Below are 57671 nucleotides of genomic sequence, written 5' to 3'. Positions count from 1 at the left end.
AACTCTGGTTCTGGAGTCTCCTCTTCTTCTGGCAAACCGTAAATTGACCGATACAATTTCACATACTGCTTGGCAGATTGATACCAACTAAAATCTTGACTCATGCCGCGTTTTTGTAGTTCTCCCCATTGCGGTTTAAAACGGAAGCCTTCCCAAGCCCGAATCATTGAGGTGAAAAGGTCTAGCGGTTCATAGCGATCGAAGCAATAACCCGTACCTGCGGCATTTTCCGGGTCGTGATGGGTTACGGTGTCAACTAATCCACCTGTGCGGCGGACAATGGGTACGGAACCGTAGCGCAAAGCCATCATTTGGCTAATACCGCATGGTTCAAAACGACTGGGCATTAAGAAGGCATCAGTACCAGCGTAGATCCGGCGGGACAGGGCATCGTTATACAGTAAGTAAGTTGCCATACGTCCGGGAAAACGGGATGCTAATTGCCACATCTGGGTTTCATAGTAGCGATCGCCTGTCCCCAACAGCACAAATTGGGCATCTGTGTAAGATAAGAAGCGATCGAGGATTTGCAATATCAAATCAATACCTTTTTGTTCCACTAATCGGGTAACGATCCCAATTAAAAAGGCTTTGGAGTTGACTTCTAATCCTAGTTCTTGTTGCAGAGCAATTTTGTTGGCTTTGCGTTTATCTAAAGTATCAGCAGTAAAGGTTTGGACAATGTATTTGTCATTTTCTGGATTATAAACTTCGGTATCAATACCGTTGATAATCCCAGATAGTTTTCCGCTAATAAAGGACAGCAAACCTTCTAATGTTTCACCGTAAGTAGGTGTCTTAATTTGCTCGGCATAAGTGGGCGAAACTGTATTTACCTTATTGGCAAATTGCACCGCCGCCGCCATTGTGTTGTGTCCTTGCATATACCAGGGACACCAAGTAATTTTCTCTAAATACCAACGCCACGGCCCTTGATAAGCCAAATTATGAATGGTAAAAACTGTGGTGATATCAGGATCTTGGTGCATCCACACAGGAATCATACCCGTATGCCAATCATGACAATGGATAATTTCTGGTTTCCAGTAATTCCAGGCAAACTCGGCTGCACCGTTGGCAAACAAGGTGAACCGCCAGTCTTCACCATCTCCAGAATAAATATGGCGCGGTAGGAAGGCAGGATGTCCAAATAAGTACAAGGGAACATCAGTACCAGGCAGAATGCTTTCATAAACAGCAAATTCCTGGAACATGGCAGATCCCCGCCAGATGGGTTCGTTGGGAATTTCCATTTTGTCTGGCAGAAAGCCATAGTAAGGCAAGAATATCCGTACATCGTGCCCCATTTCTCTCAGAAATTTGGGTAATGCCCCGACAACATCACCCATTCCTCCTACTTTGGCAATGGGTGCTGCCTCTGCTGCAACAAATAGAATCCGCATGGTAATTTTTGCTTCCCTGAGTCTATATTGTCAAATTAACTCTATGATCAATTTTGACCAAAGAGATTTGTCGCATCTGCACACCTTTAGTGCAACGGCGATCAATTCTTATCTAATCACATCGGCTTCCCCAATTGCTTAGGAACCGCGCTGAATCACCGCAAAAATTTCTGATAAAATTTCTTGCGCTCCCTGTTGCCGCAACTGTTCTGCTAGTTCTATACCTAGTGCTTCAGCATTGTTAGCTTGACCAGTGACGGTATCTTTGACGAACTTTTGACCGTCTATGCTGGCGACTATTCCTGTTAAGGTCAGATTCTCACCAGATATTTCTGTATTTACACCGATAGGTACTTGACAACCGCCCTCTAAAGAGCGTAGAAAAGAGCGTTCGGCGAGACAGCGATCGCGTGTTTGGGGATGTTCGATCGCTTTGAGTAGAGATAGCAATTCACTATCATCAGCACGGCACTCTATCCCTAAAGCACCTTGTCCAACGGCGTGGAGAGAGATTTCTTTGGGAAGGATTTGATGTACGCGTAGGTGCAACCCGGCGCAGCCATCGCTCATTCCCAATCTTTCTAACCCTGCTGCTGCCAAAATCAGCGCATCGTATTCGCCTGCATCCAGTTTTGCCAACCGTGTAATTAAATTTCCCCGGACATCCTTAAATGTAAAGTGCGGGAAATGATGGCGTAACTGTGCTAACCGCCGTAGAGAAGATGTACCAATTACCGCACCTTCTGGCAATGTATCGATTTGTTTATCTTTGTGCTTTTCATGCACTACTAATGCATCTGCGGGATTTTCCCGTTCAGTAATTGCTGCCAGTGTCAACCCTTCTGGTAAATTAGTCGGCAAATCCTTGAGGGAATGAACTGCAAAGTCAATCTCCTGATTGAGCATTCCAACTTCAAGTTCTTTAGTAAAAAGTCCTTTATCGCCAATCTTAGCTAATGCTACATCCAAGATTTTATCGCCTTGGGTAGACATGGTGTGGACTTCAAAAGTGATATCAGGATAGCTTTTCTGGAGTTGCTCTTGTACCCAGTAGGTCTGAACCAGAGCAAGTTGGCTTTTGCGTGAACCAATCCGAATAGTGCGTGGGGGACTAGAAACAACTGAGGTCATAAAACAATATATCAAACGAGGCGATAAATTCACTCTCATCTAGACTACCGTAGTCAGGGACTCATACAAGTTTTGGGTTTTGGATTTGCGATTTTGGATTACAATTCTTTACTAAAAGCTGGTTTGAGTAATTTCAAACAAGCAAATTAAATTTGGCAAAATCTTGCAATGCGAGTCACAATGGCAATGCATCGGGTGACAATGCCAATGCGTCTCTTTGCATTAAAAACGCTATGCTTTTACCCAAGACTTTACTTAAGACTCACCTTCTAATGGCAGTGTTACCGCACAAGTCGTACCAATTCCTACTTTTGTGGTGATGTTAATATGACCTTGGTGTAAGTCTACACACTTTTTCACTACTACCAAGCCTAATCCTGTACCGGGAATGCTTCTGACATTTTTGCCACGATGAAACGGCTGAAACAGGTGGTTTTGATCTGCTAGGGGAATCCCAATACCTTGATCTTGAACTTGGAGAATCACCGTATCTGATTTAAACTTCAGCCTCAGATTAACATTACCTCCTTCAGGAGAATATTTAATCGCATTCAGCAGCAAATTAGACAGAATGGAACGCAATAACCTTTCATCCACCCAAGCATTAACAGCTTTTCCTTGGCAAGCAAAACTCAATGTGTGCCTCTCATCTGTACTAAGGCGCATTTCTTCGACAAAATAAGCGCAGAATTCTTCTAAATTTATAAGTTTGGGATTAAATTCTAATTTTCCGGTTTCGGCTCGATTGATAGTCAAAATATCGTCTAACATCTGAACCATATTTTTGACGGAAAGTTGAATTCTCTGCAAGTTCCTCAGTCGCTTAGAAGAGTTATCCCATTCATCTTGACAATTCTCTAGCAATTGGGCTGCTGCTAAGGCAGTACTTAGAGGAGTACGAAACTCATGAGATGCCATTGAGAAAAAGCGTGTTTTCAGGACGCTAAGTTCCCTCTCTCGCTCTAGTGCCATCCGAATTTCATCTAGCCTTTTGCGTCCGGTAATGTCACGTTGTACTGCTATCCAGTGGGTATAATTGCCAGTTTGATCGGCTACGGGAACGATGCTGAATTCATTCCAAAATTCCGAGCCATCTTTACGGTAGTTAATTACCTGAACTGTGACTGATTCCCAATGAGATAGAGCATTCCAGACTTTATCCAGTTCAACCCGACTTGTTTTTGCTCCTTGAAGAATACGCGGCGTTTTACCTAAAACTTCTTCTGGGCTGTAACCTGTGATTCTAGTGAACGCTTCATTAACATAAATAATATGCGGCCCAGGTTTGCCAATTGGTTGCGCTTCAGTAATAACTACACCATCGTTAGTATTTACAACTACAGATTGCAATAGCCGCACCTGTTCTTCTTGCTTCTTTTGGTGTGTAATATCAGCAATCACCGCTACCATACCGTTGATACTATCGTCACTATCATGCAATGGAGCGGCGGAAAAAACTATATCGATCGCAGTGCCATCTTTTTTAGAAAGATGCAATTCCACTCTGGTATAAGTTGTTCCTTGTAATATACTTTCTTGAAGAGTGTTGTATTCCTCTAATTGGTCATCTAAAAAAATGGGGTTAGGATGATCGATTACCTCTGCCTCTGTCCAACCAAACATCTTTTCAGCAGCAGGATTCCAGATTTTGACGTTACCGGTTAAATCAAGTGTGAAGATGGCGCGAGGAGAGGCAGTAATCAAAGCTTGCAGCGCGGCTTGGGTGCGTTGACGTTCAGCAATTTCGGCTCGGAGAGAGACATTAGCTGTAGCTAACTCTTGAGTCCGCAGCTGAACGCGGTGTTCTAGTTCGGCGTTGAGTGTTTGTAGTTGTTTGTAAAGTTCCGATTGTTGAATAGCGATCGCAACTTGGGTAGCAAGTTGCTTCATTAACTCAATTTCCCAAGATTCCCATACACGGGTGCGATCGCACTGATGAGCAATCAATAAACCCCAAAGATAAGGCGTAGAAGCTCGTGTTTTGCTATCTTGTTGTTTATCTCCTTGCCGATTCTCTTGTAAAATTGGCACTACCAACTTAGCTTTGACACCAAACTGTTTTACAAACTCTGCTAGACATGGTTCGACATCAGCTTGATCGACATTTGCGATCGCGCGGGTTTTTCCCAATGAATACGCTTGATGATACTCCTTAGGAAACACTTCGGGTGGAAAGGTTTCTCCCAAAATTTTTGTGTATTGAGGTAGAACTGTTTCAGTAATGGCGCTACCCGTACCATTTTCCCAGAGGCGATAAATTAACACCCTATCCGCTTGGAGAAACTCACGTACTTCTGCAACGGTGGTAGTCAGAACCTCCTCTAACTCCAAAGATTTACGGATATGATGAGCAATCTGGCTTACTAGTCGCTCCCGCTCAGTTTGTTGTCGCAGGATCGCTTCTACCCGTTGTCGTCTAGTTACTTCTAGATTGAGAAAATAGTAAATTACTCCTAAGGTAATAATGCTAAAGCCAATACCGATAGGGTTGAAATTGATAATACTAAAATCTGGCATGAGCATAGAGAGGAGAGATTAGAGAAATAGAGTCTGGAAAGTTGATTGTTTGTCACTCCTGACTCTTAAAATTTTTTCTAAAAGGATTATGCAACTGGTGCTATTGTTTGAGTTAGGTTTGTGGGCTACAGCCTAACAAGGTAAATTATGACATTGCAAGATAAATAAAAATGACATTCTGCGTCACAATATTGAGTAGTTATTCTCCTTAAGTGAGTTTTATCCATGACTCCTAACTCTGATTCTGGTTGGGATTTGTCAGTTGACAATCGCAATGGTCAATTGACTCTTGTTGTCGAGGTTAAAAGTAAACTCAATGCCTCCCCAGAATGGGCAGCGAGACTTCGACGCAATATGCTTGCACATGGAACTTTTTCAAAGGCTCCTTATTTTTTAATGGTGTTTCCCGATCGATTTTATTTATGGACTGATGCTGATGTCCGACTGGATCAGAGTGAGCCAACTTATATCATTGATGCACAACCTATTCTTCATCGTTACTTTGAACAAGCTGAAGTTAAGGCTGATCAAATCAGTGGACAAAGCCTTGAGTTAATTGTTGCATCCTGGCTTGGAGAAATTATTCATTCTGAAAAATCCCCCGAAGATATTAATGAATCTCAGCAATGGTTAATTGATTCAGGATTATACGCTGCCTTAGCTGGAGGCAAGTTTTATCATAAGGCGGTTGCGTGAATATTTACGTTGAAACTAACTTCGTCTTAGAACTAGTCTTTGAACAAGAACAATGCGTAAGCTGTGAGCAGATTTTGCAATCTTGTGAAATAGGACAGGCAAAACTTATTATTCCAGCTTATAGTCTTGCTGAACCTCATGAGAAATTAAGTCGTCAGGCAAAGAGTCGTCGGGATTTACAGCAATTGCTTGATGCTGAGTTGCGGCAGCTTTCACGTACAGTATCTTATATAAATCGTATCAAAAGTATCCAAGATATTGCTAGCTTAATGGTGCAGAGCAATGAAGAGGAACGGCAACGTTTTGTTAATTATCGAGAGCGACTTTTTAACATCGCAGAAGTTATTGCACTCACTGCCGATATCTTAATTGAGGCAGCATCCTGCGAAGCTACTTATGACTTGAGACCACAAGATGCTTTTGTCTATGCATCGGTGATCAACCATTTGCGTGAGTATCAACCACAGCTAGCATGTTTTCTCAACCGAAACTCAAAAGACTTTGATAGTCCTGATATTGTTGATGAACTAAATCGATTTAATTGCAGAATGATCCCACGTTTCGATCACGGCTATAGTTTTCTTCAATCCCAACTTTGACCGTAGTACTTAACAGTATAATTGTTAGTTGACTCCATCTTTCCAAAAGCATAGAAGTCGCTAAACATCAAAAACAATTAACAATTTTTATCAAATCTAGTGTAAAAACTGCCATATTTAAACCAGTATTGCCTTAACTGATGACAAGGCGTAAATAAACTGGCTTTAACACGATAAAGAAAAACCTGCCGATGTTCACCCATCCAAATTTTATCAATCGGCTCAACAGAAATTAATGTACCTCCTAGAGCGGCTATACACTCGTTAAATCTCTCAACACAAGAATAGTCTATAGTTTCAAATATAAAAAAATGGCCCGAACAGATTAAATGGCGGCTTCTTATCCAACATTGGAGCTTCTTATGCGCTTGTGGCGGCAACATTATTTTGCTTCAAGTAACTTGATATAAATACAACGTTGATATAGATTCTTCAATCAATGAACTTCTTGGATAAATAAATTTTTATCTAATAGAGAGGCGTTCCAGGTTAACAGAAAAACGCTTAATTGTTGATTCTGCCTTTTACAAAATTTGAGTGAGTCTCTTAAAATAGGCTGATACCTAAAGGTGAACTTAGTTCAAAGTCTATTTTTTGAAACATCTTAAGGAGGTTATTAGAAACCCATATAAAATATAAAATTACATCTCAAAAGTAAGGAAATTACTCAGGAAATAGTAAAGAAATCGGAAAGAAGCAACCAAATCGATAAATTGTTACTTTTTGCAATATTTTCTCAATGATAATTTGCCGATTGTTTGAAATATAACCAAGTATCTTTAAAAAATTATGCGAATTCTTTTAGTTGAAGATGATTTACGCCTTGCCGAAACTTTAGCAGAAGCCTTGACAGATCAGCGTTATACAGTTGATGTGGTGACAGATGGTGAGGCAGGATGGAATCAAGCCAAAATGCTGGATTATGATTTGCTGCTGCTGGATGTGATGTTGCCAGAACTCGATGGAATTAGTTTATGTCATCGGTTGCGATCGCACAGCTATAGTATGCCTGTTCTTATGCTCACTGCTCGTGATACCGTTAGCGATAAAATCACCGGACTTGATGCCGGAGCCGATGATTATGTCGTTAAACCAGTGGATTTACAAGAACTATTTGCCCGAATTCGCGCCTTGCTTCGTCGAGGTAATGCTTCATCGCCGCCGATTTTGGAATGGGGCAATTTGCACCTCAACCCCAGCACTTATGAAGTGAGCTACGGAAAAAATATGCTACATTTAACCCCAAAAGAGTACGGAATTTTAGAGTTATTACTGCGAAATGGTCGTCGTGTCCTCAGTCGCAGCGTGATTATTGAACATATTTGGTCATTAGATTCTCCTCCAGAAGAACATGCTGTGAAAGTTCATCTGAGAAGCCTACGTCAAAAACTCAAAGCAGCCGGAGCTTTTGAAGATTTTATTGAAACAGTTCACGGTATAGGCTACCGTCTCAAGCAACTCGACCAATTATAGTCATGCCCGTAACGCAAAGCAGTTATATAGGAATTCAATATTGTGGCGTGGACGACACAATATTGAATTGAATATTTTTTTATTGTGTCAGTCCCTAGTGATGCATAGCTATGCATCCTTACTTCACGCTTAAGCGTCGGGTTTGAGATATTCTCGTAATTGTTGGGTACGCTGTTTTGTGATATTTTCTAGACAACTAAAATAAATTGTGGGGGAAATACTTCCGCCCTCATATTTACTTGTCTCAAACTCACAATTGTTATCTCGAAACTTAATCCATGCTTGCTGTGCAGCAATCAATTTTTGTTTTCTAGACCTTTCTAATGTAGATACCAATTGTTGATAAACTTGATTCAATTTTTTATCTGCATTCTGATAAGATAACTTCGCGCATTCATTAATTACTGCTTGAGTTTGAGCATTATTGCAGTTTAGCTTTTGAGCTAACTGCATTTTTGGTAAATTCGATGTTGTGCTTGCTGTTGTAACACTAGGAGTATGTAAGCTACTAAAAGCTAGTATATTTACTAGCAAGAGGGAGAAATGACGCATAGGTTCTTTTGTACTTAAATGTTTATAAGAAGAATTCAGAACTCAGGAGTCAGAATTCAGTATGAATTCTGTATGAGTAGGTAATGAATATTGGTCAAAACCACGTAAGAGGTGGGCGAAAAAAATTAAAATATTCTTGCCTGAATACTCTACCCATAAAGGGATAGAGTTTTCAGAATTCTGAATTCTGAATTCTGACTCCTGTTTTATTTGTATACCGCGTAAGTCTTCACCTTGACTTTATCCCAGCAAATTACATGAATTAGGTAATAAGTCAAGAATCTTAATTTGGGAGCATCCAAATTTTGCAAATATCCATCTCGAATGACTAGAAGTCGTAGCTAGAGGCAAAAAGATCCCTAGGAGTATAAAGCCTGTGGAGTTTTAGGGAATCTCAAGGCGGGGAAAGCGATCGCTAGTATATATACTTATAATTTTCTAAAAAAAAAGAAAGAAATGTTTCTTTAAGCAAATAAAATATACATTTTGTTAGAAGTATGATATCTATATTTAAAATACTTTCATATACCTCAGATTAGGACAAAACTCTTGCATTTATTATTCAAATAACTGTATTCTTTATATTGTTGAAAATTGTTTTTCACAAAAGCAATAATACAGCATAATTTCAGCACATCGGAAAAGCATTGCTTTGGCAAATCGAAAAATGTCGAGTTCAAAGCAAAATATGTATACCGTTGTTACTAGCATCACAAGTAAGTAAAAAGGAATTTCAAATTTTCTCTATCTGCTATTTCCTACAAGCCATATCTAATCTAGATATAGAAGTGTATTGGCTAAATTTTCAATCTTTTTATCTCTCTAATCGGGGCAAGAAATATATTCTGTGCTGGCTGAATTTGGGATTTAAAGCCCATTTTATCAACGAATCACGACCAGGAAAATTATGACCTCTTTAGATCCTAATTTTTTTGACATCCCGGACAAAAGCCTAATCATCATCGACCCAGCCGTTGATGACTATAAAAAGCTAAATGGCAATAACTCGGAAGTCATTTTTAAAGACGTAGTAGATACAGAAATCAGAACGGTAACTTCAGAAGCGCATAAGCTGCTGAAAGCTCCACCAAAGGAATTGTTAGCGCCTCCTGGTGATTTTAATCCGACCCTACTACTGTTTTTGGCATCTGTGACAGTGTTGGTGTTATCTAATTGTGGTTACTGGCTTTGGCAATGGCCAGACTGGTTGTGCTTTAGTTTTAATACGATTGCCTTGCATTGTTCTGGGACAGTAATTCATGATGCTTGTCACCAATCTGCTCACCGCAATCGAGTAATTAATGCCATTCTAGGGCATGGTAGCGCCCTGATGCTTGGGTTTGTTTTCCCCGTGTTTACGCGAGTGCATTTACAGCATCACGCTCATGTCAATCATCCCAAAGATGACCCAGATCATTTTGTTTCTACAGGCGGCCCACTATGGCTAATTGCATTTCGATTTTTGTCCCATGAGGTGTTTTTCTTTCAACGGCGACTGTGGCGCAAATATGAGCTATGGGAATGGTTTATTAGCCGCTTAATTGTTGTTGCAATTGTTTATATCTCAGTTCAATATCATTTTTTAATGTACGTTCTCAATTTTTGGGTTGTACCTTCTGGGATAGTGGGATTAATACTAGGTTTATTTTTTGATTATTTGCCCCATCGTCCTTTTGTTGAACGCGATCGCTGGAAAAATGCCCGCGTCTACCCTAGCCCAATTCTTAATATCTTGATTTTAGGACAAAACTATCATTTGATCCATCATTTATGGACTTGTATTCCCTGGTACAAATATCAGTCTACATACTATTTGATGAAACCCCTGTTAGATGAAAAAGGCTGTTATCAAACTTCAGGTTTACTACAAAAAAAAGACTTTTTAGAGTTTATTTACGATATTTTTGTAGGGATTCGGTTGACTCATCAAAAAACTAAAAATCAAGATGAATAGCGATTAAAAGTTGCAGCTACAAATCAGATCAGCCAAAAACACTTGTAGAGACGGCGATTTATCGCGTCTCAAAACTTCGATTTATTAAGAAATTAAAAGTCCATTGTGTGGGTTTCATTTTCATAATTAGGATCTTCAGTACCTAGTAGTTTGTCCCAGAAGGTAAAATACAAACCGTAATGCACTCTATATTTACGATGATGTATTGAATGATGCCTAGAACCAATTAGCCATTTTCCAATCCAGTAACTCTTAGATGAAGCGGGAAATACCTCAAATCCAAGATGGGTAAATACTGCCCATCCTGTCATAGCTATCAGTGCAGCAACTAAGGTGATAAAATGCAGTGGAACTATGAAACTTACACCTACAAAGAAAAGTCCTTGCACAATTGCTTCTGGGAAGTCGAATGCAGAAGAACTCCAAGGTGTTGGTTCTCCCGAACGGTGGTGTCCATAATGCATCCATTTGAAAATTAGAGGCTGGTGAAATACCCGATGGATGAAATAAAAGTAAGTATCCTGAAGAATGAGTACTGCAATCAAGCTAACTACTAAATACCACAATCCGTACTTGTATAAATCACTGTATAACAGCGTTGCTCCCAAACTATACTCTGAGATCATAAACGCTCCACAAATAGCAAAAACTACTGCGGAGAGTATTGATAATTCGATATCTTTTTTAATAGAACAACTCCTCAACGGCTTCAAATGCAAACTCCTGCTGGCAAGTGACTTTCCTAGAACTAAATAAAAGAGCAAGTATGCTCCGCCAGCAATCAAAAAGTATCGGGCAAGAGTGATACCGAAGAAGAAAAAGCAATAATACCAAAATGAGTGGTTTGTCAATTAGACCCATCCGTAATATTAATTTAGGGCAATGAAAATGCTGATCGTGTCCAATTGTTTTGGTCTTCGCTACTAAAAATGGACAAATTTTAATTGAATTTGTTAATCGACAAAATTCACTGCTTATTTTACAATATCGAGTAGTTAAACTAATATATGTTAAAGTTTGTTAATTAAATTGAACCTAATTTGGTTGCAAAGATTCTCATTTTTCTTGGTGCATGATGCGATCGCACATCGCCTTGAAAGCCAATATATCCAGAAAACTCCGCCTCAAAAGGGAAGCCGAAAATTTACAGGAATGCTAAGAATAATTTGGTATCTTCATTAATGATCCAAGCTTAGTTAGTAATACCTTATGAATCGTTCCGCCTGTCTCATCTTCAATCCTGTTGCGGGTCAGGGCGACCCAGATATAGAACTGGCAGAAATCCGCGCAATATTAGAGCCAGATATTGACCTAGATATTTATCTCACAACTGAAGAAATCGACGCTGACCAACTGGCATATCAAGCGGTAGAGCGAGGGGTAGATGCAATCATTGCTTCGGGGGGAGATGGTACTCTCTCAGCGGCGGCGGCGGCTGTAGTGGGTACTGATATTCCATTTGGGATAATTTCTCGCGGCACAGCAAACGCTTTTGCCACAGCTTTAGGAATCCCTGACACGATCGCAGGTGCGTGTGAGACAATTTTGGCGGGAGGAACCCGCCATGTAGACGTAGCCTATTGTAACGATCGGCCAATGGTACTCTTAGCAGGTATTGGCTTTGAGGCTGAAACTGTAGAATTGGCAGACCGCGATGCCAAGAATCGCTTTGGGATGATGGCCTATATCTTGGCAGGCATCCAGCAATTGAAAAACTTACGTAACTTTGATGTCGAAATTGAAACTGAAGACAAGATCGTTAAAACTAGTGCCTGTGCAGTAACAGTCGCAAATGCCGCGCCTGCGACTTCAGTCTTGGCTCAAGGGCCAGCAGGTCTGATTTATGATGATGGATTATTAGATTTAACGATTGTAGCTCCAGCCAACAAAGCAGGAGCGATCGCAGCGACACTTCATCTATTTCAAACGGCTTCTACAGGTAACGCCACAGAACGGAATGATATTGGTTTCCTGCGAGCCAAACAATTTAAAATTACGACTGAACCACCACAAAAGGTTGTTCTAGATGGTGAAATAGTAGGCACAACACCAGTAGAAATTAAGTGTGTACCAGCAGGCTTACGAATTTTTGTGCCATTAGTAGAAGAAGTGGAACCTACAGAAAAACTAGAAGGACTCCCTAATCTGACTATTGAGATGAAAGACACAGCAGAAGAATGAGGGAATTGAAAAGAGGCAGAGGGGCGGAGGGGCGGAGGGGCGGAGGGGCAGAGGGGCAGAGGGGCGGAGGGGAAAGACCTACTGCAACTTCTCCTCTGCTCCCCTGCCCCCCTGCTCCCCTGCCCCCTTGCCTCTCCCCAGTTCCCTCATCTCTATGTAAAAAATTCAGGAGTAGATTGCATTGAAACTTGTATCCGATCCAGCGATCGCTAACAAAATTCGTAAAATGAATCAGCGGGTACGGTGGGAAGATCCATTAATTGTGGAACGGAACATCGACCAAACTCGGCTGGTGTTGGAGGATGGTCAAACAGACAATAATTCTGAGTTTTCATTTTTAGTTGTAGGTGATAGTGGTTCTGGCAAGCACCGGGGACACAATCCCCAGCGACAGGTGGCTGAACTCATGCTGCCTCATCACAATGAATCCCGTTTTATGCTGCATACCGGGGATGTGATCTATTTAGTGGGATCGAGTGAATACTATCAACAGAACTTCATCCAGCCTTACCGAGAGTTTCTCGTAGGTACAGAGCATTCCAAACAGATTGCTTACGATCAGATGATTTTTAAGCTGCCCGTTTTACCTGTACTAGGAAATCACGATTACTATAACTTGCCGATTCTATTAAGCTTGGCATCCTTAACAACATTACCCATTCGTCACCTGTTGCGATCGCGCTTAGACTTAGATGTGGGACTGCATGGCTCAGGAACCGGTGACGCTTACGCACGAGCATTTCTGGACTATCTGAAGGCGTTTAAGCTTCCGGGAGAGTTAGCCAGCCACTTAGATGAATACTACACAGCCAAGACAGATACAGGTCGTTGTCTTTTATATCAACCTGGGCAGTTTACCCGTCTTCCCAATCGCTACTACACTTTTCGCTATAGCGGGATTGATTTTTTTGCCTTGGATTCTAATACATTTAACGATCCACCACCGCTACCTAAAACCAAAGAAGGTGAGGCCAATCGCAAACTCTTAGAAAAACGCCGTGAAGATTTCGAGCAAGAAAAGTTGGAAATCATTGAAAATTCATCAAAACTTCGTCCCGAAAATCCCAGCGAAGCCGACCAATTAGACGACTTCCACGCCAAGATGTCACAAATTGAAGAACTGATTGTTGATATCGATAAACAACTAGCTACTAATAAAACAACGCTAACTGATATCGAACAATTAGACTGGCTCAAACAAAGATTAATTGCATCTTGGAATAATAGTGAAGTTCGGGGAAGAGTGATTTATTTCCATCATCCGCCTTATGTAACTGAGGCGACAAAGTGGCAACAAGCCCAAACTCTGATGGTTCGCGATCGCTTACGTGGTGTGCTGGATGCGGTAGCAAAAGAAATTGGTTCCTTAACTCAGGGGCGTCCCTTGGTAGATTTGGTATTAAATGGTCACGCACACTGCTTGGAACACCTTGAGACAATGGATACAGGACACGCTGATTCTCATATCCATTGGGTTGTTTGTGGCGGTAGTGGCTTTAGTTTGCGCCGCCAGCGAATTGAGGGAGCAGATTTGATGGAAGAAAATAGATTAGTGGCGCGATCGCATCTCTTCATTGGTCGCAGCGGTCAAGGTTCTCAGAAGCGACGACCTTATTCAGGTTTACGCATTGACGTTAAAGGCGATGGACAGCCTAAGTTTATTATCCGTCCTTTGATTGCTGAATGGTATCAGCGGCAATGGCATAATCGGGAACTTGAGCCTTTGATTATAAAAAATCAGTAGTCAGAATTCAGAATTCAGAATTCAGAATACTTTACCAGTATTGGCTTTTAACCAATATTCCCTACCCGCTCATACTGAATTCTGACTTCTGAGTTCTGAATTCTTCTTATTAATATGACAGAGAAATGGCTTTCTATCGTCGGCATTGGGGAAGATGGGTTACAAGGGTTAAGTGCGATCGCTCTTTCTCTAATCACTCAAGCTAAAGTAATTGTGGGAGGCGATCGCCATTTAGCAATGCTCCCTAAAGATGACCAACGCGAGAAACTAGTCTGGACATCTCCCATTAGCACTTCAATTGACGAAATCATCCAGCGTCGGGGTCAGTCAATCTGCGTACTCGCAAGCGGCGATCCGATGTGTTACGGCATTGGTGTCACCTTGATGCGGCGAATTCCCGTCTCTGAAATGACGATTATCCCCGCACCTTCAGCCTTCAGTCTCGCCTGTGCCAGAGTTGGATGGTCTTTAACTGAGGTGGAAACCTTAAGTTTAAATGGTCGTCCATCCTCCTTACTTCAGTCTTACATTTACCCAAAAGCGCGGCTGTTGATTTTGAGTGAAGGTAAAGACACACCCGCCATTGTTGCCCAAATTTTGACAAATCGCGGCTATGGTGGCAGCAAAATTACCGTATTGGAGCGTATGGGCGGCGCTCATGAAAGAATTGTAGAAGGTACGGCTGCATCTTGGGGTGAAACTGAAGTAGCAGCTTTGAATGCGATCGCAGTTGATTGTATTGCTGATGCTGGGGTTATTTCTTTACCAAGATTACCAGGATTACCAGATAACGCCTATCACCACGATGGACAGTTGACTAAACGTGAAGTTAGGGCAATTACCCTTGCAGCTTTAGCACCCACACCGGGAGCGTTATTGTGGGATGTGGGCGCAGGTTGCGGCTCAATTTCTATTGAATGGATGCGGAGTAATGCGCGATGTCGGGCGATCGCGATCGAACAAAACTCATCTAGACTACTTTACATTGCCGATAATGCCAGCACTCTCGGTACTCCAAATCTGCAAATCATTGAAGGGAAAGCGCCCCATGTCCTGAAAGACTTGCCAACACCAGATGCTATTTTTATTGGTGGTGGGGTGACAGCAACGGGACTTTTTGATGTTTGCTGGCAAGCATTGCCGTCGGGTGGGCGTTTGGTGGCAAATGTGGTGACGGTAGAGGGTGAGCAAACTTTATTTCAATGGCATGAACGAGTCGGTGGTGATTTAACTCGTATTGCCATTCAACGGGCAGAACCCATTGGTAAATTTCTGGGCTGGCGGGCAATGGCGCCTGTGACGCAATGGGTAGTAGTGAAGTCTGAAAAACTTAATGGGTAATGGTATGTGGGTGCGATCGCATTTATAATTTGGTGATAACTCAATATAGTTCAGATCAGCCCAGAACACTTGTAGAGACGGCGATTTATCGCGTCTCCCAAACCCAAAATTGTTGCCAGTAGCCCCTTTCAGTAAACCACAAACCTTTGAAATAACGTAAAAGTAGAGGTTTTAGCTATCGTCTAAAATTGAATGGCAAATAAACGCTTTTATCACATTGGCTTTGGGCAAGATGATTTGGGTTCACCACCTCCCAGCATTGCTCTATTATCTGGCGATCCAGAGCGATCGCGTCTAATTGCCCAAACTTATTTACAAGATATACGCGCGTTGTCAGAAAATCGCGGACTCAATAGCTATGTGGGATACTTACCGAATGGTCGCCGTATCTTATCAGCTACAAGTGGTATGGGTGCGCCTTCATTAAGTATTGTGGTTAATGAGTTGGTACAAGTAGGAATCCAGCAAATTATTCGTATTGGAACTTGTGGTTCCATTCAACCTTATATACCAGTCGGTAGTGTTGTCATTAGCAGTGCAGCATTGTGTCGCCAAGGTGCAGCTAATGACATTGCACCTGTGGAGTATCCAGCCGCAGCCGATCCTTTTCTGACAGTTGCTTTAGTTAAAGCCGCACGAGAATTAGAGGTTGAACATTACATCGGAATTACGGCATCAGTTGATACTTTTTATGAAGGACAAGAACGCACCGACTCAGCAAATCCATATTTAATGCGATCGCTGCATGGCATTACAGAAGAATATCGACGCTTGAATATCTTGAATTACGAGATGGAATGCGGCACACTATTCAAAATGGCAGGAGTGTATAATTTTGCAGCAGCAGCTATTTGCGGTGTAGTAGCTGGGCGTACTGTTAGTGAAAATATCATTCTAGAACAAAGAGACATTGCTGTGAAAAATGCGATCGCAATTGCTGTAAATGCGGCAGAAAAACTTGAATAAGCTAACAAATTTATCTTACAGCTATTTTCAGGTAAATAGACTACGCGATAGGGGCACAGCAATGATGTGTCCTGGCGACAGATGTAGTTCAAATATATGAAAACTACTGTAATTAGTATGTCACTTAATCTGCTCTCAGTGTTATTATCATGTCTTTACCCAATCTTTAATTTATCAATCAGTAATCCTAGTTAAGATGTATTGAGTAAAATGCAATTTTATTTTATAAAGGCACATAAGTAAAAAATAACTATAGCGCTTTTGCGTTGAATCTAATATGTACCTAACCCTTTCTTTATAAGGTAAAGGGAGTAATATTGTATATATATCTCCTTTGAGAATAGAGGTCATAGCATATTGCATATAAACGATAATTGCTATATATAAATATGGTGTTTTTGGATTAGAAATCTGAGACTTTGACACAAATTTTGCAGTAGCTATGAATAATTTAATTATCAACAAATATCAGGAACATTGGAGAGCAATATAATATGAAGAATGCTTGGAAGCGTTGGATTACGACCGTTAACCTAGCTGCAATCACAATAATGCCGACGCTGATATTTTTAGCATTCTCTCATCAAGTAAGAGCAGACGATCCTGGAGCATGTTACATGGTAACTTCCTCCGGTAAAACTGTTGGGTTAGGAAGGCTTTGTGGCAATGCTAATATAGCTGCACCTCCAGACAAAGAAGTTTTTCGAGTTCCCATCAAACGCCGTTTTGGTGGAACTCCTGTGATTGATGTCACTTTCAATGACAAAAAAACCTTTGAAATGATTGTAGATACAGGTGCTAGCGGAACGATTATCACTCTAAATATGGCGAATACACTTGAACTTCAGGCTACGGGTACAATGCAAGCCCAAATTGCTGATGGTAGTGAGGTAGAATTCCCAACTGGTAAGGTAAAATCCATTGCAGTCGGTGGAGTTACAGGCAATAATCTTCAGGTAGCGATCGCACCAAAAGCAAGCATCGGCTTACTGGGCCACGATTTTTTTGGTAAATATGACATCAAGATTCTAGAGAAAGAGATCGAATTTCATCACCGCTAATGCTTGCAGTTTGAAAATTTAACTTTGTGAGAAAATAGAAGTGCGATCGCCCCTCATCAGAGAGACAACCGCACTATGACTATTATCCTTACAGCAATTTGAAGCCGAGGTTATTGAGAATTTCACGCAAGCGATCGCGTCCTCTCAAAGCCTCCACAGTTGCAATCCGTTGGGCTGAGTGTTCTGACCAATCACCAGCAATATTCATCTTTTGTTCAGTGTAAAAGTCTTTGATGATGTCATTGTAGTGAGCGATCGCTTCTTCTTGTTCTGCTAATTTATAGGTTTCACGGTGCAGCACAGCTGTCTGGGGTAAGCGTGGTTTAATCGCTGCTGGCACTTCAGGATTTGGATAACCCACACACAACCCAAATACAGGGAACACAGAAGGCGGTAAATTCAGTAGTGCTGCTACTTCTTGAGGATGGTTCCGTAGTGCGCCGATATACACTGTTCCCAAACCAAGGGACTCAGCTGCTACAGTTGCATTTTGCGCTGCCAATGCGGCATCGATTGTAGCTGTCAAAAAGGTTTCCAAATATTCTAAAGCATCATGAGATAGTCCACGGCTGTCAGCAACGTAACTTAGACGTGCCAAGTCTGCTAACCAAACCAAGAATAAAGGCACTTGCTTAATGTGTGCTTGGTTTGACGCTAGTTTAGATAATTCTTCTTTGCGTTCTTGGTCTTCGATTGCAACTACACTCCAGGTTTGCAAATTAGAAGAAGTAGATGCAGATTGGGCGGCTGCAATTAGCAACTCTAGAGTTCCTGGTGGTAGAGGATCGGATACATAAGACCGGATGGAACGGTGTGATAGTAGTGATGTTAGAGAATCATTCCATTCAATTTCCGAATTGAAGGGAGTTTCACCGTAGCGCGATCGTAGTAGTTCTGTAGCACTAGTCATAATTAATTCCAAGATTTACATTTCAAAAGTTGTCAGTTGGGGACTTCCAAAATAAAAAAATATGCAATTAACTCTTGTGGGGTGGGCATTTTGCCTGCCCTATAGACTGGGCGCTCATGTTGCCCACCCTACAATATTTGGATAATTTATTTCTTGGAGTTCCCTGGTTTGACTAATAGCAATTTCATCTGTAAGGGCATAGAGTTGTATGCCCTTACAACCGATTCATTGTACTAGTTTAAGTTTTTGGTGAAAAAGCAGCGTATTCTTCTTTTGTCAACACTGCATCTTTCACATTTACCTCTTTGGGAATTAACTTCAATTTGTAATATGTATCTGCAACACCTTGTTGGAGATTTATCAAATTGTCGTCAACTGGTACAAGCCCAAAAGTTCGTCTGTTAGTTGCCTTCCTCATCGTTTCTATATCAATTCCTAACACAGGTGCAAGAGTTTTTGCTACTTCTTCTCGATGGGTTTTAGACCATTCTTCTAGATTTTGAATTTCCTCCAGTATTGCCTTGACAGTTTGGGGGTTTTCTGTAACAAACTTGCGGGTCATTAAATAATATCCTCCCTGTTTATTAATTCCCGTGCCATCAATTAGGACTCTGGCTTTAGTTGCCTCTTGAGCCGCTGCATAGAAGGGGTCCCAAATTACCCAGGCATCCACACTACCCTTGACAAATGCCGCGCGGGCATCTGCTGGAGCCAAATATTTAGGTTCAATGTCTGTATATTTCAATCCAGCTTTTTCTAAAGCTTGGACTAACAATAAGTGGGCACTAGATCCTTTTTGAAAAGCAACTTTTTTACCTTTTAGCTCAGTAACTTTTTGAATTTTTGAATTTTGAGGAACAAGAATTGCGGAACCAGCCGGACTAGCAGCAGTACCAACAACATAAGTTAGTGATGCTCCCGCAGCTTGGGCAAATATTGGCGGTGATTCTCCTACTGGGCCAATGTCAATGCTACCGACATTCATCGCTTCTAATAGTTGTGGCCCCGCCTGAAATTCAGTCCACTGGACAGTGATACCTTCAGGTGCTAAACGCTTTTCTAAAACACCCTTAGTTCTCAACAAAATCGTTGATTTTTGATAGCCAAATCTGACTACTTTGGCATTGGAAGCAGAATTGCTAACAGATGTGGCACTGGGATTAGGAGCATTAACAGTAGGTGTTGAGGAACAAGCAGCAAATAGCAAGCTCAGACCAAGACCTGTAATAAAAGCCCCCACTATTGGCAAAGGAGAAGAAAAGAATAATTTATGTTGATTGTTAAAGGGGATATTCCTGATTTTTATCAACGATATCCACTTGCTAATTAAGCGGCGAAAGATTTGGTTAATCATCAAAATGATTTCTCTGAGCGATATTAATACTATAAACTTATAGGTTTACTGGAGTATATAAATATATTCAGATATTCAGGGTAAGCTGACAATAAGGGAACTCCAAGAAATAAATTATCCAATATTGTGGAGTGGGCGTCTCGCCCGCCCAGTTTATATAGCGGGCGAGACGCCCACCCCACAAGAGTTAATTGAATATTTTTTTATTTGGAAGTCCCTAAGTAACTGAACTGAGCAAAGTCTGAGCTACTCTAATACAATTACAGCTACCCTGCTCTTAAGCAAGCTATAGTCGGGTTTAAATCCCCTAATGTAGCTCTCTTCTCTACGAGACACCGCGCGGAAAATTTTGAATATCTTAGTGGCAAAAAGTATAGTGCTAATTCAACAAATCGGGTTCTTCACGCACAATCCTATCGTAAAGGGGCTGAAAGCCGAACCACCCACTTGTATGTGACCCTACTTGAGTTTGAGTTAAACGGGCTGTTTCGTGTTTGATAGTAGTTGGTCTACCTGCTGCTTCTGCTAGCAGTTGGGCTTGGCACGATCGCTCTAAACTAATGTACCAGAAGGCAGCTTCATCTACTGTATGTCCCACAGTTAAAATGCTGTGGTTACGTAAGATAATAGCTTTTTTTGATTCCAAAGCTTGCGCCAATCGCAGACCTTCAGAAGTTTCTAAAACAACACCTGTAAAATCGTCAAACAGGGCGTGGTCTTCGTAAAATGCACAAGAATCTTGAGTCAAGGGGTCAAGGAGACGCCCCAAACTAGACCAGGCTTTTCCATAAAGGGAATGAGCATGAGCCGCCGCGACGACATCAGGTCGAGCTTCATGAATCTGAGAATGGATGGCGAAAGCAGCTTGATTTACCTGAGCATCACCTTTAACCACCTCACCTTCTCTATTAACTAAGATCAGGTCAGAAACTCGGATATGACCGAAATATGTCCCTAATGGGTTGACCCAGAAATGGTCTGTAAACTCTGGATCGCGAGCTGTAATATGCCCAGCGATTCCCTCGCTGAATCCAAACTTACCAAACAGGCGAAAGGCAGCGGCTAGGCGTTGCTTACGGTACAGGCGTTCGTCTTCAACTCGATCAAATACTGGGGGTTGTGGTCTATCGTACTTGGGCATGTTCTTTTTCCTCTTCCTCTTTACAGGGAGCGTTGGAATATCCAGAGCGAAAGGATTTGACGCTGTGAGATTCTGGGATGAATTGGTGACGCAATATGCAACCAGTATCATTACCTAGAATATGAATAGATACAGATGCGCTCTCGGATGTGGTTTTGACGGCGTGGATATCACCATCTGGCGGTAACAGGCGGTAGATATCTCCTGGTTGAAGCGATCGCACTTCAGTTACTTGTAATTGTGCGTGTCCTTCAGCATCACCGCTATCTACACGGCGATAGACTGTTTCTTCTTGATTGCCTTGATATAAACCAATCAATCCCCAAGCTAAATGGTCGTGGACGGGAGTTGTGGAACCTGGGGGAATCACCAAACTGAATACTGACAATGAACGGTCTTTGGCGCGATAAAGTAGCCACTGACCAATACCGCCACCCATCCGGCTTTCAGGATTGACTTGGGCAAACTTTTCCGCTAGCCATCCCTGTTGGGCAAGGAGTTCTTGAAAATAGGGTTCTAGTCTAGCGAGAGTTTGTGTGCGATCGTCAACAGTACTGGCGCTAATTTCCCGCACCGTTGCAACAAAGGATCGTAATTCCTGACTCTCAATAAACCATTGGTCTTCCGGTAATGGTTCCAAAATCGTGTCGTTCGTCATTTATATTCCTCTGTTTGGGAGGCGACTAGCATTAATACCAATTTTGTGATCTTTATTGACAATAGTACTAGTAGTTTTAACACCAGGGTGAATCTTAAAGCCAAGTTGCTCAAATTTTAGATGAGAAAGGGACTCTTTCAGAATAATCGTAAAAGGATAGCGCTGAAATACCGTAGCTTTACCTTGTGACAATAGCAGCCTAGCATGGCTGATACGTACTGGATATAACGGTTCTTGGTTGGCATCGAGAATGAATACTTTGGTCATATAATTTTGAAATAATCAAATTATTTACAGCAGTTTTCGGGTAAAACAGTAAGTAGAAGGTGGTGTAGTTAAATTATTACTTCAAGACACTCTGCATACCTCTGCGTTGAAAAACACTCCGATTTTACGCAACGCGGCACTAAGAGACAACAGCGGCTTGTCGCTCCCGCCGTTGCACTTCGGCGCGGACTAGGGGAATCACATCACGACCATAGGCAATCGCATCCTCTAAGGGCTCGAATCCCCGAATCAATAGAGTAGTTACCCCAGCGTCATAGTAATCCACCAAGGATTCTGCTACTTGTTCTGGTGTACCAACGAGGGCAGTAGTATTACCATAAGCACCAGTGGCGGCGGCAATGGGCGTCCACAAGCGTTTGTCGAAAATTTCGCTTTCTTGGGCAAACTGTAATAACCGATTAGAACCCACTGCTTGCGGACGTGCTGAATTAAAGTAGGGAGTTATCGGCAGTTGATTTTCTGTTTTTGCAGCCCGAATTTCCTTAACCCGCGATAAAATCGAGTGTGCTTTTTCCCAAGCTTTCTTTTCAGTATCACCCAGAATCGGTCGTAGTGAGACACTGAAGCGTGGCGATCGCCCTGGTGGTGTTACAGCTTTTACTTCGCGTATCCGTTCCTTAACTGCCGCAATGGGTTCTCCCCACATGGCGTAGACATCACTATGCTTTGCACCCACAGGTATTGCTGCACCAGAAGCGCCACCAAAATACAAGGGTATGTGGGGTTGTTGTAAAGGCTTCACATCTGAGTAAGCATCTTTTACACGATAGAATTCGCCCTCATAATCGAAGGGAGTATTACTTGTCCACACCCGCCGCACAATATCGAGGTACTCATCTGTACGGCGATAGCGTGTATCGTGGTCAAGCCAATCGCCATCGCGTTGCTGTTCGGCATCGCTGCCACCTGTAATAATGTGTACAGCAATGCGACCATTAGTAAAATGATCCAAAGTTGCCGTCTTCCGCGCGAAGAGTGTCGGAGCCACAAAACCAGGACGGTGGGCGATTAAAAACTTCAACCGTTCTGTTGCTGCCGCCGCGAAGGAAGCCACAGTTAAACCATCGGGGCCAGTTGAGCCATAACCAACCAATACCCGATCAAAACCACCCTCCTCATGTGCCTGAGCAAACTTGCGGACATAAGCAGCATCTATAGAACCACCTGTGATTGAAACTGTCGGCCCATCCAACTCAGATATTTGTCGCGTCCCAATCATCCCAATAAATTCAATTGGCATAGTGCATCACCTCGAAAATTACAAATCTTATTTGGGCATTGGGAATAGGGTATTGGGCATTGGTTATTTCCCCACCTCCCTCATCTCCCCCTACTCCTACTTAGCCGTGGGACAAATAGTCGCAGCAACATCTACTTTTTTGGGTAAAATCTTTTGCTCTAGCATCCAGTCAGCAGTCTTCTGAATTTTGGCAACATCATCAGCATTTGGTGTAGCAAGTAGCTGCGGCCCTTGATTCTCAGTTACTCGCTTGGCTACGGCTGGAGAGATTTTGATATCTTTGACTAGATATTCGGCTGATTTTGCCGTATTTGCATTCAACCAATCGTATTCCTCGGTTAAACCGCCAAAAGCAGCTTTCACGGCTTCTGGAGATTTAGCGGCCGCCTCATTACGCACAAGCATTACACTGTAGGTAGGAGCTGGATGGGTTGTAGTGATTCTCCTAGCACCATGCTCTAATTCGGCGACTGAAACATAAGGTTCCCAAACTGCCCAAGCGTCGACGGTTCCTTGATAGAGGGCGGGTGCAGCATCAGTTGGCGCTAAAAATACACGCTGAACTTTATCTTTAGAAATTTTCTCTTTTTCCAATACTTTTAATAACAAATACTCACCTGCGCCAGCCTGATTGACTGCAACTTTTTTACCCACGAGGTCAGCAGGTTTACGGATAGAAGAATCGCCCCGGACAACGATCGCACTGCCCAATGATTCTGGTCTGGGACGCTGGACAGCCCCAATACAAAGCTCCTGACCAGCAGCAATAGCTGATAAACCTGGAATGTCTCCGCACCCACCAATATCGGCTTGATTCGCGCTAATTGCTTGGAGTAAGGTAGCACATCGGTCAAAGGGGCCAGCCCATTCAACTTTGATATTCTGAGCTGCAAGCTTCTTTTCTAACTCTCCTCGTTGACGTGCAATTGGTACTGCACCTCCCTTTTGATATCCCAGACGAATCAAACTAGTTTTCTCTTGAGTCTGGTTACTGACATTTTGGGCAGTGGTATTAGTATTTGCAGAGTTACTTGGAGCGCAGCTAGAAATACCCAAACCTAGCCAGGAACTAGCAATCAATAAGGCACTCAAGGACTTGGTTGAGCGTTGTGGCAATAAAAATAAGAACTTTTTGAATTGATTCAACAATTTTTTGATTACTCCTTTTATTAAAAAAAGCTAAGAATGAGAGTCTAGATATCAACTCCAGCACTCTCATAGTTACTGCTCATTTAGGGATTTCCAAGTAACAAACTATCCAAATTTTGTGGGTATCTCACAATCATTTATAGTTGGATATTTTGATTGGGAAATCTCTTAACTGTGATACTAGTTCCCGTAAATACGGCAAGTCGGTCGGATAACCGTTGAATTAACTACAAGCAGAAATTATCACATACAAAGTTAAAAAGCAATAGGCTAGCTGTGAGGAGAGGCAAAGCGTAGCTTTAGCTATTTGGGGGGTTATTGGAATTTACAGCAGATTTCAGATAAGTGAGGTCATATATCAAGAGATTTTAAACCCTATTCCCCGTTGTAGTCTTCAAGGGGAAATTAGAGAAGGCATCAAAAGGGCGTAATTACTTGTAAATGTAGGGTTTTTTCTAATTGCGGATGCTTGAAGCGAAGTTCTCTGGCGTGCAGATGTAAGCGGCTGGTAACTGCACAGCATCCATAAAGGCGATCGCCTAAAATAGTTATCCCCAGTCCTCGCACATCAGCCGCATGAACCCTCAATTGATGGGTGCGTCCGGTTAGCGGCGTAAATTCTACGCGGGTGTAATCTTGTTCTCTCGCCATTACCTGAAAGTATGTCAAGCTGGGTTTGCCGTGTCGCCAATCAACTTTTTGATAAGGGCGATTTTCAGGATCTCCCCATAATGGCAAGTCAATTACACCTTGCTCAATTGTTATAACACCGGAAAGTATGGCTTCATAAACCTTGTGAACCTGCCGTTGCTGAAACTGCTGACTAAGTTGCCGATGGGTTTGGCGATCGCGCGCTAACAACAAAATCCCGGAAGTTTCTTGATCTAGGCGATGCACAGATGCAAGTGATATACCATCCGGTAACAGATGAGCGAAGCGACTCAATACACTATCTTGGCGATCGCGATAACGGCCAGGTACCGAAAGTAATCCAGCAGGTTTATTTACCGCAATCAGCCATTCGTCTTCATAAATAATCGGTAAAGTGACCTCTCCCCTTTCCCTGGGAGGCAAGGGAGTTGGGGGGTTAGGTCTTAACCCTGAGAGCAAAAACCCCATCAATGGCTGACATCGTTCTATACACGCTCCATAAAATTCTCCCTGAATTTTGTCCTGATTTGCTGAAGACATACCCCACCAGAATTCTGCCATTGCCAACGGTTTGAGATTATGTGTTGCTGCATAATGAAGTAGCTTTGGGGCACAACAGTCTCCTGTACCAGTGGGCGAACCTCCTGGCATCAATTCTTGCAATGATTGCGAGCGCCCGGAAAAATTGGTCAAGCTATAGCTAGCCTGCATTTGAGCTTGTAATTGACGGGATAGTGCTTTCCGCTCTTGTTTCAGTTCACTAATTCGCGCATCTGACGCTGCAATTAACTGTTGCAGAGGTTGTAATCGGGTATTTTGCTGGCGTTTAAGTTGTCGTCGCTCAATTCCCTGCTGACGACTCTCTTCGTCGAGTTGTTCAAGAGCAATAGTGAGTGCTTCTGGGCTGAGTGTCTTGCAGATTTGCTGACGTTTTTCCTGTCGTTGATGTTTGCAATAGCAATGGCGATCGCTCATTGCTTGCAACTGCTGCTCAAACTTATTCGATAGAGTTTCATACTGCTGGCGTTCGGTCAGTTGCTTCAAGGTCAGAAGTTCCTGCTTAATCGCGTCTAACTGCGTCAAAGTACGGGCTTCCTCGAAAGCAACTTCGTCTCTACCTGGAATTGGTGGTACCCAGCCTTCAACAATACTACAACCATTTAAAAGACCGGAGAAGGCTTTTAGTACCCATTGTTCGCCATTAGGCAGTTCAACCAATAGGATGCCATACATCTTGCCTTCACGAGAATAACAGTCATTATTAGCTAACTCTTGCATTAGTCCGTGAGCGATCACTTCAGACATTGAGGTGCGGGGTAATTTTAGGCGATCGCCACTTTCCAAACAGCGCCCTTCGTACCAATAGCTACAAGATGAGTCGCTGATGGCATCGCAGTCGATAAAATCTGAAAGTGGGTGCAGAATTACCATACAGGCTTCAACGAATAGGCAGGGGGAAGGGAGCGGAGGAAAATGACCCCTGACTCCTGCGGTGGAGCGGAGCTGAACATATTTTTACGTTCCCCACTTTTGTTAAGTGGTTCTCGTACCCTGCGGGAAGCTAATGCAACAGTTGAGGTCGAATCCCTTTTCTATTCTATCTCCCCTGCTCCCCGCTCCCTGCCCCCTTGCCTCTTGTTCAACTCTCTGGTAATTTAGCAAACGCCTGTTCAACTAACTCCTTTGCCTTCGCATCCAAACGCAGCCAATCCACTTCACCGAATTCATCAATTAAACTAGTATCAACATCAGCAGATTCCTCAACTGGGCTGTATTTCAGAAAGCACACTTGATAACACAGTTCCCACAAATCGATACTTGCTTGCTGCTGTTGACGCTCTAAACGTAGATGATATCCTGGATGGGGCATCGGCAGACGAGCCAGAGTCTCTCTGATTTCATCTGCTTCTTGGGGCGTTGCAGTTTCCATTGCTTGCAACAGTTCAGTCACCAATGCTTTGATTTCATCAGTGGTGCTAGGCGGCCAAATCAGGACATCATGGTAAGTTCCCGTCCAGGAAGATTCATCAAGCAGCTTGCGGAGATTGTCGATAACCCGAATGAAAGCAGGCTGCATGAGGATTTCAGCCTGTTGCCATGCAACTGAGTTTGTTATTTTAGGTGGCATTGGTAGTAAACAGGGGCACTATAAAGAAAAATAAACAGTCTGTGTTTATTAAAAAGCTGCGTTTTTAATCTAAATCTTTTCTCAAGATAGCGGATTTCATTGAAGAAAATTTGGAGATATTTATTACTAGCTGGAAAATTAGGTAAGAACTCTGGGGAGGGAATATGATAGGCAAGCTACTAGATCATCGTTACCAAGTAATTCGAGTCCTCGCGATGGGAGGATTTGGTCAAACCTATATTGCTGAAGATACTAGACGGCCTGGCAATCCCATCTGCGTTGTTAAGCACCTTAAACCCGGAACTGACCCCAGAGTTTTTGATACTGCGAAACGCCTATTTAACAGTGAAGCCGAAACCTTGGAAAGACTGGGCAATCATGACCAAATACCCAGGCTACTAGCGTATTTTGACGACAATCAAGAATTCTATCTAGTACAAGAATATATTGAAGGACATACCCTAGCTGAGGAACTTATACCTGGTAAGCGCTGGAATGAAAGCCAGGTAATTCAACTGTTACAGGAAGTTTTAGAAATTCTCGAATTTGTCCATCGCCAAGGCGTGATTCACCGCGATATCAAGCCGGATAATATCATTCGTCGCGCTTCCGATAATAAGTTAGTTTTAGTAGACTTTGGGGCAGTGAAGCAACTGCGTACACAGATGGTAGCAGTAGGCGGACAAGCCTCGGCGACAGTGGTTATTGGCACTCCTGGCTATATGCCCACAGAACAAGGGCAAGGTAAACCCCGTCCCAACAGCGATATCTATTCCCTTGGTGTGATTGCTATTCAAGCATTAACAGGATTACAGCCAACAGAATTGCAAGAAGACCCAGAAACGGGCGAAATCATCTGGCGTCATTCAGCAACCGTGAACCATCGACTGGCGGCAGTGTTGTCTAAGATGGTACGTTATCACTTCAAAGACCGCTACCAAAGCGCCACGGAGGCATTGCAAGCCTGTAAAGAGACGATTAATCCTGTACCAGCACTTTCCACCTCTCAAGAAGTCGGCAATAATTCCAACTACCAAGTAGCCAAATCCCAACCTCAAGTATCTCGGCTACAAACTGTAGCAGTTGCACCAGCCAATCCTGTCCCCGCGAAACCTGGGCGTCAAGATTCTCATAAATCCGACCCATGGCCGATATTAATTGGCATATTATTGGCGGGTGGTGCGGCTGCTTTGGTAGCCAATGTATATCCAAATGTGAAAAATTTCGCTTTAAATATTACAGGTAATAATACTGCCTTAACAGACAAATGCTTGGCTATTGTCGTAGGAAATTCTAATATCCGTTCTAAACCTAGTTCGATAAATTCTAATAATGTTTTGCAAACTGTTACTGATAACACCAATTTCCAGGTAACTGGCAAGCGGACAAAAGCAGGTTGGGTAGAAATTAAACTTAAATCTGGTCGTTTGGCTTGGGTTGACTCGGATCAGATAACCAATAATCAAGAATGGAGTTCTTGCCTGCGTGAAAAAGGCATTGCAACAAAGATTGTAGATGATAGTAGCTCGATTGCGACTCGACCGACTACCAAGACAAAATCAAAATCGAGGGATGTCGCAACTCCATTACCAGAAAAGTCAAAGGGGTCAGCTGACGATGCTGGGAAATCAGAACGATCGCAGCCTAGTGATAACAGTGCCAGTATTATAGAACAAGCAAGACAGAAGTATGATTCAGGGGATATAACAGGAGCGATCGCACTTTTGAGGACAATTCCGGCAAATGCTGCTTCTGGTATCCAAGAGACGGGCAAAATGATTGCCCAGTGGCAGCAAGATTGGGCGAAGGCTGAGGCTTTGTCTAATGAGATTAATAAAGCAATAGATGATGGTAAATGGGATAAAGTTTTAGATTATAGAAACCATCCTGAAAAGCTGCCGAATACTCAATATTGGCGAAATAAAATAGAACCATTATTTAAACAAGCAGCCGCAAATCTGGCAAAACAGGCACTAACTACGCTAGAACATCAAGGTAATCAGAAGAGTACCGAACAGAAAGTTCCCGATACTAAAAAACCCACTACTACAGAGAGTCCTAATGCTATAGAAACTCCTAAAAGTGGCTTTTAAAATAATACAGTTCAGTTAAGCTTCTCTTATCCAATATTGTGGGGTGGGCATCTTGCCCGCCCAGTCTGTATGGCGGGCGAGACGCCCACCCCACAAGAGTTAATGGGTATTTTTTGATTTGGAAGTCCCTAAAAAGAAGTATCTCAACGAAAACAAATATACCAGGCGATTAGAAATCGCAGCTACACAAACGAATTTTCTAAACGTCGCTAACTTGCGGCTAAATTGCCCCAACCCACATAAGGTAATTTTGCCGCTGTTGCCCGAACTTGGTCAGCGTTAGCCACCAACTGACCGCAAGCATCCCAAGTTCCAGAAATAAATGTGCTTCTTGTCCCTTCACCGATCGCAACTGGGGCGGTGTAATCATCAATTTGCACTTGCAATGTTTCCAAATTTACAGTAACGGTGGCTTGGGGATTGGCAGCGACTAACTCTTGCAGTTGTTTAACTGTAACAGCATCGGCTGTCACACAAGGTATGCCCATTGCCACACAGTTACCAAAAAAGATTTCGGCGAAGCTTTCACCGATTAAAGCTTGGATTCCCCATTTGGCGATCGCTTGGGGTGCGTGTTCCCGTGATGAACCACAGCCAAAATTTCTATTGACTATTAAAATATTCGCCCCTTGGTATTGGGGTTGGTCAAAGACGTGTTCACCTTTAAGTGCTTTCCGGTCATCAATAAACGCGCCTTCGCCTAAGCCATCAAAGGTAACGGCTTTCAAATATCGTGCGGGAATGATGCGATCGGTATCTATATCATTGCCCACTAACGGTATACCGCGCCCTGAAACTGTTTTAACTTCACTCACCATAAACTTTATTTACCTATCATTTCAATGACAGCCTGTTAATTTCTACAAATGACAAATGACAAAAAATTACAGCAACTCACGCACATCAGAAATTTCGCCTTTAATGGCAGCAGTGGCGACCATCGCCGGACTCATTAACAATGTCCGACCGGAAGAGGAACCCTGTCTTCCTTTAAAGTTGCGATTAGATGAGGAGGCACTGATCTGTCTTCCTTCTAACTTATCGGGGTTCATGGCCAGACACATAGAACATCCCGGTTCCCGCCATTCAAATCCGGCTTCCTGAAAGATTTTATCCAGTCCTTCAGCTTCCGCTTCTTCCTTCACCCTTTCAGAACCAGGGACAACGAAGGCTTTGATTCCTTCTGCAACGTGGCGACCTTTAGCGATTTTTGCCGCTTCTCGTAAATCACTAATTCTGCCGTTGGTGCAACTACCAATAAAGCAGACATCTATTTTAGTGCCCTTGATCGGTTGACCAGGATATAAATCCATGTAGCGGTAAGCTTCTTCGGCAATAAATCGGTCTTCTTCTAGCAGTTCTTCTGGCTGAGGTACTGACTGATTGACACCGATACCTTGACCGGGAGTAATCCCCCAAGTGACGGTAGGAGGAATTTCCGCCGCATCAAATACTACGACATCATCGTACTGGGCATCAGCATCGCTCTTGATGGATTCCCACCAAATTACTGCTTGATCCCAATCTGCACCTTTGGGTGCAAAATCTCTACCTTTGAGGTAATCGTAGGTGACTCGATCGGGATTGACATAGCCGCATCTAGCGCCGCCTTCGATTGCCATATTGCAGACAGTCATCCTCTCTTCCATATTCATTTGCTCAAATGTCGTCCCTGCAAATTCGTAACCATAACCCACACCACCTTTTACGCCAAGGGTGCGGATGATATGCAGGATGACATCTTTGGCGTAAACTCCAGGGTTGAGAGTGCCGTTAACTTCAATTTTGCGGACTTTCAATTTTGAGAGGGCAAGGGTTTGGGAAGTGAGAACATCGCGGACTTGGCTAGTACCGATACCAAATGCGATCGCACCAAATGCCCCATGACTTGATGTGTGACTATCTCCACAAGCGATCGTCATTCCCGGCTGGGTAATTCCCAGTTCTGGGGCGATGACGTGAACTATACCCTGACTGCCAGAACCAATATTGTAAAAAGTTATGTTATTTTCTTGACAATTTTGTTCAAGTGCTTGAATCATTTCTTCTGCCAAGCTATCGGCAAAGGGACGCGCTTGATTATCTGTGGGAACAATATGATCGACCGTGGCCACAGTTCGTTCTGGAAACAGTACTTTTAGACCCTTCTCGCGTAACATAGCAAAGGCCTGGGGACTAGTGACTTCATGAACTAGATGAAGCCCGATAAATAGTTGCGTCAGCCCTGAGGGAAGTGTACCAACGGTGTGTAAGTCCCAAACTTTATCAAACAGGGTACCTTTGCTCATACGTCAATCAGTATTTAAAGAGTCTGGCCTTAAATAGTATCAAAAAAGAGTCTCGGTTTTTGCAGATAACTTAAATATTTTTAAACGCAGAGGTACGCAGAGAGTTTGCGATGTCATTATGATCGCTTTTGAGGCAGTAACAGCAAGAATTCCCCGAAATAATGAGATGCAATGATGTAAGTAACTTTATCCTTTTGTACAAGGATATGTTAAGACAATACCAGATAATTGCAGTACCAGGTTATGTCCATAGATTTACGGGAATTTTATCAGGCTAGCGATCCCAGCAGAACTCTGTTTGTCAACAATAGCTCTGATGGCAAGTATTATATAAATTTTTCCTCGGTACGAGGTGGTGATATTCTTGGCAAGCTGAAGCAGAAAATTACTTTTTTTAAGCCTAATGAACCCACTTGCACTTTATTTACTGGGCATATTGGTTGTGGTAAATCGACAAGTTTCAACTGTTGTTTTACCATCCAATGAACGGACGGACTCTACCATACCAACACTATTTAATTTTGACCAGATCGAATCTGGGTCAAGCCGCGATTGAATACCAGATAACATTAGATAATGGCGAATCTCATGACGACCGTGCCCTACTTCTTCTGTTTTATAGGTACTATGTTGAATCTCCTGAAATCCTGTGCCTATCCCTGACTGGAAAAGTTTTTCAACTTCATTATAAAGATTACCTTGGTTCTTTTTTAAGGTAATCACATAATCTGCATTCTGCTGTGTGATTAACCTCACAATCTCTTTTTGACAACCAATTGCATCAATGGTTACAAGACATCCAGACAGTTCTAATACCTTACCTAATTTTCTGAAAGTCTTGTGTGATGGAGCGTTGAGGAATTCCATCTGACTCATCAATCTTTAATATTTAGATGCGTTCGCCCTGAGTAAAGAAGCAATGAAGTTATTCTAATTTTTAACTTGCTGGGGACAGAAAATTTTTGATATTTTCCACAAATGCCAAGGTATTTTCAAAGTGGATATTATGTCCAGCACTACTAATTACTTTTATCTGAGCAAATTCACATATTTTAGTCATTTCTCTATTAATAGATACAAATTTTTGATCGTATTCACCCACTAGTAAAAGCATGGGAATTGTATTGAATTGTAGCCTTTCCCATAAAGAAGGCTGACATCCAGTACCCATAAAACGCAATGATTTATCTAATTCCTGTGGATTATTCTGCAACCGACTTTCTACCATGCGATCGTATTCTGGATGATTTTTTATATAACCAAAAATCGGCTGATTGTACCAATTTGATAGAAAAGCTGCAAGATCGCTTTTTTCAAGGCTTATTGTTAATTTTTTCGCTATTTGCTGATCAAGCTTAATGCGTTCTAATCGTTCCGCTTCTGTTGGTAAACCTGGGGAAGCTGACTCTAAGACAACTTTATAAAAACGTTCGGGAAAATGTAAGGCAAGGTATAAAGCCAATCTTCCACCCATTGAATAACCAACTAAAAAGCATTTGGCAATTTTTAACTCATCTAATAAGTTAATTAAAGCATGAGCAGTGTTTGCCATTGTATAGTAATCTTCCTCACCCAAAACTTGAGTTTTACCGTGTCCTGGGAGGTCAATTGTTAAATAATCAAAATCGTCAGATAGTAATTTTATGGGTTCATCAAATTCATCTATGTTACCCATGAACCCGTGCAGAAAAAGAATTAGTGGTTTGTAGAATTTGCCAATTAAAGAATAATGAAAATGATATTTTTTTAGAATCATAGTCTATTTAGTGACGATCACTACTGTATGTCATTATTTTTCTAATTTTTAAGGTAAAAACCGATCTAAAGCAGCTTTTAACTGTTTAATTTCAACGTCAATATTGCCCTCTTGTGCGGCTCTAGCAATACACTCAGTTAAATGTTCATCCAAAACAATTCGCGCTACCCGATCTAGTGCGCCGCGGACTGCGGCAATTTGCAGTAGAACATCAGGGCAAGGGGTATTTTGCTGCACCATTGCCTTAATACCACGAACATGTCCTTCTATACGCGATAATCGATTGACAATCCGCCGTAAAGACTCTTCGCTATGGATGTGAGGATGAGCCAATTCTCCAGTTCTATGAGTATGATCTGTATGCTCGTCGGCTGTATCGTGATGGTAAGAATGTTCTACTTGCTGGGATATTGGCAAGGATTCCTTACTTAATCGGTTTGATCCATTCATGGTTTATCAAAGGACTTGTAGTAATAAGATCCTAGCCTAGTACTCGACCAAAATTTATAAGTGGGGAGTATGAGGGAGAGTTGGAATTTTGTTCATCCTCTCAAAGAATCGTTCATATATAGCAGTGGACTGGGGACTGGGTTGAAAGTCAGGTTTTATCATCAGTTAATGTCCTAATCTCCTTGTCCGTTGCTATAGCTCAGAAATGTTAGCTCTTGTGGGGTGTGCGACATGAGAGCCTAGTCTATAAGCCGGGAATGCCGTGTCAACTTAAGCTGAAACTCCTTTAAAACCTCGTTTCCAGCCTCTGGCTGGAAATGCAACTCAAAAGTGGCTCTGCCGCCAGTAAAGAGAGGCGGAGCCTCAAAGATAGGCATTCCCAGTCTCCGACTGGGAACGAAGTAATCTAAAAGCTAGTTATAGACTTGCTTTCATGTTAAGTTGACACCAATGGCAAGAGACCAACTCCACAATATTGGATAGCTTATTTCTTGGACTTCCCTAACTTGACTACCGACGATTAGCTCTTTCTTGGGGAATAATCTCCGTGACTACCCTACCGCCAGAACTGCCGCCTTTGACAACAATATTTTCTGTTTGCAGATTACCAACGGCTGTTTCACCAGCAAAATTTAACGGTGGATCAACCTGTCGATAAGTTACATTTCCTTGAGCTTCAACTAACTTATTGTCTAAATACCAAGTTAATGTATTGGATTTCAAAGACTGGCGACGTTGACCAACGGCGTTGACATTTCCTGTTAAATAAACGGTTTTTTGCGGTATTTTCATTTCACCTTGATTAGCTGTCACTGTGACATTTTCGGCACGCTGGAACATTCGCGTGGGTGAGTTTGTGGTGACGGTTTCTGTGTTCATGTTCCAGATCATAGAGTTACTAGCTATTTGCAGTGGTGGGTCTAGTAAATCTAGTTGAGCATTTTGTTTGACAGTGGCAATTTTGGTTTTTAAGTTGACTTCAGCAGAATTTCCCTTGCCGCGATCGCTAATTTTATTATCTTTGTAGCGGTCAATTTGAATGGGGCGATCGCCAATCAGTTTTTCTTCTTTAATATTCCAAATTAAATGTTCGGTTCTAACCTGCATCTGGGGATCGGTGGAATTGGCTATTACCCCTCCAGAAAATTCCATGCGCTGTTCGCGGGTTTTAACTCGCGCTTCCTGTGCTACTGCTTGTAGTTGTTTATGAGTACCATTAATCTGGTTGCGGACAATTAACAAATCTTCTTGAGGTCGCCATTCTAATTCATTGCCTTGCAACACAATCCCATTATTAGGATCTGTGGCAAATATCTTACCCTTAAGAAACAATTGCTTCCCATCTTGTGCAATATCTGCTACATCTGCCTTGATTTTGTAAACTACTTTGCCATCTTGGTATAGTTCACCATAAGGACTTTCGGCCTGACCAATTTCTTTTTCTTTGGTATATTTTGCCCGTGTAGCCCTGACTTTCCAAATCGGCCGTCCGACTTCATCTGCTTGTTCTAGGGTGACACCAAAGAAAGTTAAATTGCTATCTGAATTAGATGAAGCCTCAGTATTTTGTTGAGAAGCTGGGGGAGATTTGCCCCCACAAGCAACTAAACCAAATACCAAGAAAAAAGTCAAAGGTAAAATAAGAAAGGAGGGAGCGGAGGAGAAATTTTGATTTTTTCTCTTTTCCTTTCTCCCCCTTTTATGAAACTTATAGGCCATTATTCTTGGATTTCTAAATGTCCATCACTAGTTCTAGTGTCTTCCAAAAAACCGATCCCAGATAAGGGACGGTATGGATAGCTTTGGCGAGGGGTTTTTTGAATATCCTCTTTGATGGCTTCTAAATCAATGTAGCGATCGCTAACATTAATTAAGCTGTCGCTGGTCATGGAACGCAAGCTGACTACTTCTACCCGCACGCCACGATAGCTGACTGAATTGACTGCATAAGCTAAATCCCCATCACCGCTAACTAAAACTGCGGTATCATAAGAATCTACTAGCGCCATCATGTCTACCGCTATTTCTACATCCAGGTTAGCTTTTTTAGAGCCATCTGGTAGCTGGACTAAATCTTTGGCAATGACTCGATAGCCATTGCGACGCATCCACAGCAGAAACCCCTGTTGCTTCTCGTTTGTCCTATCTACGCCTGTGTAGAAAAAAGAACGCAGTAGTCTAGAACCTCCGGTTAATCGAAATAATAGCTTGGTGTAGTCGATTTCAATCCCTAGTTGCAGTGCAGCGTAAAATAAATTTGAGCCATCAATAAATATGGCGACCCTACCTCGATTCTCCAAAACCTGTTCTGGCGTAAAGATTGAATCGTTTTCCAAATTATTCAACATCGTTGTGATACCTCAATTTTTATCCCTGTTATTTTTGATACAAATTACCAACTTTTAGATGCTAGTCACAGCGGCTTATGATAATGTTCCGCAGCTGATTTAAATTCAGCCACGATAAATTTTGTGAGAAAATAAGAAATTGAACAAAATCAGAGTTTGATAAGGACTAATCGTTTTTCGGGGTTTCTATTCGCTGAAAAACCGGTTGGAATGTACCCAAAGGTTGTTTACTAGATAGTATTCCCCATGTCGCATGAATGGCAAAAGGAGCGGTAACTGAACTTTGTTTTTGATCGTTAAAATTTATTCCAAAGCCCAGTTGCAGATAAATATCGCTACTGATGTTAGGAATAATTGGGGATAGCAGATAAGCTGCTAGTCTAACTGATTCTAAAACTGCGTAGAGAACCTTTTCCACCGATTCCTGCTGTCCCTGTTTATATAATGACCAAGGAGCTTGTTCATCAATAAACTTATTACTGGCTTGTGCCAGGGAAAGGATAGCCTCACAGGCTTGGCTAAAAGCTAGCTCTTGGTATGCTTGTTTCACCTGTTCGCCCAGACGTAAACCAATTGCTTTCAAAGGATTTTCGTCAGGAATCGCTTCATTGCCAATTGATGGGACATTATTCTCAGCACAGTATTTCTTCACCATGCTCAAGGTGCGATTGAGCAAATTACCTAAATCATTTGCCAAATCTGCATTCAGAACATTAATGAACCTAACTTCATTAAAATCTCCATCCTTGCCAAATTCGATTTCCTTAAGGAAGTAATAACGAACGGCATCACTACCATAGCGTTTAACTAACGCCACAGGATCGAGGGTGTTACCCAGACTTTTGCCCATTTTCTGCCCGTCTTTGGTCAAAAAGCCATGCCCAAATACTCGCCCTGGTAAGGGTAAGCCAGCCGACAATAGCATTGCTGGCCAGTAAACTGCATGAAAGCGGAGAATATCTTTACCAATTAGGTGCAAATTAATCGGCCACCATGTTTTTAAAGCATTTTCTAAAGTCGGTTCTGCGTCTGGTTCTAGTAATGCTGTGACATAACCTAGCAGCGCGTCAAACCAGACATAAAGGGTGTGCTTGGGATCAACTGGTACGGGAAAACCCCAATCTAGATTTACCCGCGAAATTGAAAAGTCTTGTAGCCCTTGATTTACAAAGCTGAGGACTTCGTTACGCCGACTTTCTGGTTGAATAAAATCCGGTTTAGATTGATAAAATTCTGTGAGCTTATTTTGATATTTGGATAAGCGGAAAAAATAATTTTGTTCGTCTCGCCACTCCACTTCTTTGTTAGTATGAATTGGGCAACGGTGTCCTTCAAGTAGATCCCGTTCTTCTTTGAATTCTTCGCAGGATACGCAGTACCAGCCTTGTTGTTGTCCCTGGTAAATATCACCAGATTCCCAGACTCGCTCAAAGAATTCTTTGACGATCACTTCATGACGAGGGGCAGTAGTCCGACTAAAGCGATCGTATTGAATGTCTAGTAACTGCCATAAACTCACGAAGCTAGGGACAATTTCATCGCAAAATTCTTGTGGTGCTTTGCCTAAACTTTCTGCCGATCGCTGAATTTTTTGCCCATGCTCATCTGTACCTGTAATTAGTAATACCTGATTTCCCAGTAGTCTCTGAAATCTCGCCACGACATCGGCTGCGATCGTCGTGTAAGCACTACCTATATGGGGTACATCATTTACATAATATAGAGGTGTGGTGAGCGCAAATGTGTTTGTTTTATTCACTAGATTCATACAAAATAAAAATTAACTTATTAAAACGTTTTACATTTTAGCTTTTGGTGGCAAAACCACGCAATTATACGATATTATTCCTGTTTTTTCCAATAACATGTTTATACTAGCAAATTTATCAGGTCAAGAATTGTTTTGTAATAGACATCAATTAAATTCATTTTTACCTAAAAAATGGAAATTAACTAATCATAATTTTTATAAATAGTTTTTATTAGATATTCTTGTGATCGAGAATACAAAATTGAGAACGCAGAAAATCTCATTGCTTTTGTCGATGAGATATTTCTATCTTAAGACGGTCATGGCAATAGTAAAGAAATGTAAAAATTAAATTAAGATAAATCGCCATATTTACCGGAAAATATATTGATTAGGTATGAATCGAAATAGCCCCCTAGAGATTTCTCGCGCTTTGGTGGCGGCACTTTCAACGCAAATGTTTCGCTATTATGAGGATCGCATTCCCCAGGATGCTAGGGTGTTGGTAGTCAGCAATCATCGCAGCTTTATGGATGCACCGATTTTAATGGCTGCGTTATCGAGTCCGATTCGCTTTGCTTGCCATCACTATATGGGACAAGTGCCAATCATGCGGGAGATTGTCACCGATCAATTGGGGTGTTTTCCCTTGGAGGACACTCAAAACCGCCAGCAAAGTTTTTTTTCGCAGTCGCAGGTGCTATTGCAGTCCAAGCAGATGGTAGGAGTGTTTCCAGAAGGGACAGAACCAATGGTGAAATTTACTCAACCAAATCATCTGGGTGAGTTTCAACGGGGATTTGCTCATTTGGCATTACGAGCTGATGTACAGGATTTAGCTATTTTACCGATCGCGATCGCCTCTTTAGAAGAAGTCAACACTTCCGGCTTCCCCTTAAAGCTTTTGAGTGTATTTGACCCTTCAGAACCCTTATTTAACCAAGGTGGTTGGCATCCTTTGGTAATTTATCGCCGGGTTGCGGTGTTAATCGGTCGTCCTTATTGGATTACGCCCCAATATCATCAAAAATATCATGGCAAACAAGCTAGAACTGTTGTGGCTGAACTGACAGAACACTGTCATAGTGAAATTAGCAATTTACTGCGTCAAGGTTGCTATTAGAGCCATTCGATTTTGGATTGTGCCCATGACTTTTAGTCTCTTATTCTCAACGGATTATTTGCTTTTGGTCAAAAACACCGAACTTCCCTCAAAAGCAACAATCAACAGTCCAAAAGTTTTATACCATTGACCAATGACTAATGACTAATGACCAATGACTATTTCTGAAGTTGAGCTAAAGCCTTGTTTTCTGACTCCTGAACGAGTACAGCCAGAGTATCCGTTGTTGGTATATTTACCAGGAATGGATGGAACAGGTCAACTATTGCGATCGCAGACTGCTGGATTAGAAGCTGGCTTTGATGTGCGCTCTTTGGCGCTTCCCCGGAAAGACCTTAACACTTGGGATATGCTAACGAAGAGTGTATTGGACTTGATCGACACCGAATTAGAAAAAAGCTCTCAGAGGCCAGTTTATCTGTGTGGTGAGTCTTTTGGTGGTTGCTTGGCAATGAAAGTAGCAATCCAAGCACCTCATTTATTTAAGCGAATCATTTTAATTAACCCAGCTTCATCCTTTCATCTCCGCCCTTGGTTAAGTTGGGCATCCCAACTAACTTACTTAGTGCCATTAGGATTGTATGATGTTGGCGCACTGGGATTATTACCATTTTTAGCATCTTTGTCACGCATTTCTCGCAGCGATCGCCACGATTTACTAAAAACTATGCGTTCTGTCCCAGCTGAAACGGTTCTTTGGCGGTTGTCTTTGCTACGAGAGTTTCAGATTGATGAGGAACAGTTAGGTAATTTGACTCAACCAGTTTTGTTAATTGCTGGTGGTAGCGATCGCCTTTTACCTTCCGTAACTGAAGTGAAGCGGATAGCAAATATCTTACCAAATAACAAGGTTGTAATATTGCCCAATTGTGGACACGCTTGCTTGCTAGAAAAAGATACTAATCTCTACGAAATTCTTAATAATAACGAATTTTTAGAAACTAAAGCTGATACAAATAGAGTTAAAAAATAAAGAAAGTGCAGCATTTTTAAAGTCAAAGCAAACTCATATTAATCAATTATTATGACTGAAAACAACTCATGATACAAACCCCTAAATTTTTTATTTATGGGGATCATTGATTTTGAATTCGGAGCGAAGCGACGTGACCCAAGCCTTTTTTTATTTTTAATTTAAATAGAACCAGCCCTTTCAAGGTCTTGTAATTTTCCCCAAATTATAGTTAGTTGAAAAAATAAAGTTGGTAAATGGGGAATAGCTAGAATGATTATGTACTTCTTGGGAGATGTCAGGCCACTCAAATTTCGCTAAAAGAAAGATAGAGGCTTTACAAGATGGTGTCAAGAGATGGCAGACAAACCCCAAGAAATAAAAGTGAATAAATCAGTTAATCTACCCAGAGAAACATCAGAAGTAGGAATCCAGACTCAATCATCGATAGAAAATGAATCGTCTGGATTAGAGTATTTGATTAAAACTGTTGCTGAGACTGGCCAAGCAGTTTTAGAGACAGCAGTAGGAGTGGGAGAAGCAACGGCAAAAGAAACACATAAGTTTATTGAGCAAACAACTCAAACCAGTGGTCAGGTTGTGAATCGCCTCAGCGAAAATTGGCTGATTAGAAAACTATCTGGAGTATTAAATCTCAATTGGCTCATTAACGATACTAACCTTGTTAATTTAGAACAAGCAGAAGCGGCGGTAAACAAGCTCAAGAAACAGTATCCAAATGAATCACCCAGCCAGCTTGCTCACCGAATCATGGTGGAAAAAGCAACAAAAGCAGCCACAGTTGGACTAGCTACTAGTTTTTTGCCAGGAATAGCAGTGGCATTATTGGCAATTGATTTAACAGCTACAACAAAATTGCAGTCAGAAATGCTTTATCAAATTGCATCTGTCTACGGGCTAGATTTAAAAGATCCTGCCCGTAAAGGTGAGATTTTGGCAATTTTTGGGTTGGCTTTGGGTGGAGGACGTTTGTTGAAAGCTGCGGGTTTAGGGTTGCTGCGAAATGTACCCTTAGCGGGTGCGGTAATTGGAGCTAGTTCAAATGCAACGATGATCTATTCATTGGGTTATGCTGCTTGTCGATTTTACGAAACCAAGCTGGATGAATCAATATCTCTGGCATCGCCTCAGACATTGGCAACATTAAAAGCCGAGAGTGAAAAGTATCTAGAAAGTGCGATCGCTCAACAAGCCATCATGGATCAAATCTTAGTTCACATGATCCTTGCTAGTCATCCAGAAAAGACTTGGAAAGAAATTTTACCAGAATTAAAAGCTTTAAACCTAACTCCTACCTCGTTGGATGCCATTGCCCAAAATATCAAATCACCTCAGCCTTTAGATATATTGCTCAATCAACTGAATCGTGATTTTGCTATACCCTTATTGGCTCAGTGTTACAAAATTGCCCAACTTGACAATCAGATTACACCAATTGAGCAAAAAATAATCGAAGCGATCGCCAGCAAATTTGACATTGACACAAATAAAATTGGGGCATAGGGCATAGGGCATTGAAAAAAGGCAGAGGGGCAGGGTGCGGGGAGCGGAGGGGAAAATTCTTCTCCCTGCTCCCCAGTCCCCAATCCCTCCCCATGAAACCAGAATTTTGAGCAATACTGGTACAGGAAGGAATATTTACACAAAATCCCAAAATGACAATTCAACCTAGTGACAAGCCTTTGCTGGAGTGGGCAGGCGATAGTTTGGCAATTGGATTATTTGAAGATGCAGTAGAGTTAACCGGAGAACTGGCTACTTTAGATCAAAAGTTTGCTGGGGTTTTAAAAGAACTAATTGCTGAAGAAGAATTTAAAGGTAAAGCCAACAGTACTATTTTCACCCGTGTAAATGCTGGTAGCCCAGTGCGGAAATTGATTTTGGTCGGTTTGGGTAAAACAGATGGGCTCAAACTAGATACTTTGCGCCGCGCTGCGGCGGCTGTCGCCAGGGTAGGGAAAAAACAAAAAAGCAAAATTCTAGGATTTAGTTTTCCATTATGGAACAACGATCCAGCAGCCAGTGCCCAAGCGATCGCCGAAGGTGTAGAATTGGCACTTTACCAAGATACTCGCTTTAAATCAGAACCAGAAGATAAAGGTTCACAAATAGAAAGCATAGATTTACTAGGTTTTGGTGGACAAGAAGCCGCGATTACCCGCGCTAATCAAATCGTTTCTGGGGTAAATTTGGCACGGCAGTTAGTAGCAGCGCCAGCCAACGCAGTCACACCAATTACTTTAGCGGAAACTGCTCAAGCGATCGCAAAAGAGTACGGTTTGCAACTGCAAATTTTAGAACGGGAAGACTGCGAAAAGTTGGGTATGGGTGCTTTTTTAGGAGTCGCCCAAGCTTCCGATTTGCCACCGAAATTCATTCACCTAACTTACAAGCCAGAAGGTACACCTAAAAAGAAATTAGCAATTATTGGTAAAGGTTTAACCTTCGATTCCGGTGGACTCAACATTAAAGGTGCTGGTAGCGGCATCGAAACCATGAAAATTGACATGGGCGGTGCAGCTGCAACTTTGGGTGCAGCAAAAGCAATTGCTCAAATTAAGCCAGACTCAGAAGTTCACTTTATCTCGGCAGCCACCGAAAACATGATTAGCGGTCACGCTATGCACCCTGGAGACGTTCTTACAGCATCAAACGGCAAAACAATCGAAGTGAACAACACCGACGCTGAAGGACGTTTGACCTTAGCAGATGCCTTGGTGTATGCCGACAAATTGGGATTAGATGCGATCGTTGATTTAGCCACCCTGACTGGTGCCAACGTCATTGCCTTGGGTGAGGATATTGCTGGTTTGTACACTCCCGATGAAGGTGTAGCTTCCCAAATCGAAAAAGCTGCGGAAACTTCAGGGGAAAAGATTTGGCGAATGCCAATGGAAGAAAAATATTTTGAAGGGTTAAAGTCTGGTATAGCGGACATGAAAAATACCGGCCCACGTCCAGGTGGTGCAATTACCGCTGCCCTTTTCCTCAAACAATTCGTGAAAGAAACTCCTTGGGCGCACATAGATATTGCTGGGCCAGTGTGGACAGATAAAGAAAATGGCTACAACGGCGCAGGGGCGACTGGCTACGGCGTTCGGACGCTAGTTGATTGGGTTCTGGGAAGTGGGGAGTAAGAATTTTAGATTTTAGATTTTGGATTTTAGATTGAAATTTAATCCAAAATCTAAAATTCAAAATCCAAAATTGAATTGCCCCATGCCCCATGCCCAATGCCCAATACCAAACAATTCGTGCTATCTTGAGCTTGCCAGCAAAAATTGTTGCAATCGTAACAGAAGTAATTTGGCGGTCAGAAAGTTAAGCTTTTTCGGCAAAGCCATCTGGTAAAATTTGTAAGGTTTCTAGAAGCTGTGAGCAATGGGATCGACTCGCATACGGATCGCAATTGACGCAATGGGAGGGGATCACGCACCCGGTGAAATTGTTGCTGGCGCATTGCGAGCAAGGGAAGAATTGGGTGTAGATATATTATTGGTTGGTGATCCCCAACAAATAGAAGCTGCCTTGCCATCAAAAACAAGTTTAGGGCAGGTGGAGATCGTGACTGCTGAGGAAGCGATCGCTATGGATGAGGAGCCTTTAAATGCAGTTAGACGCAAACGCAAGGCTTCGATCAATGTGGCGATGGATTTAGTTAAGCAGCAAAAGGCAGATGCCGTATTTTCTGCGGGTCACTCTGGGGCAGCGATGGCATCAGCTTTGCTCCGCTTAGGACGATTGCCGGGAATTGATCGCCCAGCCATAGGGACTGTTTTTCCCACAATTATTGCTGGTAAGCCAGTGTTAGTACTTGATGTCGGCGCAAATGTAGATTGCCGTCCCAAGTTTTTAGAGCAGTTTGGTGTTATGGGATCGGCTTACAGTCAGTATGTCTTGGGTACAACTGAACCGAAGGTGGGTTTGCTAAATATCGGTGAAGAAGACTCTAAAGGCAATGATGCAGCCGTCCGCGCCCACCAACTGCTACGCGAAAATTCTCAAATTAATTTTATTGGCAATGCCGAAGGGCGTGATGTGCTTTCCGGCCGCTTTGATGTGATTGTCTGCGATGGTTTTGTCGGCAATGTATTATTAAAATTTGCCGAAGCCGTCGGAGAAGTGATTCTGCAAATTCTGCGGGAAGAATTACCCCAAGGATTGCACGGTCAAATCGGTTCAGCACTCTTAAAACCAAACTTGAAGCGGATTAAGCAGCGAATGGATCATGCAGAACATGGTGGTGCATTGCTGTTAGGCGTGGCAGGAGTCTGTTTTATCGGTCACGGTAGCTCACAAGCTCCTTCAATTTTTAATGCAATTCGTATGGCTAAAGAAGCTGTTGATAACCAGGTGATACAACGAATTCAGTCACAATATATCCTAGAGCGCGAGAGCGGTTAGTCATTGGTCATTAGTCATTAGTCATTGGTCATTGGTCATTTGTAAAGGACAAAGGACAACTGACAAAGGACAACTGACAAAGGACAAAGGACAAAAGACAAAAAGGCTGATAGCTTGGGGGATTAGGAGTGCAAAACTTAGGCGTAGCAATTAGCGGAAGCGGCTCGGCAGTACCAGCAACTTCCTTACACAACCAGACATTGAGTGAAGTAGTTGAAACATCAGACGAGTGGATTACCACAAGAACGGGAATTCGTCAACGGCGATTAGCATTGCCATCTGAGTCTTTGAGTGTACTCGCCACTGCGGCCAGTAGTCAGGCGATCGCATCTGCGGGAATCAAACCAGAAGACCTAGACCTGATTCTGCTGGCGACTTCCACCCCGGATGATTTGTTTGGTAGTGCTTGTCAAGTCCAGGCTCTATTAGGAGCCACCAACGCAGTAGCCTTTGACTTAACAGCTGCCTGCTCCGGCTTTGTATTTGGTCTGGTGACAGCAGCCCAATACATTAGAACTGGTACGTACAAAAATGTACTTTTGATTGGGGCAGATATCCTCTCTCGCTGGGTAGATTGGCAAGATCGGCGTACTTGTGTATTGTTTGGAGATGGTGCAGGGGCAGTAGTATTACAGGCTGCCAAAAGCGATCGCTTATTAGGATTTGCACTTAAAAGTGATGGCACTCAAAACCATCACCTCAACCTTGCATACACAGGCGCTTCCCAAGAACTCCTCCCTAATGTAAATATCACCAAAGGCACTTACCAACCGATTACGATGAACGGCAAAGAAGTTTACCGCTTTGCTGTCCAAAAAGTGCCAGAAATCATAGATAAAGCCTTATTTCAAGCTAACATTAGCGTCGATCAAATAGATTGGCTGCTGTTGCATCAAGCCAATCAGCGGATTATCGATGCCGTTGCCCAACGCCTGAATGTCCCCGAACATAAGGTTATCAGTAATCTCGCCCACTACGGCAACACCTCAGCTGCTTCCATCCCCTTAGCTTTAGATGAAGCGGTACGGCAAGGTAAAATTAAACCCAATGACATCATTGCTGCATCCGGCTTTGGCGCTGGTCTTACCTGGGGTGCAGCAATTTTTCAATGGGGAAGATAGGGATTGGGGACTGGGTATTGGGTATTGGGAAGCTCTGCCCCAGTCCTCAGTCCCCAGTCCCCAGTCTCCAATGACCAATGACTAATGACTAATGACCAATGACTAAAACTGCATGGGTGTTTCCCGGACAAGGTTCTCAAACCCTGGGAATGGGAATGGACTTATTAGATATAACTGCCGCTAAAGAAAAATTTGCCCAAGCCGAAGAGATTTTGGGCTGGTCTGTAATTGAAATCTGTCAAAACCAAGAAGAAAAGTTATCACAGACACTATACACCCAACCAATTCTTTATGTGGTAGAAAGCATTCTTGCCGATCTTCTCCGCGAACAAGGACACCAGCCAGATTTAGTTGCTGGCCATAGTTTGGGAGAGTATACTGCCCTTTATATTGCGGGTGTCTTTGAGTGGTCGGCTGGTTTATATCTAGTAAAGCGTCGTGCAGAACTCATGGATAGCGCCTCTGGTGGGATGATGGCAGCTTTGATCAACTTTGACCCCGAACAGTTAGAAAAAGTAATTTCCCAAACACCTGATGTAGTGCTGGCAAATGATAATAGTTTAGGTCAGGTAGTAATTTCAGGTACGACTGAGGCTGTACAAGCAGTGATGACTCAAGTTAAAGCAAAGCGTGCGATTCCGCTAAAAGTTTCTGGAGCATTTCATTCACATTTAATCGCACCAGCAGCCGCAGAATTCCAAGATATTCTAGAATCTGTGGAATTTCAGCCAGCGATTGTGCCAGTGTTGTCTAATGTAGAACCAATTCCGTCTATTGATGCCCAGATTTTAAAGGAACGCCTTAACCAACAAATGACTGGTTCTGTAAGATGGCGAGAAATTTCTCTACAACTCCCAGCTAACGGCATCCAGCGAGTGGTAGAAATTGGCCCTGGTAAAGTCCTAACTGGCTTGATTAAACGTAATAGCCCTGATTTAATATTAGAAAACATTCAGAGTGCTGCTCATTTACCAGACTCAGTGCTGAGTCATGAGTAATAGGCATGAGCAAGATAATTTACACTTAAGTAGATAGCGATCGCCACTCAACAAACTGTATAATTAGCCTCAAGAATCTGCCTGAGGTGAAGGTGAGATGAGCCAGCGAATTGGACGCAACAAATCAGCCGCATCAACTTTTACGAATCCATCGCTTGCCTCCCCAGGTATTACCACACTAGCGAACCAAATCCGCGGCTTTGGTTCAGAAGTCAATACTACCCAGTCCCAAATAGCAACTAAGCTAACGTCAGACCTTCAAGAGGCTCAGTCTGCTGATGAGCAACTATCGGAACCAGAAGCGCTCAAGGAAAAGCCCCTTAGTCACGACATTAGCCGTATATCCTTGCGTCGTCCACAAGCACAACTAGACAAGTACGAACCTGCAAAAGATGCATTGACTCCTTTGCTACACCAAATGGGAGATGCTCTAGCAAACCGCAAGGTCATTCAGCGTTATCAGGCTGGTGAATCAGGACATGCCTCAATTGAGAAAAAAGGCTTGATATTAGCTGGTTTCACCGCCGAGGAAGCCGCAGACGCTTATTTGGGGAACTGGATGCGCGATTTATCACAACTCGGCCCAGATATGTTTCCCCTGGTCGAACTCCTGGGAATGGGTGAATTTGGTAAGCCAATCGACCAGAGTAAATTGGGGACTTATGTTCCTTCAGAACACATGGATAATCCCGACGGAGGTAATACCGTCGAAGACCCGACTTCAGCAACCAGCACAAAGGATGTTGATGCTCGTAATGAAAATAAAAAGCAGTTGTCCGACTCCCAAAAGAAAGACCAAGAAGCCGCCGATGCAGCCTATGCCGACATCAAAGCCGCTGCTGCCAAGAATCATCTGCCAGCTTATATCGAGCGCGGCAAGTTTATGGCTAAGAGAAAGTTGGTAGAAGCAATCAAAAAAGGTGACACTCCAGAAGGGCGGGAAGAGATGAGCAGCGCTTTACACGCTGTAGAAGATTATTTTTCCCATACCAACTTTACTGAGGCAGCCATCTGGGTACTGGCAAAGGAAAACCCAGCTAAATATAAACCCCTGATGGCTAAGATGTCCGAAACAACCTTAGGTACAGGTACAGCAACGGTAGGTGGATTAGACAAAAAAGGACTACCCCAAATTGTCAGCGGCACTTATGCCCCAGGTGCTAATAATATGGTCAGCAAAATTGAATTACTCAAAACCGAATTAGAGAGTGGGGCTTTGACTGTAGCCCTGGTGAAAGGCTTGATGATGAAGGCAGGAATTACAGCCGATGTTCTGGCCAACAAGCTAGGCGAGAAGATGGGAATCAAGCCGATTCTCCGTACTGTCGAAGGTGGGATTGGTGCAGTGGTAGGTGGTGTAGAAGGAGCGGTTAAGGGTACTGCTAGCGGTGCAAGAACAGGCAAGGCAGCAGGTCGCAGAATTGGTGGGCTTTTTGGTAGCCTTGGCGAGGTTGTGGGAGAAGAAATTGGCGAACAAGTTGGTGGTGTAGTTGGCGGAGTATCCGGTGGTGTATCTGGTGCGAGAACAGGCGAGGCTGCGGGTGAAGAAATGGGCGAACAGGATGCCGAAGCCATTATTAAGGCAGCTGGCTTTACGATTAAAGGCGGTATAGTCGTAATTACGACCGGGACTGTAGCCACCTTACTTGTACTCTTCCCAGAAATTGCAGTGGGTCTAACCGCAGTTGTTGCTATGGCGCAGAGTAAATTAGGACAAAAACTATTAGATGCATCTGCCGAGAAGAAAATAGCGGAGTCTGCAAAGGAGGCAAAAGCCAAAGGGTTGACTGGCCCGACTCACTCAGAGCTTGCTAAAGATGCACCCGACCACCCGCTTTTTGATGCTTCTGCCTCGCTAGCTGTAGAAGCGGTGAGAGCAATTGGTGTTGCCATGAAGGCTGCCTGGGCACAGAATAAAGCGAATCTTCCCTCAGCCGAGCCTGTTGGTACGGAGGGAGTTACGAGCCAGGTTGATAAATATGTCTGCGCTTTAGATGGAGATGGGTGGTGGCGACCCATTATCGAGAAACAAGCAATGGCGGCTGGTATTACTACTGCTGATAGTGCCCAGAAGTAATAATTTCCACTTAGGTCGATAGCGATCGCAGTTAAACAAATTCTATAATGTCTGTTACTAAGAATGAATATTGATGGAGGAAAGGTGAGATGAGCGATGTCGGACGACAAGCCACTGGAGTTCTACGCACGCTTGGGCATCAGAAATCAGCCACATCAACTTTTACCAATCCTGCCCTTGCCTCCTCAACTATTCCTACACTAGCTTCTCCAACACGTGGTTTTGGTTTACAAACAAATAGTGATTCAATCCAAAGAGTAACTGAGACATCAATTGACCTTCAAGAGGCGCAGCTTATTGATGAGCAATTAGAACCACAAGCCATCAAACAACAGCCCCTTAATCACGACATTAGTCGTATATCCTTGCATCGTCCCCAGGCAAAACTTACAGTTGGTGCGCCAGATGATTATTATGAGCAGGAAGCTGATAAAGTTGCCGATCAGATCATGCGAATGGCTCAACCTGAACCCATAGGTCTACAAAATACACAGACTCAAGAGGAGGTACAAACTAAACCTCTAGCAGCGGCTATAACTCCCTTGGTGCAACGGGAAGCAATGCCAGAAGAGGAAGAGGAATTGCAAACAAAGCGATCGCTACAACTCGCTACCAATGACAGCTTCCAGACTGAGGATAATTTTGAGGCTCGACTAAACAGCAGTGAAAGTGGAGGCAGCCCGTTACCAGATACGGTACGCTCCTATATGGAACCCCGCTTTGGTGCTGATTTTAGTCAAGTGCGCGTACATACAGGCAATGAATCGGTACAGATGAATCGGGATTTGAATGCCCAGGCGTTTACGCACCAGCAAGACATTTTCTTTGGTGCAGGTAAGTCACCAGGTAATGATGCATTAACCGCCCATGAACTGACTCATGTAGTACAGCAGACAGGTGCAGCCCAGAGAAAATTAATTCAACGGGCAATTAACCCCACATACGACCTGACTCACGGTACTTTTGAAGTCAATGCCACACCAAACGGGGCGAGTCTACCGATTACTATTCGCTTCAAACCCAAAACCACTGCTCCTTACTCTAACCAGATTGGACTGATTCAAATTGTGCGTTTGACAAATGCTACAGGCACAAACGTCGAACCTCAGTCTTTACCTGCGGCTCGTGGTGCTAGCCTACGCACCACTGCTGATGCCACCACAGGAGTTGAGGGCGGATATTTCACTGATGTACTGCACAATGATGCACCAGCCCACGGTGGTACAGGAACCAATGCCCCAGCCGGAAGTGCTTTACCTGCTCAGTATCCCTTTGGTAACGATCCAGCCCAACCCAATCCGGCAACCCCTGGACTTTCGCGGCCTTCTTCCAGTGGCGCAAGCGGAGCCACTATCGGTTACAAACGCTCAGATGACCCCACTGACATCAAAGCCGCAGAGTTAACCGACGCTCCCGGAGGGGCTGGTGAGTTCAACTTCGACTTTCAGACGGTGGCTAGGGGAGAAGACACCATGACAACTTACGGCGCGCTTCATTGGGGCTTCCAGATTCGGGCTGGTAAAGTTGAGAACGATCAGGGATCAGCGCAGGATGGGCAATCCGCCACTTTCGATGCGGCTCTGGAGAAGCATCGAGATTTTTACGTACATGAACCAGTTATTTTCTACTTTGATTTCGATAGCGACCAACTCAGTTCCAGCGAAACAGGCAAAATCGATACATTCTTGGATTACCTGCGGCGCTTCCCTGACGTAAAAGTTACTCCCGAAGGTTTCGCTGACAGACGCGGCGGTGCTTCTCAACACAACCTAGATTTATCTTTACGCAGAGCGCAGGCAGTCGGAGCAGCCCTACGTGCTAAGGGTGTAGCTGAAACTCAAATTAGTGCTGTAACTATCGGCTCTGGATCAACCGAAGACTTCACCCCAGATGCCACTACTAACCAAGATAAAGAAGCAAATCGTCGGGGCAATCGCCGGGTTGTTTTGAGCTTTCAGCATGTGCCAGCAGCAGCACCAGCCGGTGGAGGAGGAGCAACACCGTGATCTGGAGAACGGCAGGAATATTCATGACAGTTTTGATACTGGTTGTTGGAGGAAATTTGTATATGAATAATCAAGACGCGACTGCAACACATGTAGAGCAGATTAAAGCACGGCTCTATTCAGCAGATCAAGACACTAGCGCTTTAGCTTTAGGTGAATTGATCCGTTTAGGCAAACAAGCTACCCCCATTTTGTTGGAAGCCTTGACTAATTCTAATCCCCGTACCCGTCGGCTTGCCGCCGAGGGATTGAGCGAAATTGCCGACCCCGCCAGTGCCGATGCTTTGTTCAAAGCTACCCATGACACTAATCCAGAAGTACGCGCCCGTGCTGCCACTGCCCTATATACATTAGGGGATAAACGTGCATTGGCTGCTTTGGTTGCTACCCTTGATGATTACCCTGATATACTACACAATCCCTACACAGCTTCGATGTATCCTTTAATGCGAGGGGGAAAAGAAGTTTTGCCTTTGGTTGTTCCTTTGCTGCAAGCACCCAATGATTTGACTCGTGAACGGGCTTTTTTGATTGTTAAAGCTGTGGTGAGTAAGTTACCCCAAGGGCATGACTGGAATAAGTTGTGGCAGAGTTTGGGAAGTTATGATCCTGTAGGATCACAGGCAGAACGCGATAAAGCTGCTCAACAGTGGGAGCAATGGGTGAGTAAATAATTACCTAGACTGATATAACTCTGGAGAAAAGTATGATATTAGAAACCAAAAAAATAGAGACGACACCCCAAAATTCTACTTTCGAGACTCCTGAATCTCAGTCAGAATTTGATTGGAAAAAATGTTGGTATCCTGTATGTTTTCTCCAAGATTTTCCTATAGATCGCCCTTATAGATTTTCATTATATGAGGAGCCTTTTGTTTTATTTAAAAACACAGATGGACAGATAATTTGTTTAACAGATCGTTGTGCCCACCGTGCAGCTAGACTGTCTGATGGACAAATTATTGATGGTAGAATAGAGTGCTTGTATCATGGTTGGCAATTTGGCCAAGATGGTAAATGTTTGCATATTCCCCAGTTATCAAAAGAAGCAAAAATTCCTGTTAATGCTTGCGTATCATCCTTTAAAGTTATAGAACGTCAAGGAATTATTTGGATTTGGGCTGGTGAAGCTGAAGCGGCTGTTGATGAGTTAATACCAACTGTACCAGATTGGGATAAACCAGAATGTTTTAACTTAGATTACATGCGAGACTTGCCTTACGATCAAAGCTATTTTATTGAAAACGTTATTGACCCCGCGCATATTCCTATCAGTCATGAGGGTATATTTGGCGATCGCACTGAAGCCCAACCACTAGAAATAGAAGTCCTTGAGAGTTCCCATCAAGGAATTAGTGGAAGATATCGAAAGACAAAAAACCCCAATCAGCCCTGGCAATTATTAGATTTTGTTGCTCCAAACTTAGTTCTTTACAGACTTGGGAGTGAACAGGAAGACAGATTTTTGGGAACAGCTTTGTATTCAATTCCCCTCGGTAGAAATAGATGTCGGATTCTCGTCAGAAACTATAGTAACTTTTTTGATTTGAAAACGAAGTTGATGCCTCCTTGGCTAGATCATATAATCACCCGTAACAAAGTCTTGGAAGGTGATTTGCAAATAGTTGTTGAACAAAAGAGACAAATTGAGCGGTTAGGAAAAAAATTAAAAGAATTGTATTTACCGCTCAAAACATCAGATACATTAGTCGTTGCATATCGCAGGTGGTTAGATAAATACGGCTCATCTTTGCCTTTTTATCAAGGTTATTCCACTGCCAAAAATATTGATAATAGCGAGGATAATAAACATTTAAAAACCTTAGACAGATTCTCACAACACACACTGATTTGTAATTCTTGTAACCAAGCTTATCGCTTAACCAAACGATTACAACAAAGCTGTATAGGAGTTGCGATCGCTTTTGCTGCTATCGCAATACTTACAGATACTTCTGAAATAAAAATAGCCGCAGTATCTACTTCCATAACATTAATTATTTTGGCAGTTATGGCTCAGAGACTCAAAACTAAATTTGAGGATTCCTATACTCGCCATGAATAAATTGGTGTTGCACTAACTCACCGAACAAGGCAAAAGTAAAAAGTTAAAAGGCAAAAGAAAGAAAAAGAAAAATGGTTTGAATGCGAGTGCGTCTCCAAGAGTTGCTCCTCAATTTATTTATGGGGATTATCTTTTTATGTCTTAATCAAGTGACACAAATTTGATTAACACAGATTGGAAACTTTTTCAACTTGTTTCGGTGCTTTAATTTCAGTAAATAGCTGAATCGCCCGATTGAAATTCATTTGATTTTCATCGGGCTTTGCCATTTTTTGATTAGTTAAACCCAATTGAAAATAAGCTTCAGCTAGATCGCACTTTGCACCTATTTTATCCAAAAGTTCGATTGCTTCTGTATGATTAGTAAGAGCTAATGCAAAATCTGTTTGTTGTCGATGGATTTCTGCTAAACCATTGAGAGTTTTTGCTTTTACCTGCATATAGTGACTTTCTTCAGCAAAAGTCAAAGCTTGCTGGAATATCTGATTTGCCTGGGAAAATTCGCCTAAATTAACGTAGGTTTGACCTAAAATCTGCATGAAATAGACAAATCTCCCAGTTTGTTCTACCAATTTTTCGTTCGTAATATTTTGATAAGCTACATTTGCTAATGTATAAGAAGCATCACGCAAACCTAAATAAGAATACACCAAAGCTAAACAGACTGAGGCTTTCTCTGCCCAGCGATGATGCTCGGTATTTTGAGCCAGATAAATTACTTGCTGAAATAACTTTGCGGCTGCCTCTAGTTCCCACAAATCTATTTTGTAAAGACCAATACTTAATAAAGAATCTACTTTTAGCATCCTCAAATAGTAAACTGTATGTTTATTTTCTGGCTGGGGTACAAGTGATTTGAGTGTTTGGTTTGCTAGAGTAATAGTCTTTTCTTGACAGGCGATCGCTTGGCTAATTTTACCTGTTATCCAATATAAATCGCCCAATATATTGTAAAGTTCGCTGAGATTTTGGTCATTTTCCAGATTGTGAACAACTCGATCAATTGCCGCAAGTATGGGTTGAATTAAACCCATCCGATACAACGTACTACCAAGAGGTAAAAACTGCTGCCATTGATTATTTCTGCTTTTGAGAATGACCTTACCCGCTAACTCAAATTCTTGAATTTCTATGTAGTGATAATATGCTTCTAAAGCTTGCAAAGCATCTTTAAAAGTTTCAATTTGTTTAACACTAGCTGTCCAAAAATCTGCGGCTTTGTGGTTGGCAATTTCCCATTCATCACTGGGGCGTAAACGTGCGATCGCCTCTGCACGAATCACCGGATGCAACCAATATTCACCCTTATCACACTCCACCAAAGACCGATTTCTCAACGAGGCGATGATTTGGCGATGTTGATCGGGTGGGACATCCCAAAGTAAGCAAAACAACCCTTGTGATAAGATAGTAGGTATATCTTGGTAACGATAACATCCCAAACGGCAAAGCAAGCGATATCCTTGGGGATCGAGGGCTTGTAAACGATTGATTTGACTAACGGCTAAATTTTTTAAATCCGTTGCTGCTAAAGGATCGGCATGATTTTCTTGCCAATAAAGAACCATATCACCCCCAAAATCCTCTTGAATCGAACCGCAGAGAATTCCCATCGCTTTTGCATTACCGCCATAAGTGCGATGCATGATTTGCAAAGTTGGCAAGTCGATGACTAACCCACGGTTGGTAAAAAACTGTTGCCATGCGCTTTCATCCAAACCAGGAAGCCGATAGTGATTCACATTTAGCCCAGGTTCACAAAGGCGATCGCGACTAGTAATCAAGGTAACAGATTGCACCCTAGCATCAGCCAAAACCCTTAATAGTTCTACATAGTTGCGGTGAGAAGCAATCAACCCACCTTGTTGATCTAATGCAGGTTCGAGATTGTCAATTAATATCCCAATTCGCCGATTGTGGAGTTGGCGCTTGAGTCGTCCCAAAGTTACGCCAAATTCTACCCCAGTTTCTTGATCGAAATCTTGTTTTAGCCATTCCTCTACTACTCGTTCGGCGGGGGTGATATTTTGCGTTTCCTTCGCCATCAACAATTCCAAAACCAAATCAAACCCTTGAGTTTGCAGATATTGCTGCGCTAGAGTGGTTTTGCCTAAACCTCCCTCACCTTGGATAACAATCACTTTCGAGCCTTGATTTACCAAAGTATTCAGGTGAGCGATCGCTTCTGTTCGTCCAATAAAATTGGTATCCTCTAATTTTGGGGTGGGTTGGGGCGATCGCGAGTAATCAATCAGACTGGATATCGCACTAGTTTTTCTCAAAACCCGTTCCAAAGTAGCGCGACAATTACTTTTGGTGATCTTTTCTCGCAATACTTTAGAAAGCAACTTCCATAACTGAGAACCAGCATCCTTGGCGTGTCCTTCCGTACAACCATAAGAATGAGCGATATCCAAGTATTTTCTACCCAACCAAACTTGCACAAGAATCACTTTTTGCAAATCGCTCAACCGTTCCCCAGTCTGCGGGGGAATTATGGCGTCTAACCATGCTACTGCTGCTTCAGCGTCCATTGTGTAACGACGAGGGTAGTTCAGATTTTAGGGACAACTATAAATTACTCTACAGTTATATTGCTGAAGTTTTCGGATAAGATTCTGTAAATCCGACTTTTTTCCCGACTTTTCTGAATAAAGCTTTCTCATCTAATAAAATAAAGGTCATTAGGTCACGCTACCACCATCATTACTTATGGTGAAATCAGACTCCGGTCAATTGCCTAGTAGTGCTGAACTTCCTTGTTCAGACGATACTCCTGTGGATAACGAAGACCAAAACTTTATTCCCAACTTGCTTCTCTTCTTGCTGCAATATATTTGGGCAAACCGTAATGACTGGTTTTTCAGCGTGGATATGGGCGTTTACCATACCACAGGGGTTAGTCCACTTGTGCCGATTGTACCAGACGGATTTTTGAGCTTAGGTGTAGAACGCCGCAAGGAAGGTAAATCTCGTAAAAGCTATGTTGTTTGGGAAGAAAACAACATAGTGCCTATCCTGGCTTTAGAAATTGTTTCCTTAACTCCGGGTGGAGAATACGATAAAAAATTAGACACCTATGCCAAGTTAGGAGTACTGTACTACATTATTTATAATCCAGAGTATTGGCAACGCGTTAGCGAAGCGGCTCCTTCGGAGCTTCGCCACCAACCTTTTGAAGTTTATCGCTTAGTAGATGGTAGCTATCAACTGCAAATTGGTGAACCCTTTTGGATGCCAGAAATTGGTTTAGGAATTGGGCGATCGCAATACGTATCTGGTAATATCCAGCGTCAGGTTTTGTATTGATATAACCAACAAGGAAAGCGCTATCAAACACCAGAAGAACAGTTAGAGTTAGCGCAAAAACAACTTGAGCGTTATCGTCAGCAATTTGGGAAATTGCCAGAAGATTGAGGGGCGATTGTATTACTTAGAGTAAAACTGATTTAGTGCTTTAAGAGTATTGCTATTTTGACAACAATTTTTAGTTATTTAACATACTCTTTTTAAGAGCTTCACTCCAAACAAGCTCAAACTCACTTTCTGATATTTCATGTTCTGTTCCTAAACAAGTTTCTGATAGTGGTTGGTCGCACAAGGCCATTCCTCTAGTTTCTGGATGATAAACTGTGTTAGATAAAAACCATTTATCCCCATAAATCTCAACTTGCCTGGAGGCCCAATCGCCATCAAATTCTATATAAGCAATCCCCATTCCTAAGTCAGATTCAGCCTCATGCTTAAAATATAATTTCATAGCATTTTTCCTTAATTCTAATTACTCTGTCACTAATAGATAAATAATTGCTGAATTAAAATGTGACAATTTCATCCAACTTTTCCTCCGACTTTTGCAACTCCATCACATAAAACTGCCGACTTCAGCCGACTGACAAAACAAAGTGCGATCGCTTAGGCTATTGGGCATAGAGATACAAATTTAAGTATAAAAATATGCTTAACATCCTCAACCCAATCACAGCAGACTTAGCAGACCAAAGCTTTCCCAGTCCTCATTACTTGCAAACACAGCGCCGCATTCGCTCACTTATAGACAGATATATTGCAGTCGAAAAACTACATGACCGTCTACAAGATTTACCGATACAGTTTACCAATCCCCAACCGCGTCCCTGGAAACCCATTGAATGGCAGACGATTAACCGCAATCAAATTATTGGCTTAGACGCAGAGGTATTTTTGTCTATATTGATAGGTGCGATGGACACAGAAGCTCCCATTCGCGGCTATACCCAAACCAGTCGCCAGTATTTGGAAAAATTGCATCCTCAAATGGCTCGGTTTGTTGGTGGAACTGTCGGTGAAGATGGCGAATTACTGGAACTTGGTTTGTGGGAAAAGGAAGAACGTCAGCACACACCAGCATTAATCAAAATCTATACCCAATTAACAGGCGAGAAAATTACTCCAAAACTTCGGACTGTTAGAAGCTATCTCCCCACAGATGACGCCAAGGAAGACTTATATCGCCACGGCTTACACCGCATTGCCACAGAATACGGTGCAACCTGTCTTTATATTTGGCTCATGGCTCACACCACTGGCGCACTCCAGGATGTTCTAGAGGAACTAGCACAGGATGAAATCAATCATACAACCAAATTCTGGGGGTTTGGAGTTTGGACTTTTCCTGATACTGGGTTGATGCGAATTGGACGCACGCTAATCAAAACGCGATCGCAAAACTATCAGCGTAACAACCTGATTCGTACCCTCCGCCGCATGATGGCTACTCTCAACTGGAATTCTTGGTCATTAACCAACAAAGCAACTCTCCTCTTCACCTTCACTTATACAATGCATTGCCTGTGGAGTTGGAACAACACCCTCACACCAGAGTACTTACAAAATTTATTTGAAACTAATTAGTCAAAACAAAGGACAAATGACAAATGACAAGTGACAAATCAAAATTACCCAGCGATTTAAACCCCCAAAAAATCCCCCAACATATCGCCGTCATCATGGATGGTAACGGACGATGGGCAACCAGTCGAGGATTACCGCGCATTGCTGGACATCGCCAAGGAGCAAGTACGCTCAAAGAACTATTGCGTT

47 protein-coding genes and 2 pseudogenes (2 of these 49 running past the window's edge) are annotated in these 57671 nt (G+C 42.6%); 25 read left to right on the top strand and 24 right to left on the bottom strand.

What is annotated here, in order from left to right; all coding sequences use genetic code 11:
• The 3 genes from glgA to V7L31_RS18055 all read right to left on the bottom strand — a co-directional run.
• On the bottom strand, positions 1-1403 hold the 5' portion of the coding sequence (gene glgA, locus V7L31_RS18065) for a glycogen synthase GlgA (RefSeq protein WP_334697510.1). 40 nt of this gene lie to the left of the window's left edge; only the first 1403 of its 1443 coding nucleotides appear in the window; it begins with the start codon at positions 1401-1403; its stop codon lies off the left edge, out of view.
• A gap of 138 nt (positions 1404-1541) precedes the next feature.
• Positions 1542-2534: a hydroxymethylbilane synthase gene (gene hemC, locus V7L31_RS18060; RefSeq protein ID WP_334697509.1), complete on the bottom strand. Its 993-nt coding sequence runs from the start codon at positions 2532-2534 to the stop codon at positions 1542-1544.
• A 255-nt stretch (positions 2535-2789) separates the two neighbouring features.
• Positions 2790-5051 carry a sensor histidine kinase gene (locus tag V7L31_RS18055; RefSeq protein ID WP_334697508.1) on the bottom strand — a complete coding sequence of 754 codons (2262 nt, stop codon included), beginning with the start codon at positions 5049-5051 and terminating at the stop codon, positions 2790-2792.
• Between the two features lie 225 nt (positions 5052-5276).
• On the opposite strand from V7L31_RS18055, the gene V7L31_RS18050 reads away from it, so the two are divergent.
• The 3 genes from V7L31_RS18050 to V7L31_RS18040 all read left to right on the top strand — a co-directional run bounded on the left by V7L31_RS18050 (position 5277) and on the right by V7L31_RS18040 (position 7819).
• The gene (locus tag V7L31_RS18050) at positions 5277-5747 is read left to right on the top strand and encodes a hypothetical protein (protein ID WP_334697507.1); all 471 of its coding nucleotides are present in this window, start codon (positions 5277-5279) and stop codon (positions 5745-5747) included.
• Positions 5744-6346, top strand: coding sequence for a PIN domain-containing protein (locus V7L31_RS18045; RefSeq protein WP_334697506.1), 603 nt, complete (start codon positions 5744-5746; stop codon positions 6344-6346). Before V7L31_RS18050 ends, V7L31_RS18045 begins: the two co-directional genes overlap by 4 nt.
• Positions 6347-7135: 789 nt before the next feature.
• Complete coding sequence (locus tag V7L31_RS18040) at positions 7136-7819, top strand: response regulator transcription factor (RefSeq protein ID WP_334697505.1); 684 nt, start codon at positions 7136-7138, stop codon at positions 7817-7819.
• Between the two features lie 129 nt (positions 7820-7948).
• Here the strand turns inward: V7L31_RS18040 and V7L31_RS18035 are convergent, their stop codons facing one another.
• Positions 7949-8371, bottom strand: a complete 423-nt coding sequence (locus V7L31_RS18035; protein ID WP_334697504.1) for a lysozyme inhibitor LprI family protein — start codon at positions 8369-8371, stop codon at positions 7949-7951.
• Between the two features lie 907 nt (positions 8372-9278).
• Between V7L31_RS18035 and crtR the strand changes: the two genes are divergently transcribed.
• Positions 9279-10325: a beta-carotene hydroxylase gene (gene crtR, locus V7L31_RS18030; RefSeq protein WP_334697503.1), complete on the top strand. Its 1047-nt coding sequence runs from the start codon at positions 9279-9281 to the stop codon at positions 10323-10325.
• A gap of 92 nt (positions 10326-10417) precedes the next feature.
• On the opposite strand, the gene V7L31_RS18025 is transcribed toward crtR, so the two are convergent.
• Positions 10418-10951 carry a sterol desaturase family protein gene (locus V7L31_RS18025; RefSeq protein ID WP_334697502.1) on the bottom strand — a complete coding sequence of 178 codons (534 nt, stop codon included), beginning with the start codon at positions 10949-10951 and terminating at the stop codon, positions 10418-10420.
• A 583-nt stretch (positions 10952-11534) separates the two neighbouring features.
• Between V7L31_RS18025 and V7L31_RS18020 the strand changes: the two genes are divergently transcribed.
• From V7L31_RS18020 to V7L31_RS18000, 5 genes are all read left to right on the top strand, one after another.
• Complete coding sequence (locus V7L31_RS18020; RefSeq protein ID WP_334697501.1) at positions 11535-12506, top strand: YegS/Rv2252/BmrU family lipid kinase; 972 nt, start codon at positions 11535-11537, stop codon at positions 12504-12506.
• A 181-nt stretch (positions 12507-12687) separates the two neighbouring features.
• Complete coding sequence (locus V7L31_RS18015; protein ID WP_334697500.1) at positions 12688-14250, top strand: metallophosphoesterase family protein; 1563 nt, start codon at positions 12688-12690, stop codon at positions 14248-14250.
• A gap of 114 nt (positions 14251-14364) precedes the next feature.
• Positions 14365-15591 carry a precorrin-6y C5,15-methyltransferase (decarboxylating) subunit CbiE gene (gene cbiE, locus V7L31_RS18010; RefSeq protein ID WP_334697499.1) on the top strand — a complete coding sequence of 409 codons (1227 nt, stop codon included), beginning with the start codon at positions 14365-14367 and terminating at the stop codon, positions 15589-15591.
• 192 nt (positions 15592-15783) lie between these two features.
• A complete protein-coding gene (locus V7L31_RS18005; RefSeq protein ID WP_334697498.1) occupies positions 15784-16557 on the top strand; it encodes a nucleoside phosphorylase in 774 nt (257 codons plus the stop codon).
• 494 nt (positions 16558-17051) lie between these two features.
• The gene (locus V7L31_RS18000; RefSeq protein ID WP_334697497.1) at positions 17052-17618 is read left to right on the top strand and encodes a retropepsin-like aspartic protease family protein; all 567 of its coding nucleotides are present in this window, start codon (positions 17052-17054) and stop codon (positions 17616-17618) included.
• Positions 17619-17706: 88 nt separating this feature from the next.
• Here V7L31_RS18000 and V7L31_RS17995 read toward each other — a convergent pair whose 3' ends face one another.
• The 9 genes from V7L31_RS17995 to V7L31_RS17955 all read right to left on the bottom strand — a co-directional run bounded on the left by V7L31_RS17995 (position 17707) and on the right by V7L31_RS17955 (position 27137).
• Positions 17707-18528: an NADPH-dependent oxidoreductase gene (locus V7L31_RS17995; protein WP_334697496.1), complete on the bottom strand. Its 822-nt coding sequence runs from the start codon at positions 18526-18528 to the stop codon at positions 17707-17709.
• A 238-nt stretch (positions 18529-18766) separates the two neighbouring features.
• Positions 18767-19882, bottom strand: a complete 1116-nt coding sequence (locus V7L31_RS17990; RefSeq protein ID WP_334697495.1) for a sulfonate ABC transporter substrate-binding protein — start codon at positions 19880-19882, stop codon at positions 18767-18769.
• A gap of 379 nt (positions 19883-20261) precedes the next feature.
• Positions 20262-21023 carry a class II aldolase/adducin family protein gene (locus V7L31_RS17985; RefSeq protein WP_334697494.1) on the bottom strand — a complete coding sequence of 254 codons (762 nt, stop codon included), beginning with the start codon at positions 21021-21023 and terminating at the stop codon, positions 20262-20264.
• Complete coding sequence (locus tag V7L31_RS17980; protein WP_334697493.1) at positions 21007-21681, bottom strand: cysteine dioxygenase family protein; 675 nt, start codon at positions 21679-21681, stop codon at positions 21007-21009. Before V7L31_RS17980 ends, V7L31_RS17985 begins: the two co-directional genes overlap by 17 nt.
• Positions 21682-21948: an RRXRR domain-containing protein gene (locus V7L31_RS17975; protein WP_334697492.1), complete on the bottom strand. Its 267-nt coding sequence runs from the start codon at positions 21946-21948 to the stop codon at positions 21682-21684.
• A gap of 139 nt (positions 21949-22087) precedes the next feature.
• A complete protein-coding gene (locus V7L31_RS17970; protein WP_334697491.1) occupies positions 22088-23209 on the bottom strand; it encodes an LLM class flavin-dependent oxidoreductase in 1122 nt (373 codons plus the stop codon).
• Between the two features lie 96 nt (positions 23210-23305).
• Entirely contained in the window at positions 23306-24358 is a 1053-nt protein-coding gene (locus tag V7L31_RS17965) for an aliphatic sulfonate ABC transporter substrate-binding protein (RefSeq protein WP_334697490.1), read from the bottom strand.
• A gap of 417 nt (positions 24359-24775) precedes the next feature.
• Positions 24776-26440 (bottom strand): RluA family pseudouridine synthase, encoded by a 1665-nt coding sequence (locus tag V7L31_RS17960; RefSeq protein WP_334697489.1) that lies wholly within the window; start codon positions 26438-26440, stop codon positions 24776-24778.
• 208 nt (positions 26441-26648) lie between these two features.
• Positions 26649-27137 carry a hypothetical protein gene (locus V7L31_RS17955; RefSeq protein WP_334697488.1) on the bottom strand — a complete coding sequence of 163 codons (489 nt, stop codon included), beginning with the start codon at positions 27135-27137 and terminating at the stop codon, positions 26649-26651.
• Positions 27138-27301: 164 nt separating this feature from the next.
• Between V7L31_RS17955 and V7L31_RS17950 the strand changes: the two genes are divergently transcribed.
• On the top strand, positions 27302-29230 hold the full coding sequence (locus V7L31_RS17950; protein WP_334697487.1) for a serine/threonine protein kinase: 1929 nt from the start codon (positions 27302-27304) through the stop codon (positions 29228-29230).
• Positions 29231-29439: 209 nt separating this feature from the next.
• Here V7L31_RS17950 and leuD read toward each other — a convergent pair whose 3' ends face one another.
• Both leuD and leuC read right to left on the bottom strand, forming a co-directional pair.
• Complete coding sequence (leuD, locus tag V7L31_RS17945; protein WP_334697486.1) at positions 29440-30048, bottom strand: 3-isopropylmalate dehydratase small subunit; 609 nt, start codon at positions 30046-30048, stop codon at positions 29440-29442.
• Between the two features lie 66 nt (positions 30049-30114).
• Entirely contained in the window at positions 30115-31518 is a 1404-nt protein-coding gene (gene leuC, locus V7L31_RS17940; protein ID WP_334697485.1) for a 3-isopropylmalate dehydratase large subunit, read from the bottom strand.
• 243 nt (positions 31519-31761) lie between these two features.
• Between leuC and V7L31_RS17935 the strand changes: the two are divergent.
• Positions 31762-31974, top strand: a pseudogene (locus tag V7L31_RS17935) (ATP-binding protein); the annotation flags it as partial.
• On the opposite strand, the gene V7L31_RS17930 reads toward V7L31_RS17935, so the two are convergent.
• From V7L31_RS17930 to metG, 6 genes are all read right to left on the bottom strand, one after another.
• Positions 31939-32385, bottom strand: a complete 447-nt coding sequence (locus V7L31_RS17930) for an ISAs1 family transposase (protein ID WP_334697525.1) — start codon at positions 32383-32385, stop codon at positions 31939-31941. The pseudogene V7L31_RS17935 and the gene V7L31_RS17930 sit on opposite strands and share 36 nt — an antisense overlap.
• A 70-nt stretch (positions 32386-32455) precedes the next feature.
• Complete coding sequence (menH, locus tag V7L31_RS17925) at positions 32456-33274, bottom strand: 2-succinyl-6-hydroxy-2,4-cyclohexadiene-1-carboxylate synthase (RefSeq protein WP_334697484.1); 819 nt, start codon at positions 33272-33274, stop codon at positions 32456-32458.
• Positions 33275-33322: 48 nt separating this feature from the next.
• Positions 33323-33724 (bottom strand): metal-sensitive transcriptional regulator, encoded by a 402-nt coding sequence (locus tag V7L31_RS17920; protein WP_334697483.1) that lies wholly within the window; start codon positions 33722-33724, stop codon positions 33323-33325.
• Positions 33725-34234: 510 nt separating this feature from the next.
• Entirely contained in the window at positions 34235-35443 is a 1209-nt protein-coding gene (gene lptC / locus V7L31_RS17915) for an LPS export ABC transporter periplasmic protein LptC (RefSeq protein WP_334697482.1), read from the bottom strand.
• Entirely contained in the window at positions 35443-36072 is a 630-nt protein-coding gene (locus tag V7L31_RS17910; protein ID WP_334697481.1) for a LabA-like NYN domain-containing protein, read from the bottom strand. Before V7L31_RS17910 ends, lptC begins: the two co-directional genes overlap by 1 nt.
• Positions 36073-36238: 166 nt before the next feature.
• Positions 36239-37840, bottom strand: a complete 1602-nt coding sequence (gene metG / locus V7L31_RS17905) for a methionine--tRNA ligase (RefSeq protein WP_334697480.1) — start codon at positions 37838-37840, stop codon at positions 36239-36241.
• Positions 37841-38219: 379 nt separating this feature from the next.
• Here metG and V7L31_RS17900 point away from each other — a divergent pair, with 379 nt between their 5' ends.
• From V7L31_RS17900 to V7L31_RS17850, 11 genes are all read left to right on the top strand, one after another.
• A complete protein-coding gene (locus V7L31_RS17900) occupies positions 38220-38945 on the top strand; it encodes a lysophospholipid acyltransferase family protein (protein WP_334697479.1) in 726 nt (241 codons plus the stop codon).
• A gap of 154 nt (positions 38946-39099) precedes the next feature.
• Complete coding sequence (locus V7L31_RS17895) at positions 39100-39918, top strand: alpha/beta fold hydrolase (protein WP_334697478.1); 819 nt, start codon at positions 39100-39102, stop codon at positions 39916-39918.
• Between the two features lie 336 nt (positions 39919-40254).
• Entirely contained in the window at positions 40255-41421 is a 1167-nt protein-coding gene (locus tag V7L31_RS17890) for an EcsC family protein (protein WP_334697477.1), read from the top strand.
• 152 nt (positions 41422-41573) lie between these two features.
• Positions 41574-43055 (top strand): leucyl aminopeptidase, encoded by a 1482-nt coding sequence (locus V7L31_RS17885; RefSeq protein WP_334697476.1) that lies wholly within the window; start codon positions 41574-41576, stop codon positions 43053-43055.
• Between the two features lie 244 nt (positions 43056-43299).
• On the top strand, positions 43300-44322 hold the full coding sequence (gene plsX / locus V7L31_RS17880) for a phosphate acyltransferase PlsX (RefSeq protein WP_334697475.1): 1023 nt from the start codon (positions 43300-43302) through the stop codon (positions 44320-44322).
• A gap of 128 nt (positions 44323-44450) precedes the next feature.
• A complete protein-coding gene (locus tag V7L31_RS17875) occupies positions 44451-45443 on the top strand; it encodes a beta-ketoacyl-ACP synthase 3 (RefSeq protein ID WP_334697474.1) in 993 nt (330 codons plus the stop codon).
• A gap of 98 nt (positions 45444-45541) precedes the next feature.
• Positions 45542-46441: an ACP S-malonyltransferase gene (gene fabD / locus V7L31_RS17870; RefSeq protein WP_334697473.1), complete on the top strand. Its 900-nt coding sequence runs from the start codon at positions 45542-45544 to the stop codon at positions 46439-46441.
• Positions 46442-46538: 97 nt separating this feature from the next.
• The gene (locus tag V7L31_RS17865; protein WP_334697472.1) at positions 46539-48518 is read left to right on the top strand and encodes an HET-C-related protein; all 1980 of its coding nucleotides are present in this window, start codon (positions 46539-46541) and stop codon (positions 48516-48518) included.
• Between the two features lie 89 nt (positions 48519-48607).
• A complete protein-coding gene (locus V7L31_RS17860) occupies positions 48608-50524 on the top strand; it encodes an eCIS core domain-containing protein (RefSeq protein WP_334697471.1) in 1917 nt (638 codons plus the stop codon).
• Positions 50521-51198, top strand: a complete 678-nt coding sequence (locus tag V7L31_RS17855) for a HEAT repeat domain-containing protein (RefSeq protein ID WP_334697470.1) — start codon at positions 50521-50523, stop codon at positions 51196-51198. Before V7L31_RS17860 ends, V7L31_RS17855 begins: the two co-directional genes overlap by 4 nt.
• Positions 51199-51230: 32 nt before the next feature.
• Positions 51231-52589, top strand: a complete 1359-nt coding sequence (locus tag V7L31_RS17850; RefSeq protein WP_334697469.1) for an aromatic ring-hydroxylating dioxygenase subunit alpha — start codon at positions 51231-51233, stop codon at positions 52587-52589.
• A gap of 164 nt (positions 52590-52753) precedes the next feature.
• Here V7L31_RS17850 and V7L31_RS17845 read toward each other — a convergent pair whose 3' ends face one another.
• Complete coding sequence (locus tag V7L31_RS17845) at positions 52754-55123, bottom strand: tetratricopeptide repeat protein (RefSeq protein ID WP_334697468.1); 2370 nt, start codon at positions 55121-55123, stop codon at positions 52754-52756.
• A gap of 178 nt (positions 55124-55301) precedes the next feature.
• Here V7L31_RS17845 and V7L31_RS17840 point away from each other — a divergent pair.
• Positions 55302-56006: pseudogene (locus V7L31_RS17840) on the top strand (Uma2 family endonuclease).
• A 70-nt stretch (positions 56007-56076) separates the two neighbouring features.
• Here V7L31_RS17840 and V7L31_RS17835 read toward each other — a convergent pair.
• The gene (locus V7L31_RS17835) at positions 56077-56349 is read right to left on the bottom strand and encodes a hypothetical protein (RefSeq protein WP_334697467.1); all 273 of its coding nucleotides are present in this window, start codon (positions 56347-56349) and stop codon (positions 56077-56079) included.
• 197 nt (positions 56350-56546) lie between these two features.
• Here V7L31_RS17835 and V7L31_RS17830 point away from each other — a divergent pair, with 197 nt between their 5' ends.
• Positions 56547-57482, top strand: a complete 936-nt coding sequence (locus V7L31_RS17830; protein ID WP_334697466.1) for a ferritin-like domain-containing protein — start codon at positions 56547-56549, stop codon at positions 57480-57482.
• A gap of 23 nt (positions 57483-57505) precedes the next feature.
• Positions 57506-57671, top strand: partial view of an isoprenyl transferase gene (locus V7L31_RS17825; RefSeq protein WP_334697465.1) — the start only. The gene runs 593 nt beyond the window's last position; 166 of the gene's 759 nt are visible here — the first part of the coding sequence; it begins with the start codon at positions 57506-57508; its stop codon lies off the right edge, out of view.

This window comes from Nostoc sp. (assembly GCF_036916655.1).
GTDB lineage: Bacteria > Cyanobacteriota > Cyanobacteriia > Cyanobacteriales > Nostocaceae > Nostoc.
This window is presented reverse-complemented; position numbering and strand designations above follow the sequence as displayed.

What these genes read in the sequence shown, in the direction of transcription:
- hemC (WP_334697509.1), bottom strand. Translation starts at nt 2,534, where the DNA reads ATGACCTCAGTTGTTTCTAGTCCCCCACGCACTATTCGGATTGGTTCA.
- V7L31_RS18055 (WP_334697508.1), bottom strand. Translation starts at nt 5,051, where the DNA reads ATGCCAGATTTTAGTATTATCAATTTCAACCCTATCGGTATTGGCTTT.
- V7L31_RS18050 (WP_334697507.1), top strand. Translation starts at nt 5,277, where the DNA reads ATGACTCCTAACTCTGATTCTGGTTGGGATTTGTCAGTTGACAATCGC.
- V7L31_RS18040 (WP_334697505.1), top strand. Translation starts at nt 7,136, where the DNA reads ATGCGAATTCTTTTAGTTGAAGATGATTTACGCCTTGCCGAAACTTTA.
- V7L31_RS18035 (WP_334697504.1), bottom strand. Translation starts at nt 8,371, where the DNA reads ATGCGTCATTTCTCCCTCTTGCTAGTAAATATACTAGCTTTTAGTAGC.
- crtR (WP_334697503.1), top strand. Translation starts at nt 9,279, where the DNA reads ATGACCTCTTTAGATCCTAATTTTTTTGACATCCCGGACAAAAGCCTA.
- V7L31_RS18025 (WP_334697502.1), bottom strand. Translation starts at nt 10,951, where the DNA reads ATGATCTCAGAGTATAGTTTGGGAGCAACGCTGTTATACAGTGATTTA.
- V7L31_RS18020 (WP_334697501.1), top strand. Translation starts at nt 11,535, where the DNA reads ATGAATCGTTCCGCCTGTCTCATCTTCAATCCTGTTGCGGGTCAGGGC.
- cbiE (WP_334697499.1), top strand. Translation starts at nt 14,365, where the DNA reads ATGACAGAGAAATGGCTTTCTATCGTCGGCATTGGGGAAGATGGGTTA.
- V7L31_RS18005 (WP_334697498.1), top strand. Translation starts at nt 15,784, where the DNA reads ATGGCAAATAAACGCTTTTATCACATTGGCTTTGGGCAAGATGATTTG.
- V7L31_RS18000 (WP_334697497.1), top strand. Translation starts at nt 17,052, where the DNA reads ATGAAGAATGCTTGGAAGCGTTGGATTACGACCGTTAACCTAGCTGCA.
- V7L31_RS17995 (WP_334697496.1), bottom strand. Translation starts at nt 18,528, where the DNA reads ATGACTAGTGCTACAGAACTACTACGATCGCGCTACGGTGAAACTCCC.
- V7L31_RS17990 (WP_334697495.1), bottom strand. Translation starts at nt 19,882, where the DNA reads ATGATTAACCAAATCTTTCGCCGCTTAATTAGCAAGTGGATATCGTTG.
- V7L31_RS17985 (WP_334697494.1), bottom strand. Translation starts at nt 21,023, where the DNA reads ATGCCCAAGTACGATAGACCACAACCCCCAGTATTTGATCGAGTTGAA.
- V7L31_RS17980 (WP_334697493.1), bottom strand. Translation starts at nt 21,681, where the DNA reads ATGACGAACGACACGATTTTGGAACCATTACCGGAAGACCAATGGTTT.
- V7L31_RS17975 (WP_334697492.1), bottom strand. Translation starts at nt 21,948, where the DNA reads ATGACCAAAGTATTCATTCTCGATGCCAACCAAGAACCGTTATATCCA.
- V7L31_RS17970 (WP_334697491.1), bottom strand. Translation starts at nt 23,209, where the DNA reads ATGCCAATTGAATTTATTGGGATGATTGGGACGCGACAAATATCTGAG.
- V7L31_RS17960 (WP_334697489.1), bottom strand. Translation starts at nt 26,440, where the DNA reads ATGGTAATTCTGCACCCACTTTCAGATTTTATCGACTGCGATGCCATC.
- V7L31_RS17955 (WP_334697488.1), bottom strand. Translation starts at nt 27,137, where the DNA reads ATGCCACCTAAAATAACAAACTCAGTTGCATGGCAACAGGCTGAAATC.
- V7L31_RS17950 (WP_334697487.1), top strand. Translation starts at nt 27,302, where the DNA reads ATGATAGGCAAGCTACTAGATCATCGTTACCAAGTAATTCGAGTCCTC.
- leuD (WP_334697486.1), bottom strand. Translation starts at nt 30,048, where the DNA reads ATGGTGAGTGAAGTTAAAACAGTTTCAGGGCGCGGTATACCGTTAGTG.
- leuC (WP_334697485.1), bottom strand. Translation starts at nt 31,518, where the DNA reads ATGAGCAAAGGTACCCTGTTTGATAAAGTTTGGGACTTACACACCGTT.
- V7L31_RS17930 (WP_334697525.1), bottom strand. Translation starts at nt 32,385, where the DNA reads ATGGAATTCCTCAACGCTCCATCACACAAGACTTTCAGAAAATTAGGT.
- menH (WP_334697484.1), bottom strand. Translation starts at nt 33,274, where the DNA reads ATGATTCTAAAAAAATATCATTTTCATTATTCTTTAATTGGCAAATTC.
- V7L31_RS17920 (WP_334697483.1), bottom strand. Translation starts at nt 33,724, where the DNA reads ATGAATGGATCAAACCGATTAAGTAAGGAATCCTTGCCAATATCCCAG.
- lptC (WP_334697482.1), bottom strand. Translation starts at nt 35,443, where the DNA reads ATGGCCTATAAGTTTCATAAAAGGGGGAGAAAGGAAAAGAGAAAAAAT.
- V7L31_RS17910 (WP_334697481.1), bottom strand. Translation starts at nt 36,072, where the DNA reads ATGTTGAATAATTTGGAAAACGATTCAATCTTTACGCCAGAACAGGTT.
- metG (WP_334697480.1), bottom strand. Translation starts at nt 37,840, where the DNA reads ATGAATCTAGTGAATAAAACAAACACATTTGCGCTCACCACACCTCTA.
- V7L31_RS17900 (WP_334697479.1), top strand. Translation starts at nt 38,220, where the DNA reads ATGAATCGAAATAGCCCCCTAGAGATTTCTCGCGCTTTGGTGGCGGCA.
- V7L31_RS17895 (WP_334697478.1), top strand. Translation starts at nt 39,100, where the DNA reads ATGACTATTTCTGAAGTTGAGCTAAAGCCTTGTTTTCTGACTCCTGAA.
- V7L31_RS17890 (WP_334697477.1), top strand. Translation starts at nt 40,255, where the DNA reads ATGGCAGACAAACCCCAAGAAATAAAAGTGAATAAATCAGTTAATCTA.
- V7L31_RS17885 (WP_334697476.1), top strand. Translation starts at nt 41,574, where the DNA reads ATGACAATTCAACCTAGTGACAAGCCTTTGCTGGAGTGGGCAGGCGAT.
- plsX (WP_334697475.1), top strand. Translation starts at nt 43,300, where the DNA reads ATGGGATCGACTCGCATACGGATCGCAATTGACGCAATGGGAGGGGAT.
- fabD (WP_334697473.1), top strand. Translation starts at nt 45,542, where the DNA reads ATGACTAAAACTGCATGGGTGTTTCCCGGACAAGGTTCTCAAACCCTG.
- V7L31_RS17865 (WP_334697472.1), top strand. Translation starts at nt 46,539, where the DNA reads ATGAGCCAGCGAATTGGACGCAACAAATCAGCCGCATCAACTTTTACG.
- V7L31_RS17860 (WP_334697471.1), top strand. Translation starts at nt 48,608, where the DNA reads ATGAGCGATGTCGGACGACAAGCCACTGGAGTTCTACGCACGCTTGGG.
- V7L31_RS17850 (WP_334697469.1), top strand. Translation starts at nt 51,231, where the DNA reads ATGATATTAGAAACCAAAAAAATAGAGACGACACCCCAAAATTCTACT.
- V7L31_RS17845 (WP_334697468.1), bottom strand. Translation starts at nt 55,123, where the DNA reads ATGGACGCTGAAGCAGCAGTAGCATGGTTAGACGCCATAATTCCCCCG.
- V7L31_RS17835 (WP_334697467.1), bottom strand. Translation starts at nt 56,349, where the DNA reads ATGAAATTATATTTTAAGCATGAGGCTGAATCTGACTTAGGAATGGGG.
- V7L31_RS17830 (WP_334697466.1), top strand. Translation starts at nt 56,547, where the DNA reads ATGCTTAACATCCTCAACCCAATCACAGCAGACTTAGCAGACCAAAGC.